Here is a 55,747-nt window from a genome sequence, read left to right as displayed (position 1 = left end):
GGTCGTCCACGGCGACGCCGGGACGCAGCCGGAAGCCGGCCAACCCCCGACCGCCCCAGTCGGTGAGCAGCTCGGCGAGCTCGTCCGCGCTGCCGGTGAAGACGGCGGCGTCCGAGCGGTATTCGGCGCCCGCGAGCTCGTTCAGCCGGGCCAGCCGCGCGGCGCCGGACTCCGCCGCGGTGTCGAGGAAGACCACGAGGTCGGCGAGGACCCGCAGCGGCTCGCCGGTCCGCCCGACCCGCTCGGCGGCCGCGGCGACCTGCGCCACGACCGGCGCGGGGCCGCGCTCGCGGCCCGGGGTGACGAAGACCAGGTCGGCGGAGCGGGCGGCGAACTCGTAGGGCAGCGCGGCGTGCGCCAGCGCGGTCACCACCGGCTGGCCCTGCGGCGGGCGCGGCGTGATGGAGGGGCCGCGGACCGCGAAGAAGCGGCCCTCGAAGTCGATGCGGTGCAGCTTGTCCCGGTCGATGAAGCGGCGGTTCGGCACGTCGCGGATCTCCGCGTCGTCCTCCCAGGAGTCCCAGAGCCTGCGCACCACCTCGACCGCGTCGGCGGCCTCGTCGAAGAGCTCGGGGACGTGCGCCGGGTAGGTGCCAGTGGCGAGCGCCTCGGCGTGCTCGGCGGCGGTGAGGTCGCGGATCTCCCTGCGGCCGAAGTGCTTCGCCTCCGCGCCGGTGGCGGAGACCCTGGCCTGCCAGCCCGCCCGCCCCCGGGAGGTGAAGTCCAGGGTGGCCAGCGCCTTGGAGACGTGGAACGGCTCGGTGTGCGTGACCGTGACGGTCGGGACCAGCCCGATGTGGCGGGTCAGCGGGGCCACCCTGGCGGCGATCAGGTGCGCGTCGATGCGGGCCCGCACCTGGTCGGCGGAGCCGCGGACGTCGTCGTGCCACTCCCCCGGCGTCCGCAGGCTGTCCTCGATGGTGACGAAGTCGAGCAGCCCCGCCTCGGCGGTGGTGACCAGGTCGGTCCAGTATCCGGGGGTGAAGAGCTCGGCGGGCCGGGAGTTCGGTTCCCGCCATGCGGCCGGGTGCCACCCGGCGCCGTCGAGCGCGACGCCGAGGTGAAGGGGTTTCGGTGCCATCGTCTCCCGTTTCTGTGCGTGGGCAATCGGCCCGTGCAACGCGCCGCCCGCGCCCCGCGGCGGCCGCCGATCGGGGGCGAGAACCGGACCTCGCACGTCGCCGGGGGTGTCAACGATTCGGATCAGCTCGAGCGCGCGGGAACAGGGCCGGGGATGGAATTGCGGTGAGCGCAACCCGTGCTCCGGGTCGTGCGCCTCGCTAACGTCCGAGGCCGGGACACCGTCGTGGGAGGAGCGTGCGTTGACCATCGACACGGCCATCGAACCGGAGATCGCGCTGCACCCGCTGGACGACCCGGTGCGGTCCTCGCTGCGCGGCGCGCACCGCCGCTTCGCCACCTGGACCGGGCGGATCGCCCGCTACCACCCCGACGTCGCCCGGTTCGTCGGCCACCCGCCGGTCCTGGACGAGCGGGACTGGCTCGACCTCGGCACCGTGCTCGGCCCCGGCGGCAGCACCGGGCTGCGCGGCGAGGGCCACGTGCTCCCCGCGGGCTGGACCGTGCTGCGCGAGTTCGCCTCGGTGCAGCTCGACGGCTCCGCCATGCGCACCGCCCACGACCCGGACCTGGTGAGGCTCACCGCCGCCGACGTGCCGGAGATCCTCGGGCTCATCGCCCGCACCGAGCCGGGCCCGTTCGCCCCGCGCACCGTCGAGATGGGCACCTACCTCGGCATCCGGGTGCGCGGGCGGCTGGTCGCCATGGCGGGCGAGCGCATGCACCCGACCGGGTGGACCGAGATCAGCGCGGTCTGCACGGATGCGGAGTTCCGCGGGCGGGGGTACGCCTCGCGGCTGGTGCGGGCGGTCGGCGCGCTGGTCATGCAGCGCGGCGAGCTGCCGTTCCTGCACGCCGTCGCGCACAACCACACCGCCATCAGCCTGTACGAGACGCTGGGGTTCACGCTGCGCAAGCGGTCGAAGGTGACGCTGGTGCAGGCGCCGGGGTAGCGGCCGCCCTATCGGGAGCCGGGACCGTGACCGGCGACCGACCGGAACCGCTCCCCGTCCAGCACCGGCACCGCCGAACTCCGCCCCACCTCGCCCGCGATCGCCACGTCCTCCGGAAACCCCGCGGCGATCAGCTCGCGCCCGGACGCGCACTCCCGCAGCGCCGCCGGAAGCCGCTCCGCCACCGCCCGCCAGGCCTGCACCGCCATCACCGCCTCTGGCGAGAACCCCTCCTGATCGGGCAGATTCGCGAGCACCGCCCCGGCACCCCACAGATCCTCGACCGCGGGCCGCAGCGACCCGTCCGGCCAGCGCTCCCCCGCCGCCACCACCGCGACGGTCCGCCCCGCGCCGACCCAGGCGGCGACCGCGGCGGCATTGCGCAGCGAGGCGCCGACGCACAGCGAGCCCGCCGCGGCCAGCCGGTGCGCGATCGTCGACCCGTTGGGCGAGGGCAGTACCAGCCGCGCGAACGGCTCGGCGCGGCGAATGGTGCCCGGCGAGAGGCTCACCTGCCCCGGCCGCGCCACCCGGCGGCCGACCGCGGCGACGGCACCCCGCTCGGCGGCGTACCCGGCGACCTCCTCGTGGCCCCACCGGTACGGGAACACCTCGATCCCGCGGTCGGCGGCGACCGAGAGCGTGGTGGTGAAGGAGAGGACGTCGACCACGACGGTCACCTCGGCACGCACCGCCTCGGCGCCGACGGCCCCCCAGTCGAAGCGGACCCGGTGATCCCCCTGCCGATGCTCGGGATTCACCGCGGCAGCAGCGAACGGAGGTGGCTTTCCCAGTCCTTGGGCTCGCGCACCCACCACGCCACGCTGTCCCCCGCCACGGCGACCCGCAGCAGGTCCCGGCGCACCGACTTGCCGTTGTGCGAGCGCACGATCTCGATCCCGGTGACCGCGGCGAGCGGGATCTCCAGCGGCTCGGCCGCGCCCGCGCGCCGGAACCACAGCCGCTGCGCGGTCAGCACCAGCGCGCCGTTGCCGCGAATCTGCCTGCCGCCCCTCGACTCCCAGCCGAAGAAGTTCGCCATGGGATCGCTGCGCAGCACCTCGCCCGGCGCGAAGGCGGCCGCGACGGCGTTCGCCGACGACTGCTGCACCCGCTTGGTGACGAGGACGACGGTCAGCGCGATCACACCGCCGACCACCCCGACGATGACAATGATCAGGAGTACGAGCAACAGGATCGTCACGGCCGCAGCCTAACCGGCGCGGGCGCGGGAGGAGCGGATATGACGCGCGACGAGGGGCGGCGCCCGGTCGGGCTCGGGCTGCGGGCCTGGGTCACCACGAAACTCGTGCGCCGGGTGCTGCGGTTCCTGGCCTGGTCCCGCATCGTCCGGGTGACGGTGATCAATCGCGAGGCGGTGCCCGCGCACGGTGCGGTGCTGGTGGCGAGCAACCACGTCTCCATGCTGGACGCGGTCTTCCTCTGGGGCGCGCTGCGCCGCCGCGCCATGGCGGTGGCGATGGCCGAGCTGTGGACCTGGCCGGTGGTCGGGGTCCTGGTTCGCAGGCTCGGCCACATCCCGGTGGTCCGCCGCGACCCCGAGTCCGGCCGCCGCGCCCTCGACCAGGCCGAGTGGGTGCTGCGCCACGGCGGCGTGCTGATCATCTACCCGGAGGGCCGCTGCGTGCGCCCCGGCGAGGTCGAGCCGTACAAGCCTGGCGTCGCCAAGCTCGCGCTGGCCACCGGCGTGCCGATCGTCCCGGTCGGCACCGTCGGCACGAACGACGTGCTGCCGCTGCGCGGCGCCGACGGCAAGGGCCGCTTCGACCGCACCCGCCCGGTCACCATCCGCTTCGGCGCCCCCATCGACCCGGCGGACTTCGACTCCCCGGAGGCGCTCCTGACCCACCTGCGCGAGCGCGTCGAGGAGCTGCGCCGCCACTGAGCACCCTCGACAGACGCCGGGTTCCCTCGTACCGTGCTGAGAATAAAGTTCTTCTCAGGAGAGAATGTGGACGATCCGATCCCACGGACGCACTACACCTACTGCCGCTACTGCCCGGCGGCCTGCGGCTTGAAGGTCACCGTCGAGGACAACCGGGTGCTGACCGTCTTCCCGGACAAGCGGAACCCGCACAGCTGGCGCGACTTCTGCGCCAAGGGCCGCACCGCGGGCAGGCTGGTCGAGCACCCGCGCCGGATCACCGCGCCCATGCGGCGGGTCGGCGACCGCTACGTCGAGACCTCATGGGCGGAGGCGCTCGCCGATATCGCGGCCCGGATGACCGCGGCGGTCGAGCGCGGCGGCCCGGACGCGGTCGGCGCCTACTACGGCAACCCGGCGGGCTTCTCCGCCGCGAACCTGGTGTTCATGAACGCCTGGCTGGACGGAATCGGCACCGGAAACCGGTACGCCGTCGGCTCGGTGGACCAGAACGCGGTGCACGTGGTCGCCGAGGCGCTCTACGGCTCGCCGATCATGGTCCCGACCTCCGATATCGACCGGTGCGAGTACTTCCTGCTGGTCGGCGCGAACCCGGCGGTGAGCGCGTGGAACTGGCTGGAGTCGGCGCCCGGCGGCTGGCGGCGCGCCCTGGAACGGCAGCGCGCGGGGGCGCGGATCGTGGTGGTCGACCCGCTGCGCACGGAGAGCGCCGACCGGGCCGATCTGCACCTGGCGGTGCGGCCGGGGCAGGACTGGGCGCTGCTGCTCGCCCTGGTCGCGGTCATCCTCGGCGAGGGCCTCGAGCACCGCGGCGACTGCGCCGACCTGGTCACCGGAGTGCCCGAACTCCGCGCCCTGGCCGCCGCGGCCGACATCGACGACCTGGCCGCCCGCTGCGACATCCCCGCCCCGCAGCTCCGCACGGTGGCCCGCGATTTCGCCACCGCCCCCGCCGCCATGGCGGTCACCCGCACCGGGACCGCCCTGCACACCTCGGGCACCGTCGCCGAGTGGCTCGGCCACGTGCTCAACCTGATCACCGGCCGGATGGACCGGCCGGGCGGCAGGCGCTTCGAGCCCGGCGTGCTGGACGCGCTGCGCGTCACCGCGCTCGCCCCGGTAGCGCAGCACCGCAGCCGGGTCGCCGGACGGCTCCCGGTCGCGGGCGCGCACGCACTGAGCGAGCTGCCCGCCGAGATCACCACGCCCGGACCCGGGCAGCTCAGGGCACTCGTGCTGAACTGCGGCAACCCGGTGGTCTCCGGCCCGGACGGCGCCGCGCTCGACGCGGCGCTCGCCGAGCTGGAGCTACTCGTCGCGATCGACGTGGTGCAGCGCGAGAGCCACCGGCACGCGCACTGGCTGCTGCCCGCCACGCACTGGCTGGAGCGCGCCGACCTGCTCGCGCTCACCAGCGGCATGCACGACGAGCCGTTCGTGCACTACGGCCGCGCGGTGCTGCGCCCGCCACCGCAGGTCCGCGAGGAGTGGCGGATCTTCCTCGATCTGGCGCTGGCCATGAACGTTCCGCTCTTCGGGGTGCGCGGCCTCAACCGCTTCGTCCGGGCGACCCGGTGGCTGGCCGCGCGCACCGGCCGCCCCGGGGTCGCCTTCGGCGCGCACTGGGTGGACCGGGCCATGGTCGCGGGCGCGCGCCGGGTCGGCGGGCGCAGGCCGCGCTGGCGGGAGATCGCCGCCGCCCCGCACGGCCTGGTCCTCGGCCCGCGCGAGTACGGCCACTTCCGCGCCGCGCTGCGCACCCCGGACAAGCGGGTGCGGATCGCGCCGCCGGAGTTCATCGCCCGCGCCCGCGAGCTGCTCGCCGAGCCGCACCCGACCGCGCCACCGGGCTACCCGTTCCAGCTCGGCAACCGGCGGCGCAGGCACTCCATGAACTCCTGGCTCAACGAGCTGCCCGGGCTGCACCCCGGCGGCAAGCGCAACGACGCGCTGCTGCACCCCGACGACGCCGCCGCGCTCGGCATCGCCGCGGGCGACCTGGTCCGGGTCAGCTCCCGCACCGGCGCCGTCGAGCTGCGGGCCGCGATCGGCGACCGTCCGCGCCGCGGCACGGTCGTGATCGACCACGGCTGGGGCTCCCGCGTCTTCGACCCGCGCGGCGGCGCCGAACCCGAGGTGCACGGCGTCAACCGCAACCTGCTCGCCGACGCCGCCGACCTCGACCCGCTCTCCCAGACCTCGGCGCTGAACGCGGTCTTCGTCGCCGTCGAGCGGATTCAGCCGAGCCGGTAGAAGGCGGCGGCGTTACCCCACAGCACGGCCTCCGCGTGCTCCCCCGCCACCTCGGCGACCAGCTCCAGATCGGCGTCGGCGAACGGCCTTTCAGCCCGGGTGGAGGGCAGGTCGGTGCCGGTGATCAGCGCGGACGGGTCGACCTCGAGGACCGCCCGCATCGCCGCGGCGGGCTCCAGCCGCACCCGCCCGAATCCGGTCGCCTTCACCTTCACCCCGCGCGCCACCAGCCGCAGCAGCTCCGGCAACCCGTCCGCGTGCAGCCCGAGGTGGTCGATGCTCACCGCGGGCAGCGCCGCGATCGTCCCCGCCAACTCCGGCAGCTCCCTGGCGTCGATGTAGAGCTCCGCATGCCACCCCGCCACCTCGTGCACCCGCCGCGCCAGCCGATCCAGCTCCCCCAGCGCCGCCGACCCCCCGCGCCGCACATTGAACCGCACCGCCGCACCCCCGCCGCGGCCAACTCCGCGATCTCCGCGTCCGTCACCTCCGCCGGAACCTGCGTCACCCCCACGAACCCCGCCCCCAGCTCGGCCAGCGCCGCCCGCAGATACCCCTGGTCGAACCCCTGGAACGACCCGGACACCACCGCCCCACCCGCGACCTCGAGCCCCGCCACCCGCTCCCGATACCGGGCCGCCGTGAACTCGGGCGGCAGGTAGCCGTCGTTCTCGATCAGCGGGAAGCGCGGATCGATGATGTGCAGGTGGGCGTCGAAGATCCGCATCCGCCCACCCTAGGCCGCATGCGCTAGCACGGTGTCCGGCCCACCGGACCGCTCCCAATCCCGCACCGACCCTGTCGCTTCCCGACAGCGCTCGATCGCGCACCACCACACCCGCCGCCGGAAGTCGTTAGGATTCCTCGAGAGTTGTACGCACGGAGACGAGACAGGACAGACGTGACGATTCCGACCCCGGTCGCGACGGCTATGAGTATCGGTATGGGGGTGCGCGAGGCGTTGCGCGCCGGGTTCGACCGGAGCGTCGGTCTCGGCGCGAGCATCCCGCTGAAGGCCGAGCGGCTGCGGCCGCGGCGGTTGGAGCAGGCGATGGGGCTGCCGGCGGGCAGCATCACCGCCATCCGGGTGCTGGACGAGCACTCGGGCACCGCGGCGCGGGCCCGGATCGCGGTGGAGAGCACCGCGGACATTCCCGAGCACCTGTTCCTGAAGCTGCCGCCGCAGAACTACCTGCAGCACGTGATGATGAACGTGTTCGGCATGGGCATCAAGGAGACCATCGCCTACCGGGCGCTCGGTGACGAGCCGCCGGTGCGGGTTCCGCGCTGCTACGCGGCCGAGGTGAGCGGGTTCCGCAAGCGTTCGCTGCTGGTGCTGGAGGACCTCTCCGAGGTGGCGCGGTTCCGCACCGTGCTCGACTCGATCAGCGACACCGAGGCCGAGGCGCTGGTCGACGCCTTCGCCGACCTGCACGCCACCTTCTGGGGCACCGACCGGTTCCGGACCGACCTCGCACCGCTGGCCGAGCGGACCACCGCCTCGAACCAGCTGGCGAACCTGATCCGGCGCCGCTTCCTGGAGAAGATCGACGGCCACGCCGCCGACCTGATCCCGGCCGAGATGCAGGCCCAGTGCCGCATCTTCTACGAGCGCGCCCCCGAGATCGACGCCTTCTGGGCGTCGGTGCCGCAGACCCTCATGCACGGCGACCCGCACCTGGGCAACCTGTACTTCACCGACGCGGGCCCCGGCTTCCTGGACTGGCAGATCGCGACCGCGGGCCCCGGCATCAGGGACGTCGCCTACAGCCTCACCGCCTCGGTCGAGCCGGAGCTGCTGCGCAAGATCGAGCGCGGCCTGGTCGAGCGGTACGCGGCGCGGCTGGACGCGGCGGGCATCGAGGTCGACGGCGACCGCACGTGGACGCTCTACCGCGCCGCCACCACCGAGTTCTACCTGAACGCGGTCTGCACCGCGGAGGCCAGCGACCGGATGCAGCCGCTGGAGGTCTCGGCGGTCGGCGTGCAGCGCGCGGTCGCCGGGGTCGCGGCGCACGACGGGTTCGGGCTGCTCACCGAGCTGATCGAGGCGCGGCGGAGCTGAACGGCCGATCGGTTCACCGGTCTGCGGGAATTCGGTTCAGCACCTTGCTCAGCGATCGCGCGTACGGGGACGGTTCGCCGTCCGGCCGCTCGGCGATCCGCAACCCGCGCTCGGCGTAGCCGCGGGCGTCGTCCCAGGCACCGAGGTCGCACGAGATCACCGCGAGCTGGTGCAGGCGGGAGACCAGGACGGGGCTGCGCAGCCCGTAGGTCGCCTCGTCGATGGCGAGCGCCCGTGCTGCGAAGCTCAGAGCGGCCTCGGCCTTCTTCTGCCTGCGCAGGATGGCGGCGATATTGTGCAGCCGGGTCGGCAGGATTGAGTGGTTGGGTCCGTACGCGGCCTGTTCGATGGCGATGCCGCGCTCCGCCGCGCTGAGCGCCGCGGGCAACTCGCCGAGCGAGCGCAGGATCCGGGACAGCAGCGACAGGTGCCGCGCGAGCTCCGGACTCCCGGCGGGCAGCGCCTTCTCCGCGATGTCCACGGCCGCCCTGGCGTGCTTCTCCGCTTCGCGGAGCGCGGTCGGATTCCGCGACCGCGCCGCCATCGCGGCCAGGATGCTCGCCAGGTCGTTGAGCCGCAGCGCCACCTCGGGATGCCCCGCTCCCAGTATCTTCCTGGTGTCGGTCAGGGCGCGCTGCGCGCCGCGCCGCGCCGCCGTGGCGTCGTTGCGGTCACGCTGGATGAGCGCCAGCGTGCTGCGCCTGCGCGCGGCTTCCAGCGGGTGCGACCCGTCCGTGCGCTCGGCGATGGCGAGCGCCTGCTCGGCGTGCGGGAGCGCCTCGGTGGGTCGCTCGGCATCGACCAGGATCATCGCGAGATTGCCGCGGTAGGCGCCGACCGCCGGGTGCAGGTCGCCGTGCGCCGCGGTCACGATGGCGACAGCGTTCTCGGCGAGCTCCTGCGCCTGCCGCAGGACGCCGCGTTCACGCAGGTAGCAGGCACCGTGGTCGAGCAGCATGCCCACATCGTCCGCGAGCTGGACGGTACCGGCAGGAGCGCGGCGGACGACCTCGAGGACATGGGGAAGCAGCTCGGCCCAGCGCTGCCAGCTCCGCGGCGCGCCCCTGATCTCGGTCGGCACCGCGGCCCGGAGGCAACCGACCGCGGTGACGAGCGGCGCGGGCACCGCACCGCTCCAGTCGAGCTGCGCGGTCAGCCGCCTGCGTACGGCGGCCTGCACCGAACGGTGCACGAACAGCTTCCCGTCGACCCGCTCGACCAGCGAATAGTCCGCGATCGCCGCCACCACGTCGTTGACGCCGAGTTCGGTGCGGACCGCCGACGCCAGCGGCTCGGGCAGCCGCTCCGGCGAGCCGGTCAGCAGGTACAGCGGAATCGCGTCCGCGCCGAGGAAGGCGATCAGCTCGAGCAGCTGCGTCGCCGCTGGCGCGTCCGCGCGAAGCCGCGCGAAACTCAGGGTCCAGGTCGCCGGAATCCCCGGCTCGCCCGTCGACGACGGCGCGCCGTACAGCAGCACCTCCGGCTCGCGTTCCACCAGGTCGCGAAATTCGGCGGCGTTCAACCGGGTCCGGTCGATATAGGCGGCCGTCGACTTCAGCTCGAGCGGCAGTCTGCCGATCTTCGCCACGATCGCCGCCGCCTCGTCCGCGGTCATGCTCGGTACCCGGCTGTGCAGGATCGCGGTCGCCGCCGCGAGATCGAGCGGCGCGGGCGTGACCACGGCGCCGATGTCGGTGAATCCGCCGCGGATGGTCGTGATCAGGATCTGCCCCCGGCTGCCCGCCTCGTCCTTCCGCGGAATCCAACGCCGGATATCGGCGATGGAATCGGCATTGTCGAAGATGAGCAGCCAGCCACGGGTGGTCGCCAGTACCTCGTAGACCCGGTCGCGCAATTGCTCGGCGCTGTGAAATGTCTCGATTCCGATCGCCGCGCCCAGCATGCGGAAACCATCCGAGATGGTCACGGGCTCCTCGGCGGAAATCCACCACACCACGTCGAATTCGCTCGCGTGCCGGTGCGCGTACTCGATGACGAGCTGCGATTTCCCGATTCCACCCAGCCCCTGCACCGCGCAGATTCCCGGCCGCCCGTCCTCCGCCCGGCAGGCACGCAGCTGCGCGAGTTCCTTCGCGCGGCCCGGAAATATTTTCGTGCGCGGCTTGTCGATATTCCACACAGAGACCCGTTCTCCCGGAAAGCGGGCAGGCGCCGCCGGGTCCGCCTCGCCCGGCACCGGGCCCGGTGCGGTGCGGCCGCCGCGCCGCGCCGCGGCGGCCGCGCCGCGCAGCAGCGCCGCCTCGGCGGCCACCCCGTCGAGCCCGAAAAGCGGCACCGCGACTCGCGAACCGAGGATTCCGATCGGTTGCCAGTCGGTCACCCAGACCGGCAGCAGCCGCCCCTTCGTCCCGCCCGGGTCGTCCAGCGCCGCTTGCTCCCACTCGACACCGCTGTAGACCGCCTTCGTGTAGGGCTCCGAGACAACGGCGAGAACCGTGCGGGCACGCCGCAGCGCGACGACCATACCGTGCTTCCAGTCATCACTCGGTTGAAAATCCTTTGCCTGGCAGATGACGGAATAGCCGTGCCGCTCCAGAACGTCGGTGATCCACACGGCCCATTCCCGGTCGACCGCGGTGTAAGAGACGAAGAAATCCACCTCATCGGATGGCTCGACGGTCACACAAGCTCCTCGAGTCGCATTCCGCGCCAATCGCTCTCATGGCCCCGGCAATCGCACTGCGCGGTATGCAGCAGATGGTACCGCAGCGATCTGCGGCACGGTCCGAGTGCGCGATTCGAATATCGGTCGGCGAAATGGGGATTGCGTTCTGCTCTGAGCAGATCCGCTCGGGGCAGCGCGGACCGCGAAACACCGTCCGGCTGCGGCACGGTGGAGCCATGGCACACGACGACAAGACCCCGATGTTCGATCGGCGGGCCCGTGAGCAGCTGCTCGCCCGCCGCATCGTCGTCCTGGACGGCGCGCTCGACGACGACAACGGCACCCTGCTCATGACCCAGCTCCTCACCCTGGCCGCGGCGGACGCGCGGGCCGGGATCGCGCTCTGGATCCACTCCCCCGGCGGCTCGGTGCCGTCCATGCTCGCCATCCGGGACGTGATCCGGCTGGTGCCCTGCGAAGTCAGCACGCTGGCGCTCGGATTGGCGTGCAGCGCGGGCCAGTTCCTGCTGTCGGCGGGCTCGCCCGGGCACCGGTACGCACTGCCGCACGCCCGCATCCTCATGCACCAGGGGTCGGCCGGGATCGGCGGCAGCGCGGTCGAGGTGGAGGTGCAGGCCGAGGATCTGCGCTACACCGTGGAGACGGTGCTCGGGCTGATCGCGGCCGACACCGGGCAGCCCTACGACCGGGTGTACGAGGATTCGCTGCACGACCGGTGGTTCACCGCTGCCCAGGCGCGCGAGTACGGCTTCATCGACCATATCGTGGACTCGTTCGGGCAGGTCGTGCCGGAGCGGCAGCGGGTGGGGATCACGGCGTGAGTAGTTACACGATTCCCAATGTGGTCGCCTCGCACCCGCGCGGCGGTGAGCGGATCACCGACATCTACTCGCACCTGCTGAGCGAGCGGATCGTCTACCTGGGCACGGTGATCGACTCCGGCGTCGCCAACGCGCTCATCGCGCAGCTGCTGCACCTGGAGTCGGAGAACCACGAGCAGCCGATCCAGCTCTACATCAACTGCGAGGGCGGCGACCTCTCCGCCATGCTCGCCGTCTACGACACGATGCAGCACATCAACGCCCCGGTGCAGACCACCTGCGTCGGCCAGGCCATCGCGGTCGGCGCGGTGCTGCTGGCGGGCGGAGCGCCGGGCGAGCGCAGCTTGCTCCCGCACGCCCGCGTGGTCCTGCACCAGCCCGCCGCCAGCGGCCGCGGCACCATCCCCGACCTGATCATCCAGGCCGACGAGCTGGTCCGGATGCGCACCGACATCGAGGCGATCCTCGCCCGCCACACCGGAAGGCCCGCCGAGCAACTGCGCCACGACACCGACCGGGACCGGGTCTTCACCGCGAGCGCCGCGGTCGAGTACGGGCTGGTGGACCGGGTGCTGCCCCCGAGATCGGGTTAGGCGGCCCGCAGCATCGCGGTCGGCGCGGCGGCCGGGCGGCTCAGCTCGCCCGCCACCGCGCCCGCCAGCTCGCCCAGCGAGGTGCCGAGCGCGCCCGCCAGCGCGGCGATCATCTCGCTGGACGGCTCCTTGCGGCCGCGCTCCACCTCGGACAGGTACTGCGGGGAGATACCCGCCCGCCCCGCCGTCTCCACCAGCCGCTCCCCGCGTTCGGTGCGCAGGGCGCGCAGGCGTTCGCCGAGCACCTCGCGCCACAGCGGTTCGGTCTCCGTCCGCCCGCCCGGAATCACCTGGAATCGCCGCTGCTCGCTCATGTACCGAGCGTAGAGCCGCACCCACCCGGCACCACCCCCGATTTCGCGCACAGCGAACTCCGGGTCAGTTCCAGCCCGGGGTGAAAGGTTCGATCGGCGGGGGTTCCGTTTCGCTGCGGGAAAGCGGAGTTCCTGGCTTCCAGCGGTCCCAGGACTCGCAGAGGCTGCGATACTGCCCTCCGCCGTGGGGGTAGTACACCTGCACCGGAAGGTCGAATACGTCCCGCGCGGGGCGAGCCGTCCGCCCTGCGGGACCGTTCAAGTTCGGGCCTGCCGGCGGTTCGGTGGGTTTCTGCCGCGTTCGCGGAATCGGCCCGGGAATGATGTCGACCGCCACGGCCTCGAATGTGTTGTGATCGTCCGACAGGCTCGGCAGTGGGAAAGATCCACTCTGCTCCACGGCAACCTGAGTCATGTCTTTACAGACCACCAGGGTATTCAGACCGTTCGGTCTCCGATAGTCGATGAGATGTAGGTAGGCGGTCCCGACAGCAGATTGCGCCGGTTTCGTCTCCCTCGCATCGATATCGATAGCACCGGGGTAGTCGGCCCACCCGGGATACGCGTTCTCCATCTCGAGGAAATCGGCAATGGTGTTGCTCTCGATCGCGGCCCGTACATGGACACCTTCCCGGTCGTCGAGATCAATCCCCGAATCGGCCGTCCACCGGAAAGAGACCGCCCACGTCGGCGGGGCGGGCTCCGCGGTCGGGGCCGGATCACTGTCGCAACTCACAGTGAAGACAAGGATCGCTACCAGCGCAGCACTGATACGCCAACGCAGAACAACTCACCCCTTCAGAACTCGGCTGAGATAGTCGTCACGCGAAAAGGTGAACTCTTGAAGGTTGTCGTTGTGGAAGTTGATCGCACCCTGAAACGCAGCGACGTTCACGTTGGAAGCCTCCAGCCAACCCGCAGCAGTGGACTGCAGATCGACCATAGCTCGTGGACGGTCGTCGGCATCGACTCCGACGATTTGCTCATAGGACATCAGGCGGCCGTCCTGAATCCAACTCGACGGGACGGGGAGCGTTCCGTCCGGCGGAGTGTCGAAGAATCCTGAGTTCTGCTCGGCCAGCGCCTGCAACATCGCGTAATGACGCTGGGTGGAAAGATCGTTGTAGTCGACCGATGTCTGCTGCGCCTGAATCTCCACATCCTTCGGCTCGATGGAATCGGAGATCACCTGCCCCGCGACATCCAGGAAGATCCCCGCGACCGGTACCTTCTCTCCGACTCCACCGGAGAGCACGGACGCCGCGATATCAACACCCAGCTGCTTCTTCTCCGCCGACTCCTTCTCCGCTTCCTCCTCGTTCAACCCCCGATCGAAGGCCTCGGCGCGCAACCCCTGCTCTTGGAATCCGAGCAACCGGCCTGCAGCATTGGCGAGCGCGTCCCGATTGTTGGACGGCTGATTCGACTCCGTGGCGAACTGGGCGGCGTAGTCGTTGGTGCGGTCGACGATCGCCGCGTTCCAGGCCGCGGAGGAGACCGGGTCGGTGTTGAAGAGCGTGGACAGCCGGACGGCGTCGAGGTTGCGGTCGCCCTGCAGTTCGAAGCCGCTGGTCTGGTCCGTGGGCGAGAGGGCGAGCGCGTCCAGGTACGGGATCATGGCCCCGGTCAGCTGCTGGGTGAGGCCGGGGTTGACGATGCCGAGCGATTCGTCGTCGCTGCCCGGCATGTTCATCAGGGCTTCGAACGGGCCGATGTGGTCATCGTCCTGGCTGCTCCCGGTCAGCAGTTCGGCGAGGCCGGAGGCGGCCCGGCCCGCTCGTTCGGACTGTTCGGGGGTGACGCCGGGGTCGCCGGGCTCGGCGGCGCGCGGGACGGCGTCCTCGCCGATCCACTCGAAGAGCTTCGGCGGTTCGGCGCCGTCCGAGTCCGTCCAGTCGTAGTGCAGGAGCGGCTGGAAGACCTTCTTGGGGTCGTAGCCGTCCTCCAGCGGGGGCGAGCCGGGCTCGGTGCCGCCGGTCAGCAGCTGGGTCATCGCTTCCTGGTTCCGGCTGGACACCTCGAGGAAATCCCGCATGGTGGGTTCGAGCGAATCCAGGGGAATCGTGCCGCCGGGGAGGTCGGCGGTGTCGTTGTTCGCACCGGGCGAGCCGAGCGCGGCGGCCTGCCTGGTCAGCTCCCGGGAGAGCTCCACTCCCGGTTCGTAGCCGGGGTTCGACTGCTTCAGCAGTTCGCCGAGGCGGCTGCTGTCGTCGAGGAAGCGGTGCTGCGCGGCCAGGTCGGTCTCCGGGGGCGAGGTCGGGAAGCGGTCGGCGTTGGCGTCCGGGCCGCCGACCCTGGTGGAGATGGTGCGGCGCAGGTCCTCCGGCAGTTGCTGGTAGCTGCCCGGCGAGCGCAGCGTGCCGTCGGGGTTGCGGCCGGTGCCGAGGTTCTCGTTCGACACCGCCATCAGGCCGTTGGCCAGCGCGTCGCGCCGGGGCGCGGCGAGCGGGTTCCCGGCCTGTTCCTGCGCCTTCAACTGGTCGTTGAGCGCGAGGATCCCGTCCTTGCCCGCGCTTTGGTAGAACTCGCGGTAGTACTGCTGCACCGAGGCGGGCATGGTGTCGACCTCGCCGCCCGCGGCCAGGGTGTCCAGCTCGCTCTGGGTCAGCGCCTGCGGTGGCAGGCGAGTCGAGATCTCGTCCAGGGCTTCGGTGTCGATGGTGCCGTCGGGGCGGATCGCTTCGCGCACCGCGCGGCCGTCCTCGCTGCCGAGGCCGCCGGAATCGGCGGGCGCGGCGTCGGGCGCGTCGACGCCGTCACCGAGTTGGTCGCCGCGGACCCGGATCTTCTGCGTCGCGGCCGTGATCGCGACCTCGATCTCGCTGATCGCGCCGGTCAGGCTGCGGTAGGCGGCATGGACGACCTCCTGGTGGGCGGCGACCGTCACCTCGTCCACCGCGCCCGCCACCACGGAGACGACCCAGTCGTCGGCGACCCGCAGCGCGGGATCGGCCTCGACGTCGCCGACCGCCGCCAGCAGCAGCCGCTTCTCGTCGGCGAGCCGCTGGTCGGCGGCGCGGAGCGCGGTGGCGACGTCGATGATCTCCTGGGCGAGCTTCCGGCCCTGGTCGTGCTCTTCGACGAAGCGGTCGGAGGCCGCGTCCGCGGCTCGGCCGGACCACCCGGCCCCGCCGAAATGCGTCAGCACCCGGCCGAGCTGGGCCTGGTAGTAGCCGGTGTCGGCCTCCATCTCGGCGGCCCATTCGGAGAGCTTCTCCGGCTTCCACGCGATGATGTCGGTGCGAGTCGGCACGGCGGCTACACCCTGGCCCTGAAGTCCATGGTGTCGAGCCGCTGCGCGAACTCCTCCTCGGTAATCTGGATATTGTCCGCGGACTGCCGGACGATGTCGCCCAGCCGCTGCACCCGCTGGGCGACGCGCAGCCACGCACCCTCGGAGAACTCGCCCGCCTGCGCGCACACCTGCCCGAGCGAGCACCCCGGCAGCGCGGCGGCGATCCGATCGCCCGCGGTGCGGACGTCGATCCCGTCGATCTCCCGCCCCACCTCGTCGAGCGTCGTCGCCAGTCTGCGCAGCTGATCGATGTCGGCCTGCAGCACGTCGTTTCCCCCTTCAGCGGTCGAACCGCACCCCCGTACGTGCGGGACAGTATCCGAGAAATCCGCCGATTCGGCAAACGACTAGGGTTCTCGGGGATGACCGACGATCCTGTTTCGATCCTGCGCCGCTGGACCGATTCCGGCGGCACCTGGCGGGTCGTGGCGCGGAGCGCGGGCGCGATCACCGTCGCGCTGCTGCCGTGCACCGGCGGCGAGGAGGTCGACCGGGTGGTGTCGGACGATCCGGCGCTGCGCGCGTACCTCGGCGACCGGACCGGCAGCGAGGACGACTGAGCCGTTCGAGGAGAGGACCCACCGTGCCCCGTATCGCCACCGCCGACGTGGTGCAGCGCCCGGCGCTGCTGGAGTTCCTGCGGCCCAGGCACCACGCGCTGCTGAGCACGGTCCGCGGGGACGGGCGGCCGCAGATCTCGCCGGTCACCTGCGGGGTGGATCAGGACGGGCGGATCGTGATCTCCACGTACCCGGGGCGGGCCAAGACCAGGAACATCAAGCGCAGGCCCGAGGTCTCGGTGCTGGTGCTCTCCGACGACTGGGACGACGCCTGGGTACAGGTGGACGGCAGGGCCGAGGTGCTGGACATGCCGGAGGCACTGGACGGGCTGGTCGACTACTACCGCTGCATCGCCGGTGAGCACCCGGACTGGGACGAGTACCGCGCCGCCATGGCCAGGCAGGACAAGTCGCTGATCCGGGTGACGATCGAGCGCTGGGGTCCGATCGCGACCGGCGGTTTCCCGCCCGAGCACGTGTGAGCGAGTCAGGCCCGGAGGCGGGAGCGCAGCGTAGCCACGGAGGGCCCTCGCTCATGCGACCGAATAACACAGCGTGAGCGACATCGTTCTGGAGTTGTCCGACGTCACCTTCCGCCGGGACGGCAGGCAGATCATCGACGGCGTCTCGCTGACTGTCCGCGCGGGCGAGCGCTGGGCACTGCTCGGCCCGAACGGCGCGGGCAAGAGCACGCTGCTCGGCTTCTGCGCCGCCGTCACCTTCCCCACCACCGGCACCGTCGACGTACTGGGCAGGCGCATGGGCCGGGTGGACCTGGCCGCGCTGCGGCACGGCATCGGGCACGTGAACCCGCGGCACCCGCTGCGCTCCCCGCTGACCGTGCGCGAGGTGGTGCTCACCGGCATCACCGCCACCGTCGACACCCCCATGCGCTGGACCCCGAGCCCGTCCGAGGTCGCCCGCGCGGAGGCCATGATCGCCACCGTCGGGCTGGCGCACAAGGCGGACGGCGTCTGGCCGGTGCTCTCCCAGGGCGAGCGGGGCCGGGCCCTGATCGCCCGCGCGCTGGTCGCCGAGCCGCAACTGCTGCTCTTCGACGAGCCGACCACCGGCCTGGACGTGGCGGCGCGCGAACAGCTCCTCAGCACCATCGCGGGGCTGGACCACACCCACCCCGATGTCGCCTCGATCCTGGTGACCCACCACCTGGAGGAGCTGCCGACCACCACCACGCACGCCCTGCTGATCGCCGACGGCCGCGAGGTGGTCGCGGGCCCGGCACCCGAGGCGATCACCACCAAGACGGTCTCCGCCGCCTTCGACCACCCGGTCGAGGTGCGGTACGAGGCGGGCCGCTGGACCGCGCGCTCGCACTAGTCACCGGCGAAGCCGCTGCCGCGCGCGGCCAGCTCCTCGGTGAGGATCCGGATCGCCTTGGGGCCGACGCCGTGGATGCCGAGCAGCTCCCGCGCGCGCACCGCGCTCAGCTGCTCGTACCGGGTGTAGCCGTGCGCGGCGAGCTCCCGGCGCGCCACCTTGCCGATGCGCGGGGTGAGCTCGCTCGGGTCCTCGGTCACGCCCCGATGGTAGAGCACTCGAATCGCCGCGAATTTATCTCCCGCCGAACAAAGTCCGCGCAGCTCACCGCAGGTGTGATCGGTGAAGGGGCGGGCAGGGAGCCGGGTCGGGATCGGTAGCCGGGGCAATAATTCCGGAGTCCGGATGCGGCCCGCGTTCGGCGTGCGCTCGGACGGAGGGACCGCGATGACGGCGGCGAAGACGGAGCTCGGTGCGGGCGCCGCGGTCACGGCGGCGGACGCGCACCCCGTGGTCGCCCGGGTCAGGGAGTACGCCGAGCGGGTGCTGCGCCCGGCCGCGCTGCGCACCGACCGCGACGGCGTCCCGCGCGCGCACATCGATGACCTGGCCGGGCTCGGGCTGCTCAACCACTTGGCGCCGCCGGAGTACGGCGGGCTCGCGCTCGACCGCAGCACCGACCGCAGGCTGCACGAGATCGTCGCCGGCGCCTGCTTCGACACCTGGCTGGTGTGGGCGCAGCACGCGCCGCTGGCCGGGCGGATCACCGAGCTGCGCAAGCAGGGCAGGCCGATCCCGGAGCTGGCCGAGCGCATCCTGCGCGGCGAGCTGCTGCTCGGCGCCGGGGTCAGCGACGTGCGGCGCTTCCCCGACCACTACATCGCGGCGCGCAGGACCGAGGGCGGCTGGGTCTTCGACGGCACCATCTCCTGGGTGAGCGGCTGGGGGCTGAACGCGGTGCTCACCGTCGCCGCGGTGCAGGCGGCGACCGAGACCGTGGTCACCGCGCTGGTCCCGATCGGCGCCGGGGTCAGCAGCGCGGGGCTGCTGGAGCTGGGCGCGGTCGCGGGCAGCCGGACCGCGCGGGTGCGGCTCGAGTCGGTCTTCGTCCCGGACGCGCACGTCCTGACCGCGCAGACCCTGGAGCAGACCAGGTACGACGACATCGGCACGGCGAGCGACGCCCGCGGCCACCACTTCGGCCTGGCCGAGGCGGTGCTGCGCGAGCTGGAGGCCGCCGACCCCGATGCCCGCGCGGTCGCGGTGAGCTGGCGTCCGCGGGTGGCCCGGATCCGGGACACCGCCTACGCGCTCGCCGACGAGGCGCTGGCGCACGGCGGCGGCCCGCACCGGCTGGACGAGCGGCTGGCCACCAAGGCGGCGAGCGGCGAGGCGCTCGGCACGCTCACCCGCGCGCTGCTGATCGTCCGCTCCGGCCGCGGCCTCGGCAGCGACGACACCGCGCAGCTGCACGCGCGCTCCGCGCTCTTCGTGCTGGTCCAGGGACAGACCGGGGATGTCCGGCGCGCCCAGCTCGCCCGGCTCGCCCGCTGAAAACGAACAGGACGCACCCTCGATGACGCTCGAATTCCTCTGGTACATCCCGAACCAGGTCGTCCCCGGCCACCGCGGCGAACCCGTCTCGGCGGAGCACAACAGCCTGGAGACGCTGACCACCCAGGCCAGGGCGCTGGAGGAGCACGGCTGGCGCGGCGCGCTGCTCGGCACCGGCTGGGGCCGCCCGGACACCTTCACCGTCGCCACCGCGCTGGCCGCCCGCACCACCACCTTCGAGCCGCTGATCGCGGTGCGCCCCGGCTACTGGCGGCCCGCGAACTTCGCCGCCTCGGCCGCCGCGCTCGACCACCTGACCGGCGGCCGGGTGCGGGTCAACATCGTCTCCGGCAAGGACGATCTCGGCGCCTACGGCGACGCCGAGGGCGACCAGGCCGACCGCTACGGCCGCACGAAGGAGTTCATGCAGCTGGTCCGCAGGCTGTGGACCGAGGACGACGTCACCTACCGCGGCGAGCACTACCAGGTCACCAACTCGACCGTGCAGCCGCGGATCGCCAGGCGCGGCGACCGGAAGCACCCGAAGCTCTACTTCGGCGGCGCCTCCGAAGCGGCCGAGCGGGTCGCTGCCACCGAGGCCGACGTGCAGCTCTTCTGGGGCGAGCCGCTCTCCGGCGTGCAGGAGCGGATCGAGCGGCTGAAGGCGCTCAGCGCCGAGCTCGGCCGCGAGCACGCCCCGCTCGAGTTCGGGCTGCGGGTCACCACGTTCGTGCGCGACACCACCGAGCAGGCGTGGGCCGAGGCGGAGGCCAAGGTCGCCGAGATGGCGGCGCAGCAGGTCGACCTCGACCACCGGAACCCGTTCCGGCGCAGCGCCGTCGGGCAGCAGCGGCTGCTCGACCTGGCCGAGCGCGGTGACGTGCTGGACACCAACCTCTACACCGCGCCCGGCCGCTACGGTGGCGGCGGGGCGGGCACCACCTGGCTGGTCGGCTCCGCGGAGGACGTGGCGAAATCGCTGCGCCGCTACCAGGACCTCGGCATCACGCACTTCGTGCTCTCCGACACCCCGTACCTGCGCGAGATCGGCAGGCAGGGGGACCAGCTGCTCCCGCTGCTCCGCGGATGAGCGCGGAGACCACCTCCGCTCCCCCTGATCTGCGCTGGAAGCGCCTGGTCGGCGTCTTCGCGCTCACCAATACCGTCGCCTACGGCGCGCTCATCCAGGCGTTCACGGTGTTGCTCGTCCCGATGTCGGAGGCGCTGCACGCCTCGCGCACCGAGGTGGCGGTGGCGGCCACCATCTCGACGCTGATCGGGGCGTTCGCCGCGGTCCCGGTCGGCGCCATGCTGGACCGGTACGGCGGTAGGCTGCTGATGACCGCGGGTTCGGCGATCGGGGTGGTCGCGGTGCTGCTGTGGTCGCAGGCGACCGCGCTGCCCCCGCTGTACCTGGCCTTCGTGCTGGTCGGGCTGGCGCTGGCGATGTCGACCTACGAGGCGGCGTTCGCGGTGCTGGTGGTGGTCACCGACGCCGCGCACCGGGACGGCGCGATCATCGCGGTGACCATGATCTGCGGCCTCGCCACCAGCTTCTACTACTTCCTCGCGGGCTGGCTGGAGGGTGTGCTCGGCTGGCGGCAGACGCTCGTGGTGCTGGCGCTGATCCTGGCGGTGGTCGCGGTGCCCGCGCACCTGTGGGCGGTTCCCGGGCGCACCGCGCACAGCCTGCGGGTCACCGGGCTGGTCGGGGTGCCGGTCGGCGATGCGCTGCGCACCCCCGGGTTCTGGTTCCTGGTGGTCGCCTTCGTCGCGCAGAGCGGGGTGACCTCGGCGTTCCTGCTCATGATGGTGACCTGGTTCCGCGACGTCGGCTTCTCGCCGACCGTGGCGGCGGCGCTGCCGATCGGCGTCGGGGTGCTGCAGATCGCATCCCGGATGGGGCTGGCGCCGCTGGCCCGGCGGTTCGGCATGGCCGGGGTGACCGCGGTGTCCTTCGCGGTGCAGGGCGCCGGGCTGCTGGTGCTCCCGCTGGCAGGCACCTCGCTGCCGCTCACCCTGGCCTGCGTCGCCGCCTTCGGGCTCGGGTACGGGATCAGCGTGGTGGCGCGGCCGTCGATCGTCGCGGACACCTTCGGGGCGGCGCGCTTCGGCAGCATTCTGGCGCTGATGACGGTGCCGATCGCGCTCTCCAGGGCGGGCACCCCGCTGGCGGCCGCGTGGATCGCGGACTGGCGCTTCCTGGTGCTGCTCGGCGCCGCCTGCCTGCTCGCCGCGCTCGCCCTCCTTCCGGTCGCCCGGCCTCGCCAACACGCACCCGGCGCGGTCTGCACGCAGCGCCCGGCCCAGCCGATGACGTCCGACGTGGAGACGCCGTGCTCGCGCGCCGGTTCCGTAGCAACTCGGAGAAAGCGGAACGGGCCGGAACCGTGGAGGTTCCGGCCCGGTCAGCGGGTGTTCAGAGATTGAGCCCGGTCCCGTGCACCCCGTGCTCGTCGATGAGCGCGAGCTCGTCGTCGGTCAGCTCGGGGAAGCCCACCGCGGCCAGGTTGTGGTCCAGCTGGGCGGTGGAGCTGGCGCCGATCAGCGCCGAGGTGACCTCGGGCCTGCGCAGCACCCACTGCAGCGCCAGCTGGGCCAGCGACTGGCCGCGCGCCTCGGCGAGCTTGTTCAGCTCGGCGGTGCGCTGCCGGTAGGTCTCGTCGATGACGTCCGGCGAGAGGAAGGTGCTGTTCTGCGCCCGCGCGCCCGCCGGGATGCCGCCCAGGTACTTGTCGGTGAGCAGCCCCTGCGCCAGCGGGGAGTAGACGATCACGCCGAAGCCGTCGTCCTGCGCCGTCTCCAACAGGCCGTTCTGCTCAGGGCGGCGGTCGTAGATGCTGTAGCGCGCCTGGTGGATGAGGAGCGGGACGCCTGCGGCGCGCAGCAGCTCGGCGGCCTCGTGCGTGCGGTCCGGCTGGTAGTTGGAGATGCCGACGTACAGCGCCTTGCCCTGCTGCACCGCGCTGACCAGCGCGCCCACCGATTCCTCCAGCGGGGTGGCGAGGTCGGGGCTGTGGTGGTAGAAGATGTCGACGTAGTCGGTGCCGAGGTCGCGCAGGCTGTGCTCGAGCGAGGTCAGGATGGACTTGCGCGAGCCGCCCCTCAGGTACGGGCTCGGGCCGATGGCGTTGCCCGCCTTGGTGGAGAGGATCAGCTCGTCGCGGTACGGGGCGAGATCCTTGCCGAGCACCCGGCCGAAGTTCTGCTGCGCGGCGCGGTGCGGCGGGCCGTAGCGGTCGGCGTTGTCGAAGTGCGTGATCCCGAGATCGAAGGCGTGCAGGATGATCTCGCGCTGGGTCTCGTACGCGTAGTCGGTGCCGAACTTCTGCCACAGCCCGAAGGAGAAGGCTGGCAGGTCGAGCCCGGAGTTCCCGGTGCGCCGGTACGGAATCCGCTCGTACCGGTTCGGGGCGGCCGAGTAGGTCAGTTCGAATGCTCCGTAGGACATCGGATGCGTGTTTCCTTTTCTGTCGGGGATCAGAAGAGCCCGGTGGTCGGCGGTTCCTCGCCGGTGAGGTGGTAGGCGCCCGCGACGGCCTGCTTCCACTGCCGCGGGTTGTGGTTGGCGGCGGTGCGGGCATTCCGCCAGTGCCGGTCGAAGCCGAGGTCGCGGCTGGTGATCGAGCCGCCGCCGACGTCGAAGAGCAGCTCGGCCGCGGCCAGCGCGGATTCGATGGCGATCACGCCCGCCTGCGCGACGTGCACCGAAGCGGCGGCGCCTGCTGCCCGGAGCGCGTCGCCGGTCAGACCGTGCACGCCCTGCAGGGTCTCGGCGGCCAGCAGGACGACGGCGCGCGCGGCCTGGGCGCGGGCGGCGATCTCGCCGACGGTCTGCCGCACGTACGGGTCGTCGGTGCTGGCGGTCGCGGTGCTGTGCTTGATCGGGCGGGCCTTCTCCCGGACGAACCAGACCGCGTCGTCCAGCGCCCGCGCCGCCACCCCCGCCTGCACCGCGGCCAGGTAGAGCTGGGCGAAGGCGCCGGTCCACGGGTTGGCGGGCTCGGGGGTGCCGAGCTCGGTGACCTCGTCGGCGCGGATCCGCACCTCGGTGAAGCGGGTGGTGCCGCTGGCGGTGAGGCGCTGGCCGACGGCGTCGAAGTCGTCCAGCCGCTCGATGCCCGCGCGGTCCAGCGGGACGGTGAAGCGCACCACGGTGCCGTCCCCGGCGCGCGCCTGGGTGGAGAACCAGGTGGCGTAGAGGCCACCGGTGGAGTAGTACTTCTCGCCGTTCACGATCCAGTCGGCGCCGTCCGGCCGCGCGATGGCGTTGACCTGCCCGCTCGCGCCGCCGGTGCGCTCGTTGGCGGTGCCCGCGAAGAGGTCGCGGGCGCGCAGCCGGGCCAGGGTGCGGGCGCGGTGCGGGCGGTCCGGGCGGGCCACCACCTGCTCGGCGGTGAGGAAGCTGCTGCGCAGCGCCTGCGCGATATTGGAGTCGGCGCGGGCGATCTCGACGACCAGCTCGATGACGTCGCGCAGGGTGCCGCCCGCGCCGCCCTCGTGCGTCGGGATGCCGGTGAGCGCGATCCCGACCTCGGCCAGTGCGCGGACCTCGGCGAAGGCGTAGTCGCGAGACTCCTCGCGGGTCTTCGCGGTGGCGGCGAGACGTTCCAGGATCGGTGTTGCCGCTGCGCGGATGCCCGCGACGGTGAGCGTTTCCGGCGCGGTCGGACCGGGCGCCCAGGCGACGGGCGGTGCCGCGGGCCCCGCGCCGTCTCCGGTCACGCGAGCGCCTGCGGGGGCGCCGGGCAGCGCCGCATCGGCGCCGTGGCCGGGAGCCTCCGCCCCGGGGGCGACGGTTTTCCCGCGGGCGGGGGCGCCCGCGATCCCACCGGACGCGGGTTCGTGCAGTGCGGTCATGCCGGGATCTCCTCGGTCGTCGGAACGGGCAGGCCGAGCGCGGCCCGCAGGGTCGGGTGCGGTTCGCGGCGGGCGAGGGCAGGGACCACCCGGTCGATGGTGTCGCGGACCGCGTCGGCGCCGCCGACCGGGGCGAGCAGCACCGCGTCGTAGCCGGACGCCCAGGTGGCGAGCTCCGCGAGGTCGGTGTCCGCGGCGACCTCCGCGCGCCCGATCACCGCGAAGCGGCCGGGCGGCACCTCCGCGCCGCGCTCGACGAAAACCGCGTCGGCGAGCCCGAGATCGGCGACGCCCGACGCCGCCTCCACCGCGAGCACCGGGCGCCCCTGCGCCGAGGACGGCCCGTCCAGCGGTCCGGCGACCCGGTAGTAGCGGCCCTCGAAGTCGATCGGCCCGATCAGCGCGTCGTCCAGCACCAGTGCCCGCTCCTGGTCGCCGAGCAGCGCGGCGCGCGGGAACGACTCCCACAGCCGGGTCAGCACGGTCGCGTACTCGGCCCAGCGCTCGGCGGGGTCGTTCGCGGTCGGGTCGGGCGCGGCGGCATCGCTGACCTCGTCGCCCGCGCCCGGCTGCAGCACCACTCCGGCCCGGCCGCCGACGGCCCGGTCGACGGAGAGCACCCGGCGCGCCGCGTTGTAGGGGGCGTTCCCGGTGGTGGGCAGATCGAGCAGGTAGCCGAGCTCGGCGGTGCGCCCGGCCAGGTAGGCGGCGACGGTGCTCGGATCGAGCGCCCGGTGCCCCCGGCCGCGGTTCGCGGGGACGTGGTCCCCCCGCGGGAAACCATCGGCGACGTCCCGAGCTCCGACGGCGGCGGCGCGCACTCGCAGCGCCACCACCCCGGCGCGCTCGGCTGCGGCAGCCAACTCCGCCGCGACCGCGAGCGGCACCAGGCCGGGCGCCGCGCCCGCGCCGAGTGGCACCGGATCGCCGACGGCGATCTCCAGCAGAACAGGAACAGTCATGGCATCTCTCCGCTCAGCGCGCCGCTTCGAGCGGCCCGCGGTCGACGGCCGGGGCCGCGGGCAGCCCGAGGCCGAGGTGGTCGCGCAGTGTGGTCCCCTCGTACTCGGCGCGGAACAGCCCGCGCCGCCGCAGCTCGGGCACCAGGTGGTCGGCGAAGTCGTCGAAACCGGAGGGCAGCACGTCTGGCATGACGTTGAAGCCGTCGGCGGCGCCGTGCCGGAACCAGCGCTCGATGTCGTCCGCGACCTGCTCGGGGGTGCCGACCACGATGCGGTGCCCGCCGCCGCCGGAGAGCTTGCGCAGCAGCTGCCGCAGCGTCGGGTTCTCCCTGGCGATGATGTCGCGCACCACCCGGTTGAAGGTCTGCGATCCGGTGCTCGCGTCCGGTGCGTCCAGCAGCTCGGCGGGGAGCGGCTCGTCGTCGGGGAGGTCGTCGAGGGCGAAGCCGAGCTGGCTCGCGAGCCGGGCGCGCGCGTAGGCGTCCGGCAGGACCTCGTCCAGCTGCTCGCGGCGCCGCCGCGCCTCGGCCTCGGTGCTGCCGAGCACGGTGGAGAGCCCGGGCAGCACCACGATCTCGTCCGGGTTCCGGCCGAAACTTCGTGCGCCCTCGCGCAGTTCGGTGCGGAAGGCGCGGGCCAGGTCGATGTCCTGCTCGGCGGAGAAGATCACCTCGCCGACCCGGGCGGCCAGCCGCTTGCCGTCCGCCGAGCCGCCCGCCTGCACCACCACCGGCCGCCCCTGCGGCGACGCGTACTCGGTGCGCGCCGCCCACGCGGCGACGACCCGCTCGACGAACTCGCCCGCGCGCCGGTAGCGCAGCCCGTGCTCCGGCTCGCCGGAGCGGCCGAAGTTCCGCGCCGCCACCGGCCCGGCCGTGGTCACCACATTCCAGCCGAACCGCCCGCCGCTCAGGTGGTCCAGGTCGCCGAGGCGCCCGGCCAGCTCGGCCGGGTCGTTGTAGGACGAGGAGAGCGTGGCGATGAGTCCGACCCGCTCGGTCTGCGCCGCGATCCTGGCGAGCACCGTGCTCGGCTCGAGGTTGTTGCCGGTGCGGTGCTTGGTGGACGGGTCGAGCAGGGGGCCGTCGGCCAGGAAGACGGCGTCCAGCCGCGCCTCCTCGGCCTTGCGCGCGATCGAGGTGTAGTGCTCGATCGTGTACGAGGCCAGGCCATCCGTGCCCGGGAACCGCCAGGAACCCCCGAACACACCGGAATTCAGGATATTGACGTTGAGGTGCAGCTGCCCGCTCACGCTGCGTCCTCTCGCGGCATGAGCGGGGGCCCTCCGTGGCTACGCTTCGCTCCCGCCTCCGGGCCTGACCCGCTCATGCCGACACCTCCGCGGACGGCCGGTTGCGGTAGTACCCCGGCTCCGGCGAGTCCCCGTTCACCAGGTATGCCCCGACCACGCGCGGCTTGTAGACGACGGGGTTGTGCGAGGCCAGCGTGCGGGCATTGCGCCAGTGCCGGTCCAGGTGCGCGCTGTTCCGCGCGGTCGAGGAGCCCCCGGCGTCGAAGGCGCGGGTCGCCGCGTCCAGCACCGCCTCGATCACCGCGATCTGCGCGGCGGAGGTGTCCAGATAGGCCCGCGTGTACTCGCTTTCGTCGCCGCTCGCGTGCGCCGCCTGCAACCGCTCACCGGCCAGCCGGAGCAGCGTCTCGGCGGTGAGCCTGCGCGCCTGGAGCACCCCGACGACCCCGAGCACCTCCGGGTCGTCGGCCGCGGCCTGGGTGAGCGCGTGCAGGCTGGTCCTGGTGCGGGCGCGCACGATATCGACGGTTTCGGCGACGATGCTGCGCGCGATCCCGGTCAGGTTGGCCAGGTGCACGATCTGCACGAAGGAGTCGAGCCCGCGCAGCGACTCCTTGAACTTCCCGACGTCGCCGTGCGGCTCCACCGGGACGTCGGCGAAGAGCGTTGTCCCGCTGCCGGTCTGGCGCTGCCCGATGCCGTCCCAGTCGTCCACGTGCGTGACGCCGGGGTGCCGGGCCGGGATCACCACGAAGCCGCGGCCGCCCTCGTCGTCGGCGACCGCCGCCCGGATGTAGTCCGCGAACCGCGCGCCGGTCGAGTAGAACTTGGTGCCCGAGACCAGCCGCTGCCCGTCCGGCCCGGTCCGCACCGTCGTGGTCGACGCCCCCCACCCCGGTGTGACCTCACCCGCGGTCACCGCCTCGGCGACCACCGCGGACGGCTCGGACTGCGCATTGCCGAACACCGCGCCGCCACCGATCTTCCGCAGCCAGTGCGCGCGCACCGCGGCATCGGTCTCCAGCAGCAGGATCTCGACCGTGGTGAAGTGCCCGCGGAAGATCTGCGGGACATTGGAGTCGGCCTGCCCGGCCTCGGCCAGCAGCTCGAACAGCACCGGCAGCTCGACCCCGAAGCCGCCGAACTCCTCCGGCACCCGCAGCCGCCCGAAGCCTGCGTCGGCCAGCTCCCGGATCAGCGCCTCCGGGTGCTCGAAACTCAGGTCGCGCTCGCCGACCCCCTTCGCGAGTTTCACCAGCACCGCCCGGATGCGCTCCAGCGCGGCGGCCAGGGTGTCGGTACTCATGAATGTCCTCCCGAGATGAGGTCGCGCCCGGCGATGGCGTCGACCAGCCGGACCGTGTAGTCGTCGGCGGGGTGCGCGAAGACCCGCTCCACCTCGCCCTGCTCGACGATCCGGCCCTGCCGCATGACCGCGACCCGGTCCGAGATGGCCCGGACCACCGCCAGGTCGTGCGAGATGAACAGGTAGGTGAGGCCGCGCTCCTCCTGCAGCCCGCGCAGCAGCTCCAGGATCTGCGCCGCCACCGAGACGTCGAGCGCGGAGATCGGCTCGTCCAGCACCACCACCTCGGGCTCCAGCACGAGCGCCCGCGCGATCGCGACCCGCTGCCGCTGCCCGCCGGAGAGCTCGCGCGGGTGCCGCCGGACGAAATCCGCGGGCAGCGCGGCGGCTTCGAGCGCCGCCACCACCTGCTCCTCGTTCGGCCGCTTCCCCCGCCGCCTGCCGCCGAACGAGCGCAGCGGCTCGTCCACCACGTCGTAGACGTCGAAGCGCGGGTCGAAGGAGGAGTACGGGTTCTGGTAGACGATCTGCACGTTCCGCCGCAGCGCCCGGAAGTCCCGGCGCCGCAGCCGGGTGATGTCGGTGCCGAGCAGGGTGGCGCTGCCGCCGGTGGCCGGGGTGAGCCCGGTCAGGATCCGGGCGGTCGTCGACTTCCCCGACCCCGATTCGCCGACGACGGCGAAGGTCTCGCCGCGCCGGACCTGGAACGAGATGCCGTCGACGGCGGTCACGTCGCCGTACTCCTTGCGCAGCCCGGCGACCTCGATCACGGTCTCCCGCTCGGCGGGCGCGGCCGCGCGCGGCCGGATCCTGCCGATCCGGGAGGGCACGCTGTCCAGCAGCTTCCTGGTGTACTCGTGCCGGGGCGCCGCGACGATCTCCCTGGTCGGCCCGACCTCGACCAGCTCGCCGCCGCGCATCACGCCGAGCACGTCGGAGCGGTCGGCCGCGACGCCGAGGTCGTGGGTGACCAGGACGACGCTGGTGCCGAGCCTGCGCCGGATGTCGTCGATCAGGTCGAGCACCTGCTTCTGCACGGTGGCGTCGAGCGCGGAGGTCGGCTCGTCGGCGATGATCAGCTCCGGCTCGGCGGCCACCGCCGCGGCGATCAGCACCCGCTGGCGCATGCCGCCGGAGAGCTCGTGCGGGTACTGCCGGTAGCACCGCTCCACGTCGGTGAAGCCGACCAGCTCGAAGAGCTCGTACACCCGCTCGCGGCGGGCCGCGGCGTCCAGCTCGGTGTGCAGCAGCAGCACATCCTCCACCTGGTGCCCGACCCGGCGCACCGGGTCCAGCGAGACCGTCGGGTCCTGCGGGATCAGGCTCACCGCCCGGCCGCGGATCTTCCGCCAGCCCTGCTCGGACAGCTCGGTGAGCTCCTGCCCGGCGAAGGCGATCCGCCCGCCGAGCACCGCGCCGTTCTCCGGCAGCAGCCCGAGCACGGCGTGCGCGGTGGTGGTCTTGCCCGACCCCGACTCGCCGACCAGGGCAAGCACCTCGCCGGGCGCCACCTCGAAGGAGACGCCGCGCAGCACCGGGGTGAGCCCGCCGCCGGTGCGGTACCCGACGCTCAGGTCGCGCACCGCGAGCACGGCGGTCGTCGTGCGGAGCTCTTCGTCGACCAGGGTCACGGCTGCCTCCTCGTGATGTGGTGCGCGATGTGGTTGGTGGCCAGCACCACCGCGACCACGGTGAGCCCCGGCCACAGCGTCAGCCAGCCGCGGGTCGCGATGTAGTTGCGGCCGTCCGAGACCAGCCGCCCCCACTCCGGCTCCGGTGGCTGCGCGCCGAGCCCGAGGAAGCTGAGCGAGGCGATCCAGATGATGGCGATGCCGAACTGCACCGTGATCAGCGAGACCGTCGGCGCGATCGAGTTCGGGAGCACGTGCCTGCGCAGGATGTCGAGCGTTGAGGCGCCGCTGGTGATCGCGGCCTCCACATAGGTGCTGGTCCGCGCCTTGAGCACCTCGGAGCGGATGAGCCGGGCGAAGGTCGCCGATGTGGTGAGCCCGACCGCGATCCCGGCCTGCGGCACCCCGAAGCCGAGCAGCACCACGATCGTGATGGCGAGCAGGAAGCCGGGAATCGCCAGCACCACGTCGATGACCCGCATGAGCGCGCTGTCGGTGAAACCGGCGAACCACCCGGCCAGCGCGCCGAGCAGCGACCCGACCAGCACCCCGACGCCGACCGCGACCGCCGAGCCGAGCAGCGAGGCACGGGCCCCGTACACCACCCGGGTGTACAGGTCGCGGCCGAGCTGGTCGGTGCCGAACCAGTGCTCGGCCGATGGCGGCTGCAGCTTGTTCGCCGGATCCGGCAGCAGCGGGTCGTAGCTCACGAACAGGTGCGGGACCAAGGCCCAGAGCAGCGCGGTCGCCACCACGGCGATCGCGAGCACCAGCGTCCAGTGCCCGCCGAGCCACCGCAGCGGCGATGCCTCCTTCTCGCGTCCCGGCGCGTGCTTCCCGTGGTCGAGGACGGCGGTCACGGCATGGCCACTTCCGCCGGGAGGCCACGCGGTGGAACGACCACGCGCGGACTGCGCTTGCGGACGAGCCCGGAGCGGGCCGTGGTGAAGCGCTGCGTCCTGCCGTCGACCAGCACCCGCGGGTCGACGAACGGATAGATCAGGTCCACCGCCAGGTTCACCAGCACGTAGGCCGCCGCGGAGAGCAGCACGACGCCCTGCACCACCGGCAGGTCCTGGGTCTCCACCGCCCCGACCGTGAGCTGCCCGATCCCGTCCCGCGCGTACACCGCCTCGGTCACCACCGAACCCGCGATGAGCTCGCCGATGGTCAGCCCGAGCAGCGTCAGCACCGGCAGCGAGGAGTTGCGCAGCACGTCCTTGCGGAAGACGAACCCCTCCCCCGCGCCCTTGGCCCGCAGCACGTGCACGAACGGCTGCCGCCTGGTGCCGCGGATCGAGGTGGCGAAGACCTGCGACATCGGCGCCGCCACCAGCAGCCCCAGCGTCGCGGCGGGCGCGACCAGCGCGAGCGCCGTCCCGTCGTCGACCGAGGGAATGAGGTGGAAGCGGAAGGAGAGGAACTGCAGCACCAGGATGCCGACCACGAACGTCGGCACCGAGGCGAAGAGCGCGGGCACCGAACCAGCCAGGTCGCGCAGCCACGGCCGACGGGCGTAGTTGATCAGCACCGCGACCACCCCGGCGAAGACCAGCCCGAAGACCAGCGCCAGCCCGGTGAGCGCCAGCGTGCCCGGCAGTGCCGCGCCGATCATCTCGGCGACCGGCGTCCCGGTGGCGAGCGAGAAGCCGAACTCACCGCGCAGCGCCGCCGCCAACCCGTGCAGGTACTGCTCGTGGATCGGCCGGTCCAGCCCGTAGTACTCCAGCATCATCCGCCCCGCCTCCGGGGAGATCTGCGCGTCCGGGTTCTGGATCCGGTTGTTCACCGAATCCCCCGGCAAGGCGCTGAGCAGCACGAACGACAGCGTGTATGCCGCGAGCAGCACCAGCGCCGCCTGCGCCAGCCGCTTCAGGACGTAACCGCGCATCGCCTCACTCCTCGATCCAGGTGTCGTACAGCCAGGTGCGGGCGGTCGACTCGGTGCCGAAGCCGTGCACCGACGGGGCCAGCCCGAAGACCTGGGTCTCGTCGTACAGCGGGATCACGTACCCCTCGGCGAAGAGGTGGTCCTGGATGGCCCGCACCGCGGCCGCGCGGCGCTCCGGGTCGAACTCGAAGGCCTGGGCGCGCACCAGCTCGTCCAGCTTCGCGTCCGGGGTGGGGGCGTGCAGCTCGTTGGTCGCGGTGCTGTCGTAGGCCGAGCGCAGCACGTCCGGCTCGGCGCGGGAGAGCTGCCCCTGCACCAGCGCCCAGCTGTCGGCGCGGGCGGTCTGGGTGGCCTCGTACTCGGTGAGCGAGGTGGCGTTGATGGTCAGCTCGACCCCGGCCTTCTTCCACTGCGACTGCAGCAGCTCCAGCACCGGCTGGGCGACCTGGTAGTACGGCGCGATCCAGATCTCGATCCGGAGCCGCTTGCCGTCCTTCTCCCGGATGCCGTCCGGCCCCTGCCGCCAGCCGCCCTGCTCCAGCAGCGTGTTCGCCTTGTCCAGGTCGTACTTCAGCGCGTCGCCCGCGTCCGGCCGCTGCGGCGTGCCCTGCACCAGGATGCTGCCCGGGATCGGGTAGCTCGGCGAGAGCACCGTCTGGTTGATCTCCGCGCGGTCCGTCGCCGCCTGCAGCGCGAGCCGGACGTTCCTGTCGGTGACCGGCGCGGTCGAATCCAGCTGCGGCGACAGCTTGTTCGTCTGCCCCTGCACCGGGAAGGCCTCGATCCGGCCGCCCTGCGCGCTCACCGTCTCCTCGTCGTAGGGGGCGATGTTGCGGGCGATGTGCGCCTCACCGGACTGCAGCGCGCCCACCCTGGTACCCGCCTCCGGCACCGTCTTGAAGACCACCCGCTCCAGGTAGGCGCGGCCCTCGTGGCCGGAGCCCGCGGGCGCCCAGTTGTAGTCCTCGCGCCGCTTCAGCGTGATGCCGGTGGTGCCGTTCACCGACTCCACCACGAACGGCCCCGACGCGATCCAGTTCTGCGCCTGCCCCTGCCCGTTCAGGTCCCGCTCCAGAAACGGCCGCGCCAGAATCGAGCCCGCCCGATAGAAAGAGGTCACCTGCAGGAAACCGACATTCGGCTTGCTGAAGTTCACCTTCACGATCAGTGGAGCCACGACTTCACTGCCGACGTAATTCGTGAAGAAGGAATCCGGCGGAATTCCGAGCCCCTTGTCCCCGAAACCGTGCTGGTCGTAATTCGCCTTCACGATGGCCGCGTCCACCGGGTCGCCGTTGCTGAACGTCACCCCCTCGCGCAGCGTGAAGGTGTAGCTCAGCCTGTCCGGACTGATCTCCCAGGACTTCGCCAACCACGGCCGCACCTCGCCCGACTCCGGATCCTGCCAGGTCAGCCGGTCCGCCAGATTGTTCGCGACCTGGCTGTTCGACCAGATCGACGCCGTCGGCAGCCACGCCGTGTACTGCACCGGATCGTAGAAGTTCAGCGTCCCCCCGTAGACCGGGGTGCCCCCCTCCGCCCCCGTCGAATTCGACGGCCCGCCGCACGCGGCGAGCGCTGTCACGAGAGCGGTCGCCACCGTCGCGGTGGCCAGAAGTCTGCGGAATCGGATATTCCTCATGGCGGTGGTAGGTCTTCCTCGAAATCGCACGCCGACAATCCGGCGCTGTCGGGAGAAAGTTGACCATTTCGCCGCCGGACGTGACGACCGGTCAGCTCATCGTGATTCGAACTCCCGGATCGTGAAGCTTTGCTACATTCATCGCCAACGGCGAGTGATCGGGGGAGCCCGTGTCCACCATCGTGATGACCGGGGGGACATCGGGGATCGGCGCCGTCGCCGTCTCGCTGCTGCGGTCCGAGCACCGCGTCGTGCTCGGCGCGCGGCGCCCCGCGTCCGGTGTGGAGTCACTACCGCTGGACCTGGCCGCGCTGGCGTCGGTGCGGACCTTCGCCGCCGGGATCCGGCATCGGCTGGGGTCCGAGCCGATCGACGTGCTGGTACTGAACGCGGGCGTGATCCGGGCGAACGCCGACGGGCGCACGGTGGACGGCTTCGAGACCACCTTCGCCGTCAACCACCTCGCGCACTACCTGCTCCTCCGACTGCTCTTCCCCGCGCTCGCACCCGGCGCCGTCATTCTGCTCACCACCAGCGGCACCCACGACCCCGCCACCGGCGCCGGGCTGGAGCCGCCCCGGCACGCCGACGCCCGGCTGCTGGCCGATCCGCAGCTCGATCCCGCGCTGCCCGCCGAGGCGGGGCAGCACGCCTACACCGCTTCCAAGCTCTGCGCGGTGCTCACCGTGCGCCATCTCGCCGCCGAGTACCCGAACCTGGTGACTCCCATCGCCTTCGATCCCGGGCAGGTGTTCGGGACCGGGCTGGCGGGGGATCTCGCGCTGCCGATGCGGGTGGCGTGGAAGGTGTTGGGCACGCCGGTCGGGTGGCCGCTGCGGCAGTTCCAGCCGACGCTCAACAGCGTGCCGGACGCGGGGGCCGCGCTGGCCTCGCTCGCTTCCCTGGATGTGGCGCCGGAGGCGGGACAGAGTTACGCCGCGGTGCGGCGGGGGAAGCTGGGGTGGCAGGAGCCGTCGGAGTTGGCGCGGGACGCAGAGGTGGGGGCGGCGCTGTGGACGGAGAGTGCGCGGCTGGCCGGGTGGAAGGACTGAGGGGATTGCAGCGCGGGGATCGCATGCGCGTCGTCGAACATGCTGCCCGCGTGCGTAATTAGTCTGTTCGACTGAATTTTCCGCAATTCGGTCGACTCAGGGATTGGTCCCGGGGCACACTCGGGGGACGGCGCCCGGTGATCCTGGCCGGGTGTGGAGCGAAAGCTCGGGGGATCCGGGGGATACATCCGTGACAGTCTCGACGGCGTTCGAACTACCCACATTCCGGCCGGCGGTTCTCGCCGACCTCACCGGCATCAGCATGATCGAGAAAGCGGAGTTCAAGGACCGGGCGTACCCGTACTTCGTCATCCGGCAGTTGTACGACCTGCACGGTGCGCGCTGGCTCGTTGCCGAGATCGACAACGAACTGGTGGGATACGCCATCGTCGCGGTCGGCAACGACGACCGCGCCTGGGTGCTCACCCTTGCTGTGGCCCCACCGTTCGTCCGGCGCGGATTCGGCAGCGCGCTGCTCGAACGCGCCGTTTCACACTGCGCGTCCACCGCGATCAAGCAGATCTTCCTCACCGTTCGGCCCGGCAACGACCCGGCGGAGCGGCTGTATCGCAAACTCGGTTTCATCCCCGCTGCCCATGAGCCGCGATACTTCGGCCCCGACGAACCCCGCGATGTTCTGGTGCGAAACGTGGATCCCGGACACGATCCGAGCGCCTTCGCCGACTCGGCTTCGGACATCTGGCGCAAGAACACCGTACGCCCGACCGGTCACCGCCTACTGCACGACCCGGCACCGGTGATCAAGAGCATCGGCGACCCGTGACCGAGTACGAAGGCGACGCCGAATTACCCGCCGCGGTACAGACCGTCACCATTCTCATCGATCGGCACGCCGCCGTCTACTGTCGCGAACTCGCCCGCTACTACGACAGTGTGGCGGACGGCGCGACTCGGCCGGACGAACGCCCCCTGCTGGACTCCTTCAACAACCACGTCGAGCGGACGGTCGCGGGATACGATCCCGCGCAGATCGAGCAGTCCGGCGACAGCCTGGTTTTCGACCACATCTACGACGTCGCCCGCCAGGTCGTGATCGATGACGACGAACTGGAGCGCACCCCGATCGAATCGCTCACCGCGCTTCTGGCCGCCGAGGTCGAGTTTCGCGGCCCACGCAAGCTCAGCCGCACGCAGAGCATGCTGCTGGCCGAGATCTACGAGCGGCTCGGCCACTCCCTGGTGGAGACCGATGTGCCGGGCCACGCCGCGCTCGCCTTTCAGCGGGCCCAGTTCCTGCACCAGGCCAACGAGGATCTCGACGCCCAGGACCGCTGCGGGCTCGCGCTCGCCCGCGCTCGGCGGCGGGCCCGCTACCCGCGCTGGCGGCGGGCGCCGGGGTGGGCGACCGATCTGCTGTGCGGGTACGGGTACCGACCGTTCCGGCTGTTGATCTGGATCGGCATCTTCGTCGGGCTCTGCGCGCTCACGCTGTACTCGACCAGTGACGTCCCGCTGCTCCGCGCCTGCTACCTCTGTGTCATCAATTTCCTCAATCCCATTGTGGGCGAGGAGGACCCGATCGAGATCACCACTATCGGCAAGGTCGTGCTCGTGGCGGAAGCCTACACCGGCCTGGTCGCCTCCTCGGTCTTCTTCGCATTGCTGGTGCGGCGCTGGTTCCGGCTGTGAGCGGCGCGGGTCAATCCGTGCTGCCCACGCGCGGACGCCGGAAGGCGGCCAGTGTCGCAACGCTCATCCGGCCGTGCAGGTGCCCGAGCCGGGCGGACCACTCGGCCGAGAAGCCGGGATCCCGCTCGATGTCCTGCCACAGCCCGCGCACCAAGGCCGGAGTGTGCGCACCGGGTGCCCAGAGGTGGATGAAGCCGGCAAGCAGCGGGCCGATGATCGCCTCGGCGGAGTCCAGATCGGTCGCGGGCACCGAATCCGCCTCGTCCATCACCGCGGCGGCGACGCCGAGCAGCCAGTCGTGCCGGGCCAGATCCGCGCAGAACCGGCCGACCTGCGCGAGCTCCGCCTCGTCCCCAACCGTGATCAGGACCGTACGGACCCGGTCGTCCTCCAGTCGGAACATCAGCGGCGCAGGCCCGGTCTCACCGATGCGCGCGGCCCAGCGCAGCCGGGTCGTCCCGCTGTGCAGCGGGGCCCGCTGGTCGAGGGCAAGCCCCATCCCGAGTTCGGCGAGCAGCCTGCGGCTGATCGAAGCCAGGTCGAGGGCGTCGCGGCTCGGCGTCCGCGCCTGCAGGAAGCCTTCGATCAGATCGGTTCCGGTGCGCGGCGTCACCTGGGTGATCACCTCGCCGGTGCCGACCGCGGCGAGGTAGTACGACCACGGCTCCCGCTTCGGCGCCCGGGCCCGGCGGATGCGGGTCCACGCCGAACTCTGCAGGATACGGCCGCCGGCGATCTGCCCGGTGACCGCCGCGGTGCCGATCGCCCGCATCGCGGCGCCGGAGGGGGTCGGCAAGCGGCAGTCGAAGCCTTCCGCCATGATCGGTGAGACGGCCAGGCTGTTCGGCCGCTCCCGCCACTCGACCAGGCGGCCCGGCATCACCGTGAGCAACTCCTCGGCCGCCGTGCGCACGAGTGCCGTCGAGTTCGGCACCGCGCAGGTATGGATCTCCCCGAGCATCAGCAGCGGGGCGTCCATGTCACCGGTCTCAGCGACCGACGGACCGCTGGGGCGGGGCCGCGCCCCGGCTGCCCGATTCACGAAACGCCGCCGGCCCGGAGCGGGCGATGTCTCCGGCTCACGTGCACTCATACTCAGACCTCGCCGAGGAAGATGTGGTCCAGTCGGTCGGCAATGGCAGGCGGCACGCGCACTCCCTCGGCCGTCCCCCGCGCGATCAGTTGGCCCACCACCTCCGGGTCCAGGTAGAGGTGGTCGAGGATGACCCGCACCGCGTGCTCGATGGGGAGGTAGTGCCGCGGCAGCACGGACAGCGTCCGATACGCCGCGAACGGCTTGGCGCGTGGATTCAGCTGCAGCACCGCGGGCAGCTCCCACCACTGCCTCGGCCAGGTCCGGCCCTGCGCCCATACCTCGGGCACGACCACAGGCGCCCCGTTGTCGCGCAGCATTCCCAACCGCAACAGCTGCCAGACCGTGGCCAGGAACGGGCACGACCACCGGGTGAACGTCTCGGTCCTGCCGTTCACCCGGCGCTGTTTCGTGCTCCACATCTGCACGTCGAGGAAGATCGAATGCTCCCGGCTGCCGAGTTCTTCGGGATGCTCATACCGCCCGGAGTGCATCGCCTGGCCGGATGCCGCTCCCTCGGAGCCGCGACGGCCATTGCACAGCCACCCCGTCTCCTTCGCGGGCGGGCGGGTTCCCGTCGCCCCCTCGACGGGCCCCTCGACGATCTTGGCGGCGACCATGCTCGCGAGTTCGATCGGATCGGCGCCCGGATCGGTGGTCGGCGTCTCCCAGCAGCCCGCCTCCCGGGCCAGATAATCGATGTGCAAGCCGTACTCGCCTGCGATCCGCAGCAGTTTCTCGATGATTTCGCCAGGATCGGTATCGCGAATGAAATAGTCGTCGATCAGAAAACAAGTACTGACCCGGGCCTGTGCGCCCAGGGCGGCGCGTGCGTTCGCGATCGCCGACTCCACGAACGGAACGACCCGACTGAATTGATTGCGAATGACGTCCTCGTGTTGGACGAGGTCGTTCATGTAGAAATGGCCCACCTCGATAGACCAGTGCGACAGCGGCACGTGCTCGACACGCCGGTGCTCGCTCGCTTCGCTGTAGCCGACTCCGTACTCCACGGATATCGAAACCTCTCCATTCGATGGTGCCGGACGCGGAGTCTCAGAACGGATCCCAGGTGGCCGGATTGACCAGGCGCGCAGCGAGTTCTTCGAAGGCCGCGGAGGTGGCGGCGTTCGCGATGCCGTTCGCCACATCGGCATCCAGGATTATCTGCTCCCGCCACTGCAACACCGGCTCGACCGGGGTGCGACCGAGCAACGACGTCGCGCCGAGCTTCCGGCGCGAGGCAAGGGTGCGGAGCGCGGAATCCTGCTCCCGCAGCCAAGCCGCCTGCGGACCGCCCGACGCGCCGCTGGTCGGTTCATTGAGCTGCGGCACCGCGGTGCGGATGTAGCGCAGATCGCTGAGCAGTTTGGTGCGGTCGTGGCCCCAGTGCGAAGCCTCCTCCAACAGGCCGTGCGTCCCGTGCACCAGACCGTTCGCGGCGAGGATGTGCTGCCGGGTCCAGCGATGATAGACCAGCCAGCGCACCGTGGCGGAGGACAACTGCGGCGTCGCGGTGGCCCGCAGCGCCAGTTCCATGGCCAGCGACCGCCCCGCGCTGAGGTCGACGATGCAGACCTTGAATTCCGCATCGAGCTGGGAGAGCAGGGTGGCGCAGCGCCTCACGACGGTGTCGGTGACGGCATTGAATTCCGCTCCGCCGTCGTCCCCGGGGAAGAGCACCAGCTTCCCGGTCCGGGAGCGCATCTTGCGGAGAGCTCCCCGATCGCTGGTCGCCCGAACGTCCCAGCGATCCGCGCTGGCTCTGCCATCGAGCAGGTACGTGTGCAGGCCTCGGCCTTCTCCGACTCCCCGCTCCACCGCTCCGATTTCGAACAGGGCTCCCGAGGTGGGTGAGCCGAAATCGAAATCCAGATAGGCCACCGTCTTCCCGGCCATGCACAGCCGGTAGGCGATATTGCAACTGGTCACCGAGCGCCCGGTACCGCCTTTGTCGGATGTCGAGAAGACGATCACAGGTACGCGCTCCTCGAAGCGTCCTGTCTGGCGTAGGAGAGGCGATAGAGATCCCGCAGGGCGTCCGCCGCCAGGACGAAGGCGGTGCCCGCCTGCCTGCGGGCGACGAGTTGCCGCGCCTGCTCCAGGTGCTCCTCCACCCGATCCAGTGCGACCCGGTCCTCGGACGACTGCTCGATGCTCACGTTCAGCATTTCCTGATTGAGGAGGTGCTCGGCCTCGTTGAGCAATTCGACGGCTCGATTGACCATGGGCGGCGAGGTGAGCGGCGCTTCGCGGAAGGTCTTGTCCGCGGTCACCAGGCACTCCACCACCCGCTCGGTCATGTACCAGGACGGCTCCTCCACCGGAGCCGTGCCGGGGCCGAACAGGACGTGCGGGTCGTCCCAGAGGCCGGCGGCGTTGCCCTGGCGAAGTGTTCTGGCATCCAGGTGATCCATGGCCGACTTGGCCAGCTCCATCAGCCGATCGCGCGCACCGATGTTTCCGGACAGCTGCGCGGCCTGCAAAATGCGCTTCAGCAGCACCGGCGCGAAGTCGGAGACATTCCAGCGCAGAACAGAGCCGTTGTCGACCTTCTCGCTGCCCCACAAGTTCAGCCGGACGCCGGTCTTGTGCAGCTCCGCGGCGGGATCGTTCTTCATCGCACGGCGGACAACCCGGCCGCGGCGGGCCAGTTCCTCGAAAATGTCGATCGCCCGGGTCAGGTCGTCGTCGGTCGCGGTGCGGCGGACCAGATCCTGGATCAGCACAGCGGAGACGACGAGACTGAAGTAATCGGATTCCTCACCATCAGAGGTCCGCCAGGGAATGTCCTCGAGCGGCCAGTCCGATTCACCGAACCGCGCGACCGTCGACCAGTAGTTCTGGGTGAGATCCCAGCGCAGCCGCAGCGCCTCGGCCAGTCGCACCTGCTCCGGGTTCAGCAGGTCGAGTTCGCGGGTGCGTGCCGAGATGAGGTCGTTGATCCCGTCCAAGGCGATGACGGTGAAATAGAGGTAGGGACGCGCGACCGCCAGCCCCTGCTGTTTGGCGATCGGCCCATCGATGAAATCGACCTCCGCCGCGCCCTCGACGATCCCCCAGCTCCAGCCGCATTCGAAGAGCCTGCCGTCGTCCGCCAATTCGGTATCGCGGGTCTGGCCGAGGGTGACATCGCTTCGCAACCGGGCCCGGATTCGTTCCAGAGCCCGCGCCACGCTGTCGACCACCGCGCGGTCCGGCTCGTCGCGCTGGTTCAGCATTCGGAGCATGTTCTGCCCCGCTTCGGAGGACGCCGTCGCGGTATTCACGACGAAACTGCGCACCAGTCCGGTCATCGCCGCCGTGAGCCGGGAGCTCAGTCCGGCGCGGAGGTCCCGGATGCGGTCGATCAGCTCCGTCCTGGCCTCGGCCCGGGCCCAGCCGTCGAACACCCGGACGAAACCGAGACCCGCCAGGCAGAGCGTGGTCGACATGGAGTAGGCATCGACGACCTCGATCTTCCGCTGCTCGGTCGTCGGGCCGCCGTCGTCCGTGCCGGTGAGATAGTTGCCACCGGCGAAGTTCGGGGTACCGTCCGCATTGGTGTTGCGAAGGAGATACTGCTCCAGCAACTCGACCACAACGGCGCCGATCCGCGTCTGGCCGCCCAGCGGCGCCAAGACCGACCGCACATCGTCAGCCATGTCGTCCGGGCGATCGAGCGAGAAGGTATCAATTTCGGTAGCGGGGTACAGTAAGCACAGTAGTTGCTCGGAATCGCTGATCGATCCGAGCCCTGGCTCGCCGTCCCATTTCCATTCGCCGTCCCAGCACGCCGCGATGAGCGCCTGCCAGACATCGAGAATTTGCTGCCGTGGTCGTATTCTCACTGGACGCAGCCCTCCCCCCGGTCCGGCACATCCCACCCGGACCGTTCCGAGCGGCGGAGCGCCGGAGATGGCTGATCCAAGCGTACACCGTCCCTCATTCCCCTGTCTCCCTGAGTGTTTCGATACGAAAACCCCGTAGCCCAACTCGTTCGATAGGACGTCCGGCCTCGACGGCGCAGCACTGCCGGACGAGACCAGGGGCGGGTAGTCGCAATCGCGGTCACCGGATTCGAAAACTCCTCGTACACAGGGACAGACGGAAGTCGCGCACCGCCGACCGACGGGACGCTTGTTTCAAACTGCACGATCAGATCGCGTACGAACCGCCATGTCAACCCACAGCGTTTGCCATACGATAGCTGATCGATATCAAAACGAGCGCCGGATTGCGCCCACCTCCGAAAAAAGGTGCGTGACCTGCGGCGCTGCGGTCGTCACCAGCGGTATCGGCGCGCCCTACCGGACGCTGCGTTTCTACCGCACGACGTCGCAGGCCCGGTGTCCATCGATCAGGGGACAACCAGCGGTTGACTTCCCAAGGGTGCAGTGTCCGCGCGTAATCCATTGCGTCGCAATTGATCAGGTGGTTCGCGGGAACTGTCGCGCGACTCGCTGCCGCGGGGCAGACTCGTGGAGGAGTCCGGCACCAGCGACGGACGAATGGAGTAGGGGATGCGCATCAGGCCGCGACAGCAGCCACTGTGACGCGGAACAGCCGCTCTGCCTGTTCTATCCGGCGACCGAGATCCGCGCCTTCGCGCTAAATCAGCCGAACGAGATGACCGCTGACCTCGAGGCGACGCTGGAGGCGTGGGGCGAGGAGACGCGGATCGGCGGTGTGATCGTCGGGCTCGGATTCACCGTCTTCGCTCACCCGGTGCAGCGTCATCGCCCGGTGGTAGGCCGGCGCCGCGTGTTCGTACGGGCCGGCTTTCGGCATGTGCCCACCGAGCGACTCGTACACCTCGACGAGCAGGACGTTCTGCCTGCTGCTCAGGCGCAGCGGGCCAGAGTATTCGACGTCCGCCGCGATGAACGCGGCCAGGACTGCCTCGGGATCGCGCCGTTCGGTCGCGTCGTACAGCGCGGCGAACATCAGTGCGTGCGCATCGCGCCGCACGGCCGTGAGGTCGTAGGGGTCCTACCCCCTCGAGGATTCCCGATGCACTCGTTCACGACTTCGGGCGCACACGGCACGGCACCGGAAACGTACAGCGGCTCCACCCGGACCAACCCGGATGGAGCCACCTGTCCCCCGGACCTACCGCCGGGCCGCTACGCCCTACTTCGCCGCCGGCGGAACCGGCGCGGGCGCGTTGATGGTGGAGAAGTACTGGATCGCCGCGCCGATGATGACCGGGGCGGTGATCAGGATCTGGCCCGCGAGCGTGCCGAGCGCACCGATGGCGAGGATGCCGCCGATGCAGCCGACGGCGGCGGCGGGGACGAACGGGCCGAAGAGGCCGACGATGGTGGCCGAGGCGACGGTGGCGCCCGCGATGCCGCCGAGCACGCAGCCCGCGGCGCCGCCGAGGAGGCCGCCGACGAGGGTGCCGATGGTGGCGCCCGCGCTGATGGTGCTGGTCAGGCGCGACCAGGCGGCGACCTCGCGGTCGTACTCGTTCTTGAACGGCGCCTTGTCCTCGTAGGGCAGCGCGACCGGCTTGTAGACGGCCTGCGCGACGTCGAGCTGCGGGGTCAGGGTCGCGGTGCGGTCCGCGATCTGCGCCGCGATCGGGAACTCGAAGTCGTCGATGCGGAAGCTCAGCGGCGTTCCGGCGACGAGGTCGCCGTTCGGGGCCTTGATCTTCAGCGCGGCGTCCTCGACGACGAGGGAGCCCTCGTCGATGTTGATGATGCTCTGGGTGTCGGTGGCGTGCGCGGTGAAATCGACGATGCCGTCACCGGCCGGCGCCGCGCCTGCGGTGCCGGACGCGATTCCGCAGGCGGTGACGAGACCCGCGGCCACCGCGACGATCTTCCTCATCCTGATGTTTCCTCTCGGTTTTCGGTGCACCCGGCAGCCCGGTCGGGCTCCGGGTAGTTCAGAGGTCGAGGACCAGCAGGTCCTGCCGGGCCCGGGAGACGCAGAGCATCATGGTCTTCCCGGCGGCCTGTTCGTCCTCGGTGAGCAGCGAGTCGCGGTGCTCGATGGCACCGGCGAGCACGGTGGTCTCGCAGCTGCCGCAGGTGCCCTCGCGGCAGGAGGTGATGACCGGGACGCCCGCGGACTCCAGCACGTCGGCGATGGATCTGCCTGGCGGCACCCGGAAGGTCCGGCCGGTGCTTGCGAGCCGCACCTCGAACTCGGTGTCGGCCGACTCGCGCACCGGCTTGGGCGCGAAACGCTCGACGTGCACTGGCATTCCGCGCTCGGTGCCTGCGGCGACGGTGGCGGCCAGCAGCGGCTCGGGGCCGCAGCAGTAGACGGTGGCGCGGGGGTGCCGGTCGAGCAGCTCGGCGATGGGGAGCAGGCCGTGCTCGTCCTGCGGCAGCAGCGTGGTGGCGGCGGGGTGGCGCTCGGCCAGCGCGCCGGCGAAGGCCATGTGGGCGCGGCTGCGGCCGCCGTAGTAGAGCGACCAGGGCGCGGCGGCGGTGCCGGTCATGGCCAGGATCGGGGTGATGCCGATGCCGCCGGCGACGAACAGGTACTCCTCGGCGTCGACCAGCTCGAAGTTGTTGCGCGGCGGCGAGACCTGGAGCAGCGAGCCCGCCAGGGCGGTGCGGTGCAGGTGATCGGAGCCGCCGCGGCCCGCCGGTTCGTGCAGGATGGCGATCCGCCAGCTGCCGGTGTCGCCGGGGTCGCCGCAGAGCGAGTACTGCCTGACCCCGGCGGGGCCCGCCGCGACGTCGATGTGGGCACCGGGACGCCAGCTCGGCAGCGGCGCGCCGGAGGCGTCGGCCAGGTCGAGCGCGAAGACGCCCTCCGCCTCGTCCCGGCGGGCGCGCACCCGTACCGTGATGTCGTTCATCTGGTCTCCTCACCGGACGGTGTGATGCGGTAACCGTCACGCGAACCCGACCGCGGCGCAGGGCGCGAACGGGCAGATGATTCGGCCGATCGAGAACGCCTATCGCCCCGACCCGCCCGGACCCGCCGTCCGAGACTGGCGCCATGACCAACGTCGCGGATTTGGTGGAACGGACCACGCAGTTCATCAACGAGCAGGTCGTCCCGGTGGAGCGCGAGGTCGTCGTCGACGGGCGGGTGATGGACGACGCGCTGCGGCTGGAGCTGCAGAAGCGCGCCAAGGAGGCCGGGGTCTTCGGCCCCCTCTCCGACCCCCGCTACGGCGGGCTCGGCCTGGACACCAGGGCGCAGGCGCGGGTGCTCGAGGCCGCGGGCGCCAGCCTGCTCGGCCCGATCGCGCTGAACGCCTGGGCCCCCGACGACGGCAATATCCACCTGCTCGCGCACGTCGCCAACTCCGAGCAGCAGCAGCGCTACCTGGCGCCGCTGGCCACCGGGGAGGTGCGCTCGGCCATCGCCATGACCGAGCCCGCGCCGGGGGCGGGCTCGGACCCCGGCATGCTGCAGACCTACGCGCGCAGGACCGACCGCGGCTGGGTGATCGACGGCGCGAAGCACTTCTGCACCGGCGCGCAGGGCGCGGCCTTCGTCATCTGCGTGGCGAACACCGACGACGGCGCCACCATGTTCCTGGTCGACGCCGACAACCCGGGCTTCACGGTCGGGCGGCGGATGCCGACCATGGATTACACCAGCGCGCCGGGCGGGCACTGCGAGGTGCGCTTCGAGGAGTGCGAGGTGCCGGATTCGGCGGTGCTCGGCACGGTCGGGAACGGACTTCCGCTGGCGCAGGTGCGGCTGGCACCCTCGCGGCTGGTCTTCGCCATGAACTGGCTGGGGCTCGCGGTGCGCGGGCACCACCTGGCGCTGCGGCACATCAACGCGCGCAGCTCGTTCGGCGCGCCGATCGCCGAGCACGGCATGGCGCAGGCGCTGGTCGCGGACAGCGAGATGGACATCGTCGCGGCGCGCGGGGTCATCCGCACCGCCGCCGAGACCATCGACGCGCTCGGCCCGACCGCCTCGCAGTCCAGGCACGAGGCGTCGATCGCGAAGACCTTCGTCTCCGAGGCAGTCTGGCGGGTGCTCGACCGCGCGGTGCAGCTGCACGGCGGCCTCGGCGTCTGCGAGGACCACCTGGTCGCCCGGTTCCTGGTGGAGGCGCGGGCATTCCGGATCTACGAGGGCCCGTCCGAAGTACTGCGCACCTCCATCGCCCGCCGCGCGCTGCGCGCGCACCGCTGAAAGGGGAACCACCATGACCACCCGTGAACTCACCGGCTTCGCGGCGGGCTACCCGGACCTGGATCCGGAGCACGTCGACTACGAGTACCTGCGCGCGACCTCGCACACGCTGATTCCGTTCGGCACCCACGTCGGCACCGAGATCACCGAGATCGGCCCGGAGCGGGCGGTGGTGGAGATCCCGGCGGGCGGGCCGACCACCAACCACATGGGCACCGTGCACGCGGGCGCGCTCTTCACCGCGGCGGACATCGTGGGCGCCGCGGCCTTCGTCGGGGCGGCGGCGAGCAAGCTGTACCGGGTCAAGCGGCTGGTGCTGCGCGGTGCGAGCGCGCGCTACAAGCGGCCGGCCGCAGGCCGGATCCGCGCGATCGCCTCGGTGCAGCCGGAGGCGGTGGCAGGCGTGCTGGCCTCCACGGTGGCCGAGCGGTTCGAGATCGTGATCCCGGCGGCGCTGCTCGACGACGCCGACGTGCTGGTCGCGGAGTTCAGCTTCGACTACGTCTGCGACACCAACCCCGGGGAGAACGAGCGATGAGCAAGCTCACCGAGCTGGAGTCGGTGACCGTCCCCACCGCCGACAGCGTGACCTTCACCGTGCGCTTCCTGCCCGCCGAGCAGCCGGACGCCCCGGTCGTGCTGATCCTGCCCGCCATGGCCATGAAGGCCAAGCACTACCTGACACTGGCGACGAGCCTGCGCGCCGAGGGGCTCTCGGTGGCCACCACCGACCTGCGCGCGCACGGCGAGGCCACCCCGGCGCTGGGCGAGCACCGCGACTTCGGCTACCGGGAGATGATCGAGACCGACCTGCCCGCCATCGCCACCGCGGTCGGCGAGCGCTTCCCCGACGCGCCGCTGTTCCTCTTCGGGCACAGCCTGGGCGGCCAGCTGGCGCTGCTCTTCGCGAGCGCCGAGCCGGAGCGGGTGGCGGGGGTCGGGATCATCGGCACCGGCACCGTCTTCTGGTACGCCTTCGGCCCGCGGCGCTGGTGGGAGGCGCTGAGCCAGATCCAGTACATCGGCTGGGTGGCGCGCCGGACCGGGCAGTGGCCGGGCGGGGTGCTGATCCCGGCGCCGATGCCGGGCGGAGTGATGCGGGACTGGTCCATGCACTCGCTCACCAGCTACTACCGGCCGAAGGGGTCGGCGCGGCGGTACAACTCGCTGCTGCGCAAGCTGACCAAGCCGGTGCTGGTGATCTCGCTGGACGAAGACGTGCTCGGCCCCAAGTCCAACGTCGACTTCCTGGTCCGCCGGATGCCGAGCGCGCGGGTCACCCGCTGGCACGTGGACGCGGACTCCGGCGTCGCCAACCGCGACCACTTCACCTGGGTGAAGGACGCGCCGGTGCTGGCCGCCCGGATCGCGGCCTGGGCGCGGGGCGCGTGATGGCACGGTTGCGGATCGAGAAGGTGTCGAAGGCGTTCGGGGCGTCGGTGGCGGTGCGCGAGGTCGAGCTCGACATTGCGGACGGCGAGTTCATGGTGCTGCTCGGGCCGAGCGGGTGCGGGAAGTCGACGCTGCTGCGGATGGTGGCGGGGCTGGAGGAGCCGAGCTCGGGGCGCATCCTGCTGGACGACCGGGACATCACGCACCAGGCGCCGCAGCGCCGGAACCTGGCGATGGTGTTCCAGAGCTACGCGCTGTACCCGCACCTGACGGTGGCGAAGAACATCGGCTTCCCGCTGCGGGCCGGGCGCACTCCGCGCGCGGCGATCGCGAAGCGGGTGGCCGAGGTGGCGGCGGTGCTCGGGCTCGGCGAGCTGCTGGAGCGCAAGCCCGCGAACCTCTCCGGCGGGCAGCGGCAGCGGGTGGCGCTGGCCCGCGCCATGGTGCGCGACCCCGGCGCCTTCCTGATGGACGAGCCGCTCTCCAACCTGGACGCCAAGCTGCGCTCCGCCACCAGGGCCGAGCTGATCACGCTGCACCGCACGCTGCGCACCACGTTCCTCTACGTCACGCACGACCAGGTCGAGGCGATGACCATGGCGGACCGGATCGCGCTGCTGAACGACGGGCGGGTGGAGCAGGTCGGCACCCCGGCCGAGCTGTACGACCGGCCGCGCTCGACCTTCGTCGCCGGTTTCCTCGGCGCGCCCCCGATGAACCTCTTCCCGGCCACGGTGACCCCGCGCGACGGGCGGCTGCACCTGGTCGCCGCCGGTGTCGACATCGTGCTGCCGCAGCCCGCCGGTGACCTGGCCGAGCCGCTCGCGGTGACCGCGGGGATCCGCCCGGAGCGGCTGCGCCCCGGCGGCTCGGACGCGATCACCGGCCGGGTGGCGATGGTGGAGAACCTGGGCAGCGAGGAGCTGCTGCACCTCGACACCGGCGAGCACACCCTCGGCGTGCGGGTCCCGCGCCCCGCGGGGGTGGCAGGCGGCGACCTGCTCGCCGTGCACGCCGACCCCGCCGACGTCCACCTCTTCGACGCCGACACCGGGCTGCGGCTGCGCTGGCGCGACCCGGACGCAGGCGCCCCGATCGACCGCGACGCCCGCGTCGCCGTCGCCTGATCCGTCAGGCTCGCACTTTTCGATGATGAGGAGAACACAGTGAAACGCACCGTGCCCGTGCTGGGCCTGGTGTTCGCGGCGGTCCTCGCGCTCAGCGCGTGCGGCGGCCTCGGCCCGACCGCGTCCGACGGGGACGCGCAGACCTCCCGGATTCCGGAGCTCGCCCCGGACCAGAAGGTCTCGATCGTCTTCGAGTCCTACAACTACGGCCTCGCGGGCGCGTGGACCGACACCTTCGACAAGCTGCTCGGCGAGTTCCGCGCCGAGCACCCGAACATCGCGGTGACGGCGCAGAAGCCGCAGGGCAACAGCCCCAACCCGGCCACCGACACCATCTCCAGCATCCAGAACCAGATGGTCGCGGGCACCCCGCCGGACGTCGCCCAGCTGGGCTTCAGCGACCTGGACTTCACCATCAACCAGCTCGGCGCCAAGCCGCTCGACGCGCTGCTCGGCGCGGACGCGGTCGCCGCCAACTTCGACGGCGAGCAGCACCCCTACGCCCCGCGGGCGCGCACCCTCGCGGACTGGGACGGCCACACCTACGGGGTGCCGTTCGTCTTCTCCACGCCGGTGCTCTACTACAACGCCTCGCTCTTCACCGAGGCCGGGCTCGACCCGTCGAAGCCGCCCGCCACCTGGGACGAGGTGACCACGGCCGCCGCCGCGATCGCGAAGACCGGGAAGGGCGGCATCTACATCGACTGCCTCACCAAGACCGCGAAGGACTGGTGCTTCCAGTCGCTGGTGCGCTCCAACGGCGGCCGGGTGATCTCCGAGGACCGGCGCGACCTGACCTTCGCCGACACCCCCGCGGTCGAGGTGGCCGCGCTGGGGCAGCGGCTGGTGGAGTCCGGGAGCATGCCCCGGCTGCAGCAGAAGCAGGGGTACGAGGCGTTCGGCCGCGGCGAGATCGGCATGATCCTGGAGACCAGCGCGGTGCAGGGCACCTTCGTCGCCGGCGCCAAGGACAGGTGGGACCTGCGCGCCGCGCCGATGCCCGCCTTCACCGGCAAGCCGGTGGTGCCGACGAATTCCGGTGCCTCGCTGCACATCCTGTCCAACGACCCGGCCAAGCAGCGGGCAGCGTGGGAGCTGATCACCTTCCTCACCAGCGAGCGCGCCTACACCACGATCTCCCAGGGCATCGGCTACCTGCCGCTGCGCACCGGGCTGATGAACGACCCGGCCGGGCTGCAGGGCTGGGCCGCGAAGAACCCGCTGCTGGCGCCGAACGTGGCGCAGCTGGCGAGCATGGAGCCCTGGATCTCCATGCCGGGCAACAACTACCTGCAGATCCGCGACGGCATGATGGACGCGGTCGAGGCCGTCGTCTTCCAGAACCGGGACCCGGGGTCCACCCTCGGCGCGGCGCGCGACCAGGGCGCCCAGCTGATGCCGCGGCAGTGACCCGCCGTCCGTGACCGACCTACGACTCGAGCCGCGCGTCCCTGCGGGCGCGCGGCTCCACCAGGGGGCTCCATGTCCGAGGTGACCATCGTCCAGCTCACCGACACCCACATCCGCGCCGCGGGTGAACGCGTGCACGGCACCGTCGACACCTTCGCCAACCTCACCCACGTGCTGCACCAGCTGCGCGCCTCGCACCGCGAGATCGGCGCCATCGTCTTCTCCGGCGACCTCGCCGACGACGGCTCGCCCGAGGCCTACCGACGGCTGCGCGACGCGGTCGAGCCGGTCGCCGCCGAGCTCGGCGCGCGCGTGCTCTACGCCCCGGGCAACCACGACGAGCGCGCCGCGTTCGGCGCCGAGCTGCTCGGCGCCGCCGACGCGCGGACGGACCAGGTGACGGAGGTCGCCGGGCTGCGGATCGTGGTGCTGGACAGCAGCGTTCCCGGGCTGCACCACGGCGAGCTGACCGACGACCAACTCGATCGGCTGCGCGGCGTGCTGCGCGAGCCCGCGCCGCACGGCACGCTGCTGGTGCTGCACCATCCGCCCATCCCCTCGGCGCTGCCGGTCTCGCAGCTGCTGCGGCTGCGGCAGCCGGAGCGGCTGGCCGAGGTGCTGCGCGGCACCGACGTCCGGCTGATCGTCTGCGGGCACAGCCACCTGACCGCGGCCTCGGCGCTGGCCGGGATCCCGGTGTGGGTCGGCCCCGCGACCTCGTTCCGGCAGGATTCCTTCGCGCCCGTCGGCAGGCAGCGCGGGTTCGCCGCCTTCGGGTACAGCCGGATCGACGTGGTCGGCGAGTCGCTGGTGGTGACGGCGGTCGAGGCGACGCCTGCCGAGGTGCTCTACGAGCGGGACGAGCAGGCGACGCTGGACCAGCTCGCCGCGCTGGCGGCGGAGGCGCGGTAGCGATGTTCGTGCTCGACGCGCCCGACGAGACGACCGCGCCCGCGGCCACCGACAAGTCCGCCGCGCTCGACAAGCGCGCGGCCCGCGGCACATCCGCCCTCGTCGACGAGCCCGGGAAGGCGGCTGTCCCCACCCCGGCCACCGCCCGGTTCCGACGGCTCGGGCGGGGCCTCGTCCCCTACCTCTACCTGGCGCCCGCGCTGGTGCTGTTGGTGGTGTGGACGTACCGGCCGCTGGTGCAGGCGTTCGAGCTCTCCACCTACTCCTGGAACCTGCTGCCGACCCAGCCGATGCCCCCGGTCGGCACCGCCAACTACGAGCGGCTGCTGGAGCTCCCGGCGTTCTGGGACTCGCTCGGCCGCACCGGCGTGCTGATCCTCGGGCTGCTGCCCTTCACGGTGCTGCTCCCGCTGCTCGTCGCGCTGGCCGGGCGGCGGGTGCACGGCCGGGCCAGGACCCTGTACCACGCCTTCGTCTTCGCGCCCTTCCTGGTGGCGCCCGTCGCAGCAGCCGCCGTGTGGCGCTGGCTGCTGCACCCGGGCGGCGGCTTCGTCGGGCAGCTGCTCGGCAGCGACCGCAACTGGGTCTACGACGTGGACACCGCGCACACGGTGATCATCGTGATCACCGGCTGGCAGCTGCTCGGCTTCGCGGTGCTGGTGATCTGGGCCGGGCTGGCCGGGATCAGCAGCGACTACGACGAGGCCGCCAGGGTGGACGGCGCGAGCCCGGGCCAGATCCGGCGCTGGATCACGCTGCCGCTGCTCTCCCCCACGCTGATGTTCATGGTGCTGACCACGGTGCTGCTCAGCCCGGCGCTGACCTTCCCGCTGATCGACTCGATGACCCAGGGCGGGCCGTCGCAGGCCACGACGAACATCTACTACCTGCTGTGGGACTACGCCTTCCACACCTTCGACGCCGGGCTCAGCGCCGCGGCCGGGGTGCTGCTCTTCCTCGGCTTCGGCGTGCTAGCCGGAGCCCTGGTCTGGATCTCGGAAAAGGTGGCCTTCCATGATGATTGATCGCCTGCGCGGGCTCGGCAGCCACCTGCTGCTCGGCGCGACCGCGCTGGTCGCGGTGTTCCCGATCTACTGGCTCTTCGCGACCTCGCTGCGCAGGCCCGAAGACGTGACGGCACTGACGCCGTTCCCGTGGCCGCTCTCGATCGCCAACTACACCGACGCCGCGCACAAGGTGGACGTGCTCGGGTTGATCGGCAACACCTTCTTCGTGGCGGCGCTCTCCGCGGGCGGGCAGCTGCTGGTGGCGCTGCTCGCCTCGTACGCCTTCGCGCTGTACACCTTCCCGTTCCAACGCGTGCTGTACCTGGCCTTCGTCGGCACCTGGCTGGTGCCGTTCCAGGTGACCATGCTGCCGAACTACGTGCTGCTCACCCGGCTCGGGCTGATCAACACGCTGGTCGGGGTGGCGCTGCCGACGCTCTGCTCGGCGCTCGCGGTGCTGCTGCTGCGCCAGCACATGGCGAGCTTCCCCAAGGAGCTGGTCGCGGCGGCCAGGATCGACGGCCGCTCCTCCTGGTCCATCCTGTGGACGGTGGTGGTGCCGAACCTGCGCCCCGCGCTCGCCGCGCTCGGCATCCTGCTCTTCATCAACGCCTGGAACGAGTACTTCTGGCCCGCGGTGGTGCTGCGCCAGTCGAACAGCGTGCTCCAGCTCGGGCTGCGCAGCTTCATGGGCACCGAGGGCGACCAGTGGGGGCCGATGATGGCGCTCGCCGGGCTCGCCTGCCTGCCGGTGCTGATCATGTACCTGCTGCTGCAGCGGCACATCGTGAACGCCTTCGTGCGCTCCGGTCTGAAGTAGCGGTCGGTAGGCTGGGCCGCATGGCGCTTCCCCTGGCAGAACGACAGGAATTCCTCGCCCGGCCGCACATCGGGGCGCTCGCCGTCGCCGGTGCCCCCGGCCGGGCCCCGCTGAACGTGCCGATCTGGTACCACTACACCCCCGGTGGCGAGCTCTGGGTGCTCACCGGAGCCACCTCGAAGAAGCTGGAGCTGCTGCAGGCGGCGCAGCGCTTCAGCCTCATGGCGCAGGTGCTGGAGCCGACCATCCGCTACGTCACCGCGGAGGGGCCGGTCACCAGGATCGAGCCCGGTGACGAGCTGGTGCGCGAGATGGCGGCGCGGTACCTGCCCGCCGAGAAGCTCGAGGGGTACCTGGAGTACGCGCAGTCGCACGGCGAGCAGGTCGCCGTGTACATGCGGCCGGAGCAGTGGCTCTCGGCGGACCTGGGGTCGGTCTAGTCGTCCGAAGGGCTGACACCTCAGTCGGGTCGATCGGCTTCCGGCTCGCCGTAGGGATGGCGCCACTGGAACTGGACCGGGGTGAGGGTGCCTGCCGTCGGATCGAACGGAGCCACCACGAACGACCCGGATTCGGCATCGACTTTGCCCGCCGCGTCGACCGCGATCCCGGACCAGATTCCGATCACGCAGCGACCCGGATTGCCGAGCGCGTGCTCGACCTCGCCCCTGGTGACCCATACCGCTTCCCCGGACGAGCGAGTGCCCTTGGCCTCCAGGTAGCGAGTGAGCCCCTTCCGGGTCGCGATGGCGTCGTACGGTGCGCCGACGCGGGTGTCGCGCACCTCCCATCCCTGCGCCCGGTAGTGGGTCATGAGGCGATCCTGGGCGGCATCTTCGATGAGCTTGCGGAGCTGGGGGTGGGACAGCCTGCCCTGAGCGCGATGGTCGGCATCGGGCGGTTCCGACAGCGCTCCGACGTGCTGGGACCACAGGACCCCGAGCTCGTCGGCGATGTCGCCGAGGACCGCGGTTCCGCTGCTCTGCGGTGTCCAATGCTGTTCGGGGAAGCACGCTTTCAGTCGTTCGATGGGCAGTCGATCCGCTGGGCCGACAACCGAGTCCCAAAGCACGTCCACATAGTGGGCGATGGAGCGCTCGTCCTCCCAGTGCGCATCCGAGTAGATTTCGTGCAGAACCGTCCCTGCCGCGATGATCCCGCGCTCGGCACTGCCCTGGCGGAGCATGAAGACCCTGTCGCCCACGTTGATGCCGCTGGTTCGCCCGCCGGTCGACCAGTTGTCCTCGACGGCGCGGCCCGCCCCCGTCTCCGCGATCGCATCGCGATAGCTCGCCCAGTCGCTGTGCGCCGGGTTCCACGTCAGCAGGAACGCACGCGAAAAGGCGCCGCCATCCGGCACCGGCGGATCCGGGTAGTAGTTCACAGACCGGCCCGGTGGAATTGGTCTCCCGATCCACGCCAGGAACACGGGATCGTCCTCGTCCAGTGGGCGCCCGCGCAACACCATCCGCCCGTCGAAAACCCCGCCCTCGGCACGCTCGTAGCCTTGGATCTCCACCACCGCGACGACGACGCCCTCGAATGACAACGTGGCATAGTTCTCGCGAGCCACACTGGATTCGGCCATCCTGTGGAATCCGCGGTTGTGCCTCCACAGCTGCCGAGCGGACACCTCCGGGTCGTACCCCGCCCACCGCCTCCGCAATGGGTCGGACTCGATCTGCTCTGGTGTGTGCGCGTACCGACGCCGCAGCCGGATATTGACCGTCATGCCTCCATGATTCACAGCGTTCGAGGAAACGCGTCGAAGGTCGGCGTCTTACACGCCGAATGGACCCGCCGCGGCGCGCAGCCGGTCGGCGAGTTCTTCGGCGCGGGTGGCGAGGTCGGGGGGTTCGAGGATGCGGAAGGCGTGGCCGAGCGCGGCGACGTGGGTGAGGACCAGGTCGAGGTTGTCGGCGCCGCTGTGGATTTCGCAGGTGGCGGCGTCGACCTCGACGACCATGGCGGCGGAGGCGGAGACCACGGCGCGGACCTGATCCGCGGGGGCGTGCACGAGGAAGCGGGCCCGGTGCCGGTAGACGCGGCTGGTGACGCCCTGCTGGACGAAGGAGGCGGCGTCGGGGGCGTCGGGGCGGGGGCGGAAGCGCCAGGTGCGGGCGGCGACCTCGGTCATGCGGTCCACGCGGAAGGTGCGCCAGGCGGCGCGGTCCAGGTCGTAGGCGAGCAGGTACCAGCGGCGGTCGGAGGCGACGAGGCGGTAGGGCTCGACCCGGCGCCTCCAGGTGCCGTCCCCGGACGGGTAGTCGAAGCCCGCCTCGACCTCGTCGCGGCAGGCGCGGGCCAGCGTCATCAGCACCTCCGGGTCGACCGGGGCGCGGCCGCCGCCGAAGGACTCGACCGAACCGGAGAGCGCGCGCACCGCGGAGCGGAGCCGGGTGGGCAGCACCCGGTCGAGTTTGCCGAGCGCGCGCAGCGCGGCGTCGCCGGTCCCGGCCACCGCGCCCGCGAGCAGCGCGACCGCGGTGGCGATCGCCTCCTCGTCGTCGAGCAGCAGCGGGGGCAGCTCCTGGCCGGGGCCGAGCTGGTAGCCGCCGCCGGTGCCGTGCTCGGCGCGCACCGGGTAGCCGATGGCGCGCAGCCGCTCGACGTCGCGGCGCACCGTGCGCGGGGTGACGCCGAGCCGGTCGGCCAGTTCGCCGCCGGTCCAGACCCGGCGCTGCTGCAGCAGCCCGAGCAGGGTGAGCACCCGTTCGGTCGTGCCGCGCTGTTCCCCGTCCGCCACGCCCATAGCCTCCCGAGACTAGCGGACCGATACTGTCCGCAGCGGCTGTGAGGGTGGAGCCATGACACCGACACTCGACTGGAACCGCGCGCTGCGCGAGCAGTGGGAGTTCCACTGGAACCATCAGGTGCGGGCCCGGCTGGCGGGGCTCACCGACGACGAGTACACCTGGTCACCGGTGGACGGCGCCTGGAACGTGCGGCCGCGCGGCGGGTCGGCGATCCAGTTCGGCACCGGTGGGCACCTGATCGACTTCGCCTACCCGACCCCGGAGCCCGAGCCCTTCACCACCATCGCCTGGCGGCTTGGGCACGTGATCGTCGGCGTGCTGGCGATGCGCAATGCCGCGCACTTCGGCGGGCCGGATGCGTCCTACGAGGGCTGGGCCTACGCGGGCACCGCGAAAGAGGCGCTGGCGCAGCTGGATACCGAGCTGGCGGCCTGGCTCGACGGCGTGCGCGGGCTGGACGACGCCGCGCTCGCCACGCCGGTCGGGCCGAAGGAGCCCGCCCACCCGGACGCGCCGATGGCCGATCTGGTCCTGCACATCCACCGCGAGCTGATCCACCATCTCTCCGAGGCCTGCCTGCTGCGCGACCTGTACCTGCACACCCGACGAGGAGTGACCGCATGAGCCGGACCGTTCAGATCACCGTCGACGCGCGCGACCCGCGCGGGCTCTCGCTCTTCTGGCGCGAGGTGCTCGGCTACCGCATCCCGGCGCCGCCCGGCGTCGAGCTCGCGGACGGCGCCGACCCGCTGGCCGCCTGGGACGAGTTCCTGGCGGGGATCGGGGTGCCGGAGGAGCAGCGCAACAGCAACTCGGCGGTGGAGGACCCGGACGGCCCCGGCCCGCGGATCTTCTTCCAGCGGGTTCCGGAGGACAAGGTGGTGAAGAACCGGCTGCACCTGGACGTCCGGGTGGCGCCGGAGCTCACCGGCGACGAGCGGATGGCGGCGCTGGAGACCGAGTGCGACCGCCTGCTCGCCCTCGGCGCCACCCGCCTGCGCCGCTTCGAACCGGACCCGCCCATGGGCTTCGGCTTCATCGTCATGGCCGACCCGGAGGGCAACGAGTTCTGCCTGGACTGACCGGCGCTCAGCGGGCGAGCTGCACGTCCGAGATCCGGATCGGGTACACCGCGACGGTCAGCTCACTCGCGAGTTCGGGGACGCCGCTGAGCACGGTGAGCACGCCGTCCCCACCGACGCTCAGCCGGGATACCTGCTCGCGGTACAGGTCGGCGACCGGCTCGGTACCGCGGGTCCACCGGATGCGGACCGAGCGCGCGATCACGTCGTAGGTCAGCTCGAGCGCGTTCTCCGGGTCGGAGTCGATCCGCACCCGGAACGCGCCGACGCTGTCCGGGAGCGGGACGCGCTCGGCGCCGAAGGTCTCCAGGAAGTCGGTCTCCGCCGGTTCGATGAAGCGGTCGTCGGTCATGTCACCCTCCGCCCTTCGGCATCACCGATCCGGCGCCCCTCCCCAGGGCGGACTCGTCGCGGATCCCGGATGCGGGGGGCCCCCGCCAGCCCCCCAAAAAACGGGGGGGGGCGGAATTCCAGTGG

54 protein-coding genes and 1 pseudogene (1 of these 55 cut by a window edge) are annotated in these 55,747 nt (G+C 71.6%); 26 read left to right on the top strand and 29 right to left on the bottom strand.

The features are described from left to right. Positions 1 to 1,081, bottom strand: partial view of an LLM class flavin-dependent oxidoreductase gene (locus tag ACFUUZ_RS14095; RefSeq protein ID WP_378696002.1) — the 5' portion only. It extends 134 nt beyond the left edge of the window; 1,081 of the gene's 1,215 nt are visible here — the first part of the coding sequence; the start codon lies at positions 1,079 to 1,081; its stop codon lies off the left edge, out of view. Positions 1,082 to 1,322: 241 nt separating this feature from the next. On the opposite strand from ACFUUZ_RS14095, the gene ACFUUZ_RS14090 reads away from it, so the two are divergent. Next, complete coding sequence (locus ACFUUZ_RS14090; RefSeq protein WP_378696000.1) at positions 1,323 to 2,033, top strand: GNAT family N-acetyltransferase; 711 nt, start codon at positions 1,323 to 1,325, stop codon at positions 2,031 to 2,033. Between the two features lie 8 nt (positions 2,034 to 2,041). On the opposite strand, the gene ACFUUZ_RS14085 is transcribed toward ACFUUZ_RS14090, so the two are convergent. Together ACFUUZ_RS14085 and ACFUUZ_RS14080 are read right to left on the bottom strand one after the other, a co-directional pair. Beyond that, positions 2,042 to 2,794: a 2-phosphosulfolactate phosphatase gene (locus tag ACFUUZ_RS14085; protein WP_378695998.1), complete on the bottom strand. Its 753-nt coding sequence runs from the start codon at positions 2,792 to 2,794 to the stop codon at positions 2,042 to 2,044. Next, the gene (locus tag ACFUUZ_RS14080; protein WP_378695996.1) at positions 2,791 to 3,237 is read right to left on the bottom strand and encodes a hypothetical protein; all 447 of its coding nucleotides are present in this window, start codon (positions 3,235 to 3,237) and stop codon (positions 2,791 to 2,793) included. Before ACFUUZ_RS14080 ends, ACFUUZ_RS14085 begins: the two co-directional genes overlap by 4 nt. Positions 3,238 to 3,276: 39 nt before the next feature. Here ACFUUZ_RS14080 and ACFUUZ_RS14075 point away from each other — a divergent pair, with 39 nt between their 5' ends. After that, positions 3,277 to 3,939 (top strand): lysophospholipid acyltransferase family protein, encoded by a 663-nt coding sequence (locus tag ACFUUZ_RS14075; RefSeq protein WP_378695994.1) that lies wholly within the window; start codon positions 3,277 to 3,279, stop codon positions 3,937 to 3,939. Positions 3,940 to 4,017: 78 nt separating this feature from the next. After that, a complete protein-coding gene (locus ACFUUZ_RS14070) occupies positions 4,018 to 6,192 on the top strand; it encodes a molybdopterin-dependent oxidoreductase (RefSeq protein WP_378696082.1) in 2,175 nt (724 codons plus the stop codon). On the opposite strand, the pseudogene ACFUUZ_RS14065 reads toward ACFUUZ_RS14070, so the two are convergent. Further along, positions 6,177 to 6,919, bottom strand: a pseudogene (locus tag ACFUUZ_RS14065) (amidohydrolase family protein). The gene ACFUUZ_RS14070 and the pseudogene ACFUUZ_RS14065 overlap by 16 nt on opposite strands. 204 nt (positions 6,920 to 7,123) lie before the next feature. Here ACFUUZ_RS14065 and ACFUUZ_RS14060 point away from each other — a divergent pair. Next, positions 7,124 to 8,257 (top strand): phosphotransferase family protein, encoded by a 1,134-nt coding sequence (locus ACFUUZ_RS14060; protein WP_378695992.1) that lies wholly within the window; start codon positions 7,124 to 7,126, stop codon positions 8,255 to 8,257. A gap of 13 nt (positions 8,258 to 8,270) precedes the next feature. On the opposite strand, the gene ACFUUZ_RS14055 is transcribed toward ACFUUZ_RS14060, so the two are convergent. After that, positions 8,271 to 10,901, bottom strand: a complete 2,631-nt coding sequence (locus tag ACFUUZ_RS14055) for a tetratricopeptide repeat protein (protein WP_378695990.1) — start codon at positions 10,899 to 10,901, stop codon at positions 8,271 to 8,273. A gap of 218 nt (positions 10,902 to 11,119) precedes the next feature. Between ACFUUZ_RS14055 and ACFUUZ_RS14050 the strand changes: the two genes are divergently transcribed. After that, positions 11,120 to 11,725 (top strand): ClpP family protease, encoded by a 606-nt coding sequence (locus tag ACFUUZ_RS14050; RefSeq protein ID WP_378695988.1) that lies wholly within the window; start codon positions 11,120 to 11,122, stop codon positions 11,723 to 11,725. Then, the gene (locus ACFUUZ_RS14045) at positions 11,722 to 12,318 is read left to right on the top strand and encodes a ClpP family protease (protein WP_378695986.1); all 597 of its coding nucleotides are present in this window, start codon (positions 11,722 to 11,724) and stop codon (positions 12,316 to 12,318) included. Before ACFUUZ_RS14050 ends, ACFUUZ_RS14045 begins: the two co-directional genes overlap by 4 nt. On the opposite strand, the gene ACFUUZ_RS14040 is transcribed toward ACFUUZ_RS14045, so the two are convergent. From ACFUUZ_RS14040 to ACFUUZ_RS14025, 4 genes are all read right to left on the bottom strand, one after another. Further along, positions 12,315 to 12,632 (bottom strand): helix-turn-helix domain-containing protein, encoded by a 318-nt coding sequence (locus tag ACFUUZ_RS14040; RefSeq protein WP_378695984.1) that lies wholly within the window; start codon positions 12,630 to 12,632, stop codon positions 12,315 to 12,317. The genes ACFUUZ_RS14045 and ACFUUZ_RS14040 overlap by 4 nt on opposite strands. A gap of 64 nt (positions 12,633 to 12,696) precedes the next feature. After that, a complete protein-coding gene (locus ACFUUZ_RS14035; protein WP_378695982.1) occupies positions 12,697 to 13,368 on the bottom strand; it encodes a hypothetical protein in 672 nt (223 codons plus the stop codon). Positions 13,369 to 13,422: 54 nt separating this feature from the next. Continuing rightward, positions 13,423 to 15,885 carry a hypothetical protein gene (locus tag ACFUUZ_RS14030; RefSeq protein ID WP_378695980.1) on the bottom strand — a complete coding sequence of 821 codons (2,463 nt, stop codon included), beginning with the start codon at positions 15,883 to 15,885 and terminating at the stop codon, positions 13,423 to 13,425. Between the two features lie 5 nt (positions 15,886 to 15,890). Beyond that, positions 15,891 to 16,193, bottom strand: a complete 303-nt coding sequence (locus ACFUUZ_RS14025; protein ID WP_378695979.1) for a hypothetical protein — start codon at positions 16,191 to 16,193, stop codon at positions 15,891 to 15,893. A 96-nt stretch (positions 16,194 to 16,289) separates the two neighbouring features. Here ACFUUZ_RS14025 and ACFUUZ_RS14020 point away from each other — a divergent pair, with 96 nt between their 5' ends. From ACFUUZ_RS14020 to ACFUUZ_RS14010, 3 genes are all read left to right on the top strand, one after another. Further along, the gene (locus ACFUUZ_RS14020; RefSeq protein WP_378695977.1) at positions 16,290 to 16,487 is read left to right on the top strand and encodes a hypothetical protein; all 198 of its coding nucleotides are present in this window, start codon (positions 16,290 to 16,292) and stop codon (positions 16,485 to 16,487) included. 23 nt (positions 16,488 to 16,510) lie between these two features. After that, positions 16,511 to 16,969: a PPOX class F420-dependent oxidoreductase gene (locus ACFUUZ_RS14015; RefSeq protein WP_378695975.1), complete on the top strand. Its 459-nt coding sequence runs from the start codon at positions 16,511 to 16,513 to the stop codon at positions 16,967 to 16,969. Between the two features lie 73 nt (positions 16,970 to 17,042). After that, positions 17,043 to 17,825 (top strand): ABC transporter ATP-binding protein, encoded by a 783-nt coding sequence (locus ACFUUZ_RS14010; RefSeq protein ID WP_378695973.1) that lies wholly within the window; start codon positions 17,043 to 17,045, stop codon positions 17,823 to 17,825. Here ACFUUZ_RS14010 and ACFUUZ_RS14005 read toward each other — a convergent pair. After that, entirely contained in the window at positions 17,822 to 18,025 is a 204-nt protein-coding gene (locus tag ACFUUZ_RS14005; protein WP_378695971.1) for a hypothetical protein, read from the bottom strand. The genes ACFUUZ_RS14010 and ACFUUZ_RS14005 overlap by 4 nt on opposite strands. Before the next feature lie 187 nt (positions 18,026 to 18,212). Between ACFUUZ_RS14005 and ACFUUZ_RS14000 the strand changes: the two genes are divergently transcribed. Genes ACFUUZ_RS14000 through ACFUUZ_RS13990 form a run of 3 tightly spaced genes read left to right on the top strand, consistent with a single transcriptional unit; the run spans position 18,213 to position 21,749 of the window. After that, entirely contained in the window at positions 18,213 to 19,319 is a 1,107-nt protein-coding gene (locus tag ACFUUZ_RS14000) for an acyl-CoA dehydrogenase family protein (protein ID WP_378695969.1), read from the top strand. A gap of 22 nt (positions 19,320 to 19,341) precedes the next feature. Beyond that, a complete protein-coding gene (locus ACFUUZ_RS13995; RefSeq protein ID WP_378695967.1) occupies positions 19,342 to 20,409 on the top strand; it encodes an LLM class flavin-dependent oxidoreductase in 1,068 nt (355 codons plus the stop codon). Then, positions 20,406 to 21,749 (top strand): MFS transporter, encoded by a 1,344-nt coding sequence (locus ACFUUZ_RS13990; RefSeq protein WP_378695965.1) that lies wholly within the window; start codon positions 20,406 to 20,408, stop codon positions 21,747 to 21,749. The genes ACFUUZ_RS13995 and ACFUUZ_RS13990 overlap by 4 nt, the downstream gene beginning before the upstream one ends. Here ACFUUZ_RS13990 and ACFUUZ_RS13985 read toward each other — a convergent pair. From ACFUUZ_RS13985 to ACFUUZ_RS13945, 9 genes are all read right to left on the bottom strand, one after another. Then, positions 21,739 to 22,770 carry an aldo/keto reductase gene (locus ACFUUZ_RS13985; RefSeq protein ID WP_378695963.1) on the bottom strand — a complete coding sequence of 344 codons (1,032 nt, stop codon included), beginning with the start codon at positions 22,768 to 22,770 and terminating at the stop codon, positions 21,739 to 21,741. The two genes, ACFUUZ_RS13990 and ACFUUZ_RS13985, sit on opposite strands and share 11 nt — an antisense overlap. 29 nt (positions 22,771 to 22,799) lie before the next feature. Continuing rightward, entirely contained in the window at positions 22,800 to 24,179 is a 1,380-nt protein-coding gene (locus ACFUUZ_RS13980; protein WP_378695961.1) for an acyl-CoA dehydrogenase family protein, read from the bottom strand. Next, complete coding sequence (locus ACFUUZ_RS13975; protein ID WP_378695959.1) at positions 24,176 to 25,141, bottom strand: LLM class flavin-dependent oxidoreductase; 966 nt, start codon at positions 25,139 to 25,141, stop codon at positions 24,176 to 24,178. Before ACFUUZ_RS13975 ends, ACFUUZ_RS13980 begins: the two co-directional genes overlap by 4 nt. Before the next feature lie 13 nt (positions 25,142 to 25,154). Continuing rightward, positions 25,155 to 26,393: an LLM class flavin-dependent oxidoreductase gene (locus ACFUUZ_RS13970; RefSeq protein ID WP_378695957.1), complete on the bottom strand. Its 1,239-nt coding sequence runs from the start codon at positions 26,391 to 26,393 to the stop codon at positions 25,155 to 25,157. A gap of 73 nt (positions 26,394 to 26,466) precedes the next feature. Next, on the bottom strand, positions 26,467 to 27,699 hold the full coding sequence (locus ACFUUZ_RS13965) for an acyl-CoA dehydrogenase family protein (protein ID WP_378695955.1): 1,233 nt from the start codon (positions 27,697 to 27,699) through the stop codon (positions 26,467 to 26,469). Beyond that, positions 27,696 to 29,330 (bottom strand): dipeptide ABC transporter ATP-binding protein, encoded by a 1,635-nt coding sequence (locus tag ACFUUZ_RS13960; RefSeq protein WP_378695953.1) that lies wholly within the window; start codon positions 29,328 to 29,330, stop codon positions 27,696 to 27,698. Before ACFUUZ_RS13960 ends, ACFUUZ_RS13965 begins: the two co-directional genes overlap by 4 nt. Continuing rightward, positions 29,327 to 30,190 carry an ABC transporter permease gene (locus tag ACFUUZ_RS13955; RefSeq protein WP_378695951.1) on the bottom strand — a complete coding sequence of 288 codons (864 nt, stop codon included), beginning with the start codon at positions 30,188 to 30,190 and terminating at the stop codon, positions 29,327 to 29,329. The genes ACFUUZ_RS13960 and ACFUUZ_RS13955 overlap by 4 nt, the downstream gene beginning before the upstream one ends. Then, a complete protein-coding gene (locus ACFUUZ_RS13950) occupies positions 30,187 to 31,221 on the bottom strand; it encodes an ABC transporter permease (RefSeq protein WP_378695949.1) in 1,035 nt (344 codons plus the stop codon). Before ACFUUZ_RS13950 ends, ACFUUZ_RS13955 begins: the two co-directional genes overlap by 4 nt. Positions 31,222 to 31,225: 4 nt before the next feature. Next, positions 31,226 to 32,863, bottom strand: coding sequence for an ABC transporter substrate-binding protein (locus ACFUUZ_RS13945; protein ID WP_378695947.1), 1,638 nt, complete (start codon positions 32,861 to 32,863; stop codon positions 31,226 to 31,228). 170 nt (positions 32,864 to 33,033) lie between these two features. Between ACFUUZ_RS13945 and ACFUUZ_RS13940 the strand changes: the two genes are divergently transcribed. The 3 genes from ACFUUZ_RS13940 (at position 33,034) to ACFUUZ_RS13930 (ending at position 35,565) form a co-directional block, all read left to right on the top strand. Continuing rightward, entirely contained in the window at positions 33,034 to 33,915 is an 882-nt protein-coding gene (locus tag ACFUUZ_RS13940) for an SDR family NAD(P)-dependent oxidoreductase (RefSeq protein WP_378695945.1), read from the top strand. Positions 33,916 to 34,105: 190 nt separating this feature from the next. Beyond that, positions 34,106 to 34,699 carry a GNAT family N-acetyltransferase gene (locus tag ACFUUZ_RS13935; RefSeq protein WP_378695943.1) on the top strand — a complete coding sequence of 198 codons (594 nt, stop codon included), beginning with the start codon at positions 34,106 to 34,108 and terminating at the stop codon, positions 34,697 to 34,699. Further along, positions 34,696 to 35,565, top strand: coding sequence for a hypothetical protein (locus ACFUUZ_RS13930; protein WP_378695941.1), 870 nt, complete (start codon positions 34,696 to 34,698; stop codon positions 35,563 to 35,565). Before ACFUUZ_RS13935 ends, ACFUUZ_RS13930 begins: the two co-directional genes overlap by 4 nt. A 10-nt stretch (positions 35,566 to 35,575) precedes the next feature. On the opposite strand, the gene ACFUUZ_RS13925 is transcribed toward ACFUUZ_RS13930, so the two are convergent. The 7 genes from ACFUUZ_RS13925 to ACFUUZ_RS13895 all read right to left on the bottom strand — a co-directional run bounded on the left by ACFUUZ_RS13925 (position 35,576) and on the right by ACFUUZ_RS13895 (position 43,460). Continuing rightward, a complete protein-coding gene (locus ACFUUZ_RS13925; RefSeq protein ID WP_378695939.1) occupies positions 35,576 to 36,544 on the bottom strand; it encodes an SCO2521 family protein in 969 nt (322 codons plus the stop codon). A gap of 116 nt (positions 36,545 to 36,660) precedes the next feature. Then, the gene (locus tag ACFUUZ_RS13920) at positions 36,661 to 37,671 is read right to left on the bottom strand and encodes an SCO2522 family protein (RefSeq protein ID WP_378695937.1); all 1,011 of its coding nucleotides are present in this window, start codon (positions 37,669 to 37,671) and stop codon (positions 36,661 to 36,663) included. A 43-nt stretch (positions 37,672 to 37,714) separates the two neighbouring features. Beyond that, positions 37,715 to 38,635 carry an SCO2523 family variant P-loop protein gene (locus ACFUUZ_RS13915; RefSeq protein ID WP_378695935.1) on the bottom strand — a complete coding sequence of 307 codons (921 nt, stop codon included), beginning with the start codon at positions 38,633 to 38,635 and terminating at the stop codon, positions 37,715 to 37,717. Further along, the gene (locus tag ACFUUZ_RS13910) at positions 38,632 to 40,488 is read right to left on the bottom strand and encodes an SCO2524 family protein (RefSeq protein ID WP_378695933.1); all 1,857 of its coding nucleotides are present in this window, start codon (positions 40,486 to 40,488) and stop codon (positions 38,632 to 38,634) included. The genes ACFUUZ_RS13915 and ACFUUZ_RS13910 overlap by 4 nt, the downstream gene beginning before the upstream one ends. A gap of 760 nt (positions 40,489 to 41,248) precedes the next feature. Next, positions 41,249 to 41,608 carry a hypothetical protein gene (locus tag ACFUUZ_RS13905; protein ID WP_378695931.1) on the bottom strand — a complete coding sequence of 120 codons (360 nt, stop codon included), beginning with the start codon at positions 41,606 to 41,608 and terminating at the stop codon, positions 41,249 to 41,251. 162 nt (positions 41,609 to 41,770) lie between these two features. Beyond that, positions 41,771 to 42,475, bottom strand: coding sequence for a hypothetical protein (locus ACFUUZ_RS13900; protein ID WP_378695929.1), 705 nt, complete (start codon positions 42,473 to 42,475; stop codon positions 41,771 to 41,773). Between the two features lie 58 nt (positions 42,476 to 42,533). Next, on the bottom strand, positions 42,534 to 43,460 hold the full coding sequence (locus tag ACFUUZ_RS13895) for a PDR/VanB family oxidoreductase (protein WP_378695928.1): 927 nt from the start codon (positions 43,458 to 43,460) through the stop codon (positions 42,534 to 42,536). A gap of 143 nt (positions 43,461 to 43,603) precedes the next feature. On the opposite strand from ACFUUZ_RS13895, the gene ACFUUZ_RS13890 reads away from it, so the two are divergent. The 9 genes from ACFUUZ_RS13890 to ACFUUZ_RS13850 all read left to right on the top strand — a co-directional run bounded on the left by ACFUUZ_RS13890 (position 43,604) and on the right by ACFUUZ_RS13850 (position 51,872). Continuing rightward, complete coding sequence (locus tag ACFUUZ_RS13890) at positions 43,604 to 44,764, top strand: acyl-CoA dehydrogenase family protein (RefSeq protein ID WP_378695927.1); 1,161 nt, start codon at positions 43,604 to 43,606, stop codon at positions 44,762 to 44,764. Between the two features lie 13 nt (positions 44,765 to 44,777). After that, positions 44,778 to 45,302, top strand: coding sequence for a YiiD C-terminal domain-containing protein (locus tag ACFUUZ_RS13885; RefSeq protein ID WP_378695926.1), 525 nt, complete (start codon positions 44,778 to 44,780; stop codon positions 45,300 to 45,302). Further along, positions 45,299 to 46,156, top strand: coding sequence for an alpha/beta fold hydrolase (locus tag ACFUUZ_RS13880; RefSeq protein ID WP_378695924.1), 858 nt, complete (start codon positions 45,299 to 45,301; stop codon positions 46,154 to 46,156). Before ACFUUZ_RS13885 ends, ACFUUZ_RS13880 begins: the two co-directional genes overlap by 4 nt. Beyond that, positions 46,156 to 47,283, top strand: a complete 1,128-nt coding sequence (locus ACFUUZ_RS13875; RefSeq protein ID WP_378695922.1) for an ABC transporter ATP-binding protein — start codon at positions 46,156 to 46,158, stop codon at positions 47,281 to 47,283. The genes ACFUUZ_RS13880 and ACFUUZ_RS13875 overlap by 1 nt, the downstream gene beginning before the upstream one ends. Positions 47,284 to 47,322: 39 nt before the next feature. After that, positions 47,323 to 48,693 (top strand): ABC transporter substrate-binding protein, encoded by a 1,371-nt coding sequence (locus tag ACFUUZ_RS13870; RefSeq protein WP_378695920.1) that lies wholly within the window; start codon positions 47,323 to 47,325, stop codon positions 48,691 to 48,693. 72 nt (positions 48,694 to 48,765) lie between these two features. Continuing rightward, positions 48,766 to 49,605, top strand: coding sequence for a metallophosphoesterase (locus ACFUUZ_RS13865; protein WP_378695918.1), 840 nt, complete (start codon positions 48,766 to 48,768; stop codon positions 49,603 to 49,605). 2 nt (positions 49,606 to 49,607) lie between these two features. Beyond that, positions 49,608 to 50,630 carry a carbohydrate ABC transporter permease gene (locus tag ACFUUZ_RS13860; protein ID WP_378695916.1) on the top strand — a complete coding sequence of 341 codons (1,023 nt, stop codon included), beginning with the start codon at positions 49,608 to 49,610 and terminating at the stop codon, positions 50,628 to 50,630. Beyond that, complete coding sequence (locus ACFUUZ_RS13855; protein WP_378695914.1) at positions 50,620 to 51,432, top strand: carbohydrate ABC transporter permease; 813 nt, start codon at positions 50,620 to 50,622, stop codon at positions 51,430 to 51,432. The genes ACFUUZ_RS13860 and ACFUUZ_RS13855 overlap by 11 nt, the downstream gene beginning before the upstream one ends. A 20-nt stretch (positions 51,433 to 51,452) precedes the next feature. After that, positions 51,453 to 51,872: a pyridoxamine 5'-phosphate oxidase family protein gene (locus ACFUUZ_RS13850; protein ID WP_378695912.1), complete on the top strand. Its 420-nt coding sequence runs from the start codon at positions 51,453 to 51,455 to the stop codon at positions 51,870 to 51,872. 20 nt (positions 51,873 to 51,892) lie between these two features. Here the strand turns inward: ACFUUZ_RS13850 and ACFUUZ_RS13845 are convergent, their stop codons facing one another. Together ACFUUZ_RS13845 and ACFUUZ_RS13840 are read right to left on the bottom strand one after the other, a co-directional pair. Then, positions 51,893 to 53,164, bottom strand: coding sequence for a protein NO VEIN domain-containing protein (locus tag ACFUUZ_RS13845; RefSeq protein WP_378695910.1), 1,272 nt, complete (start codon positions 53,162 to 53,164; stop codon positions 51,893 to 51,895). A gap of 48 nt (positions 53,165 to 53,212) precedes the next feature. Next, a complete protein-coding gene (locus ACFUUZ_RS13840) occupies positions 53,213 to 54,178 on the bottom strand; it encodes a helix-turn-helix transcriptional regulator (protein WP_378695908.1) in 966 nt (321 codons plus the stop codon). A 61-nt stretch (positions 54,179 to 54,239) separates the two neighbouring features. Here ACFUUZ_RS13840 and ACFUUZ_RS13835 point away from each other — a divergent pair, with 61 nt between their 5' ends. Together ACFUUZ_RS13835 and ACFUUZ_RS13830 are read left to right on the top strand one after the other, a co-directional pair. Continuing rightward, positions 54,240 to 54,812 (top strand): DinB family protein, encoded by a 573-nt coding sequence (locus tag ACFUUZ_RS13835; RefSeq protein WP_378695906.1) that lies wholly within the window; start codon positions 54,240 to 54,242, stop codon positions 54,810 to 54,812. After that, a complete protein-coding gene (locus tag ACFUUZ_RS13830; protein ID WP_378695904.1) occupies positions 54,809 to 55,270 on the top strand; it encodes a VOC family protein in 462 nt (153 codons plus the stop codon). Before ACFUUZ_RS13835 ends, ACFUUZ_RS13830 begins: the two co-directional genes overlap by 4 nt. A 7-nt stretch (positions 55,271 to 55,277) precedes the next feature. Here the strand turns inward: ACFUUZ_RS13830 and ACFUUZ_RS13825 are convergent, their stop codons facing one another. Further along, on the bottom strand, positions 55,278 to 55,622 hold the full coding sequence (locus ACFUUZ_RS13825) for a hypothetical protein (protein WP_378695902.1): 345 nt from the start codon (positions 55,620 to 55,622) through the stop codon (positions 55,278 to 55,280). Between the last annotated feature and the right edge of the window lie 125 nt (positions 55,623 to 55,747).

It is taken from the genome of Nocardia sp. NPDC057353, from assembly GCF_042667085.1.
GTDB lineage: Bacteria > Actinomycetota > Actinomycetes > Mycobacteriales > Mycobacteriaceae > Nocardia.
Note: the sequence above shows the minus strand (reverse complement) of the source record. Positions and strands in the feature narration are given on the sequence as shown.

Excerpts from the sequence above, each read along its gene's own strand:
- ACFUUZ_RS14075 (WP_378695994.1), top strand. The coding sequence starts at position 3,277 with ATGACGCGCGACGAGGGGCGGCGCCCGGTCGGGCTCGGGCTGCGGGCC.
- ACFUUZ_RS14060 (WP_378695992.1), top strand. The coding sequence starts at position 7,124 with ATGAGTATCGGTATGGGGGTGCGCGAGGCGTTGCGCGCCGGGTTCGAC.
- ACFUUZ_RS14050 (WP_378695988.1), top strand. The coding sequence starts at position 11,120 with ATGGCACACGACGACAAGACCCCGATGTTCGATCGGCGGGCCCGTGAG.
- ACFUUZ_RS14040 (WP_378695984.1), bottom strand. The coding sequence starts at position 12,632 with ATGAGCGAGCAGCGGCGATTCCAGGTGATTCCGGGCGGGCGGACGGAG.
- ACFUUZ_RS14020 (WP_378695977.1), top strand. The coding sequence starts at position 16,290 with ATGACCGACGATCCTGTTTCGATCCTGCGCCGCTGGACCGATTCCGGC.
- ACFUUZ_RS14000 (WP_378695969.1), top strand. The coding sequence starts at position 18,213 with ATGACGGCGGCGAAGACGGAGCTCGGTGCGGGCGCCGCGGTCACGGCG.
- ACFUUZ_RS13995 (WP_378695967.1), top strand. The coding sequence starts at position 19,342 with ATGACGCTCGAATTCCTCTGGTACATCCCGAACCAGGTCGTCCCCGGC.
- ACFUUZ_RS13990 (WP_378695965.1), top strand. The coding sequence starts at position 20,406 with ATGAGCGCGGAGACCACCTCCGCTCCCCCTGATCTGCGCTGGAAGCGC.
- ACFUUZ_RS13985 (WP_378695963.1), bottom strand. The coding sequence starts at position 22,770 with ATGTCCTACGGAGCATTCGAACTGACCTACTCGGCCGCCCCGAACCGG.
- ACFUUZ_RS13980 (WP_378695961.1), bottom strand. The coding sequence starts at position 24,179 with ATGACCGCACTGCACGAACCCGCGTCCGGTGGGATCGCGGGCGCCCCC.
- ACFUUZ_RS13975 (WP_378695959.1), bottom strand. The coding sequence starts at position 25,141 with ATGACTGTTCCTGTTCTGCTGGAGATCGCCGTCGGCGATCCGGTGCCA.
- ACFUUZ_RS13965 (WP_378695955.1), bottom strand. The coding sequence starts at position 27,699 with ATGAGTACCGACACCCTGGCCGCCGCGCTGGAGCGCATCCGGGCGGTG.
- ACFUUZ_RS13950 (WP_378695949.1), bottom strand. The coding sequence starts at position 31,221 with ATGCGCGGTTACGTCCTGAAGCGGCTGGCGCAGGCGGCGCTGGTGCTG.
- ACFUUZ_RS13945 (WP_378695947.1), bottom strand. The coding sequence starts at position 32,863 with ATGAGGAATATCCGATTCCGCAGACTTCTGGCCACCGCGACGGTGGCG.
- ACFUUZ_RS13925 (WP_378695939.1), bottom strand. The coding sequence starts at position 36,544 with ATGGACGCCCCGCTGCTGATGCTCGGGGAGATCCATACCTGCGCGGTG.
- ACFUUZ_RS13900 (WP_378695929.1), bottom strand. The coding sequence starts at position 42,475 with ATGAGGAAGATCGTCGCGGTGGCCGCGGGTCTCGTCACCGCCTGCGGA.
- ACFUUZ_RS13895 (WP_378695928.1), bottom strand. The coding sequence starts at position 43,460 with ATGAACGACATCACGGTACGGGTGCGCGCCCGCCGGGACGAGGCGGAG.
- ACFUUZ_RS13890 (WP_378695927.1), top strand. The coding sequence starts at position 43,604 with ATGACCAACGTCGCGGATTTGGTGGAACGGACCACGCAGTTCATCAAC.
- ACFUUZ_RS13885 (WP_378695926.1), top strand. The coding sequence starts at position 44,778 with ATGACCACCCGTGAACTCACCGGCTTCGCGGCGGGCTACCCGGACCTG.
- ACFUUZ_RS13880 (WP_378695924.1), top strand. The coding sequence starts at position 45,299 with ATGAGCAAGCTCACCGAGCTGGAGTCGGTGACCGTCCCCACCGCCGAC.
- ACFUUZ_RS13875 (WP_378695922.1), top strand. The coding sequence starts at position 46,156 with ATGGCACGGTTGCGGATCGAGAAGGTGTCGAAGGCGTTCGGGGCGTCG.
- ACFUUZ_RS13865 (WP_378695918.1), top strand. The coding sequence starts at position 48,766 with ATGTCCGAGGTGACCATCGTCCAGCTCACCGACACCCACATCCGCGCC.
- ACFUUZ_RS13860 (WP_378695916.1), top strand. The coding sequence starts at position 49,608 with ATGTTCGTGCTCGACGCGCCCGACGAGACGACCGCGCCCGCGGCCACC.
- ACFUUZ_RS13855 (WP_378695914.1), top strand. The coding sequence starts at position 50,620 with ATGATGATTGATCGCCTGCGCGGGCTCGGCAGCCACCTGCTGCTCGGC.
- ACFUUZ_RS13850 (WP_378695912.1), top strand. The coding sequence starts at position 51,453 with ATGGCGCTTCCCCTGGCAGAACGACAGGAATTCCTCGCCCGGCCGCAC.
- ACFUUZ_RS13845 (WP_378695910.1), bottom strand. The coding sequence starts at position 53,164 with ATGACGGTCAATATCCGGCTGCGGCGTCGGTACGCGCACACACCAGAG.
- ACFUUZ_RS13835 (WP_378695906.1), top strand. The coding sequence starts at position 54,240 with ATGACACCGACACTCGACTGGAACCGCGCGCTGCGCGAGCAGTGGGAG.
- ACFUUZ_RS13830 (WP_378695904.1), top strand. The coding sequence starts at position 54,809 with ATGAGCCGGACCGTTCAGATCACCGTCGACGCGCGCGACCCGCGCGGG.
- ACFUUZ_RS13825 (WP_378695902.1), bottom strand. The coding sequence starts at position 55,622 with ATGACCGACGACCGCTTCATCGAACCGGCGGAGACCGACTTCCTGGAG.